General features: G+C 58.7%; 52 protein-coding genes (2 of these 52 cut by a window edge). 36 read left to right on the top strand and 16 right to left on the bottom strand.

Annotated elements, in window-relative coordinates:
- Both recG and IH944_04480 read left to right on the top strand, forming a co-directional pair.
- A protein-coding gene (gene recG, locus IH944_04475; protein ID MCH7903806.1) for an ATP-dependent DNA helicase RecG crosses the window boundary here: on the top strand, window positions 1-733 show its end. The gene continues 1,442 nt to the left of window position 1, outside the view; only the last 733 of its 2,175 coding nucleotides appear in the window; its start codon lies beyond the left edge, outside the window; it ends in the stop codon at window positions 731-733.
- Window positions 730-1,056 (top strand): hypothetical protein, encoded by a 327-nt coding sequence (locus tag IH944_04480; GenBank protein MCH7903807.1) that lies wholly within the window; start codon window positions 730-732, stop codon window positions 1,054-1,056. The genes recG and IH944_04480 overlap by 4 nt, the downstream gene beginning before the upstream one ends.
- Before the next feature lie 595 nt (window positions 1,057-1,651).
- Here IH944_04480 and IH944_04485 read toward each other — a convergent pair.
- Together IH944_04485 and topA are read right to left on the bottom strand one after the other, a co-directional pair.
- On the bottom strand, window positions 1,652-4,069 hold the full coding sequence (locus IH944_04485) for a protein kinase (GenBank protein ID MCH7903808.1): 2,418 nt from the start codon (window positions 4,067-4,069) through the stop codon (window positions 1,652-1,654).
- Window positions 4,070-4,293: 224 nt separating this feature from the next.
- A complete protein-coding gene (topA, locus tag IH944_04490; protein ID MCH7903809.1) occupies window positions 4,294-6,906 on the bottom strand; it encodes a type I DNA topoisomerase in 2,613 nt (870 codons plus the stop codon).
- A 384-nt stretch (window positions 6,907-7,290) separates the two neighbouring features.
- On the opposite strand from topA, the gene IH944_04495 reads away from it, so the two are divergent.
- A complete protein-coding gene (locus IH944_04495; GenBank protein ID MCH7903810.1) occupies window positions 7,291-8,448 on the top strand; it encodes a TRAM domain-containing protein in 1,158 nt (385 codons plus the stop codon).
- Window positions 8,445-9,566: a 2-C-methyl-D-erythritol 2,4-cyclodiphosphate synthase gene (gene ispF, locus IH944_04500; protein MCH7903811.1), complete on the top strand. Its 1,122-nt coding sequence runs from the start codon at window positions 8,445-8,447 to the stop codon at window positions 9,564-9,566. The genes IH944_04495 and ispF overlap by 4 nt, the downstream gene beginning before the upstream one ends.
- Window positions 9,567-9,573: 7 nt before the next feature.
- Here the strand turns inward: ispF and IH944_04505 are convergent, their stop codons facing one another.
- The 3 genes from IH944_04505 to galK form a co-directional block, all read right to left on the bottom strand.
- On the bottom strand, window positions 9,574-10,233 hold the full coding sequence (locus IH944_04505; GenBank protein MCH7903812.1) for a ComF family protein: 660 nt from the start codon (window positions 10,231-10,233) through the stop codon (window positions 9,574-9,576).
- A 93-nt stretch (window positions 10,234-10,326) separates the two neighbouring features.
- The gene (locus IH944_04510) at window positions 10,327-10,527 is read right to left on the bottom strand and encodes a helix-turn-helix transcriptional regulator (GenBank protein ID MCH7903813.1); all 201 of its coding nucleotides are present in this window, start codon (window positions 10,525-10,527) and stop codon (window positions 10,327-10,329) included.
- A 200-nt stretch (window positions 10,528-10,727) separates the two neighbouring features.
- On the bottom strand, window positions 10,728-11,867 hold the full coding sequence (gene galK, locus IH944_04515; GenBank protein ID MCH7903814.1) for a galactokinase: 1,140 nt from the start codon (window positions 11,865-11,867) through the stop codon (window positions 10,728-10,730).
- Between the two features lie 156 nt (window positions 11,868-12,023).
- Between galK and IH944_04520 the strand changes: the two genes are divergently transcribed.
- Together IH944_04520 and IH944_04525 are read left to right on the top strand one after the other, a co-directional pair.
- Window positions 12,024-13,430, top strand: coding sequence for a Sapep family Mn(2+)-dependent dipeptidase (locus tag IH944_04520; GenBank protein MCH7903815.1), 1,407 nt, complete (start codon window positions 12,024-12,026; stop codon window positions 13,428-13,430).
- A gap of 12 nt (window positions 13,431-13,442) precedes the next feature.
- Window positions 13,443-13,964 carry a PepSY domain-containing protein gene (locus IH944_04525; protein ID MCH7903816.1) on the top strand — a complete coding sequence of 174 codons (522 nt, stop codon included), beginning with the start codon at window positions 13,443-13,445 and terminating at the stop codon, window positions 13,962-13,964.
- A 313-nt stretch (window positions 13,965-14,277) separates the two neighbouring features.
- On the opposite strand, the gene IH944_04530 is transcribed toward IH944_04525, so the two are convergent.
- The 3 genes from IH944_04530 to IH944_04540 form a co-directional block, all read right to left on the bottom strand.
- The gene (locus IH944_04530; GenBank protein MCH7903817.1) at window positions 14,278-14,598 is read right to left on the bottom strand and encodes a hypothetical protein; all 321 of its coding nucleotides are present in this window, start codon (window positions 14,596-14,598) and stop codon (window positions 14,278-14,280) included.
- A gap of 213 nt (window positions 14,599-14,811) precedes the next feature.
- The gene (locus tag IH944_04535) at window positions 14,812-15,462 is read right to left on the bottom strand and encodes a peroxiredoxin (GenBank protein ID MCH7903818.1); all 651 of its coding nucleotides are present in this window, start codon (window positions 15,460-15,462) and stop codon (window positions 14,812-14,814) included.
- 89 nt (window positions 15,463-15,551) lie between these two features.
- The gene (locus tag IH944_04540; protein MCH7903819.1) at window positions 15,552-15,842 is read right to left on the bottom strand and encodes a hypothetical protein; all 291 of its coding nucleotides are present in this window, start codon (window positions 15,840-15,842) and stop codon (window positions 15,552-15,554) included.
- A gap of 625 nt (window positions 15,843-16,467) precedes the next feature.
- Between IH944_04540 and IH944_04545 the strand changes: the two genes are divergently transcribed.
- Window positions 16,468-17,517 (top strand): beta family protein, encoded by a 1,050-nt coding sequence (locus tag IH944_04545; GenBank protein ID MCH7903820.1) that lies wholly within the window; start codon window positions 16,468-16,470, stop codon window positions 17,515-17,517.
- Here the strand turns inward: IH944_04545 and IH944_04550 are convergent.
- Together IH944_04550 and miaB are read right to left on the bottom strand one after the other, a co-directional pair.
- Window positions 17,483-18,052, bottom strand: coding sequence for a sce7726 family protein (locus IH944_04550; GenBank protein MCH7903821.1), 570 nt, complete (start codon window positions 18,050-18,052; stop codon window positions 17,483-17,485). The two genes, IH944_04545 and IH944_04550, sit on opposite strands and share 35 nt — an antisense overlap.
- Window positions 18,053-18,337: 285 nt before the next feature.
- On the bottom strand, window positions 18,338-19,729 hold the full coding sequence (gene miaB / locus IH944_04555) for a tRNA (N6-isopentenyl adenosine(37)-C2)-methylthiotransferase MiaB (protein MCH7903822.1): 1,392 nt from the start codon (window positions 19,727-19,729) through the stop codon (window positions 18,338-18,340).
- 90 nt (window positions 19,730-19,819) lie between these two features.
- Between miaB and IH944_04560 the strand changes: the two genes are divergently transcribed.
- Genes IH944_04560 through IH944_04580 form a run of 5 tightly spaced genes read left to right on the top strand, consistent with a single transcriptional unit; the run spans window position 19,820 to window position 23,843 of the window.
- Window positions 19,820-20,941 (top strand): vitamin K epoxide reductase family protein, encoded by a 1,122-nt coding sequence (locus IH944_04560; GenBank protein MCH7903823.1) that lies wholly within the window; start codon window positions 19,820-19,822, stop codon window positions 20,939-20,941.
- A 26-nt stretch (window positions 20,942-20,967) separates the two neighbouring features.
- Window positions 20,968-22,014: a tRNA 2-thiouridine(34) synthase MnmA gene (gene mnmA, locus IH944_04565; protein MCH7903824.1), complete on the top strand. Its 1,047-nt coding sequence runs from the start codon at window positions 20,968-20,970 to the stop codon at window positions 22,012-22,014.
- A 1-nt stretch (window position 22,015) separates the two neighbouring features.
- Window positions 22,016-22,378: a hypothetical protein gene (locus tag IH944_04570; GenBank protein ID MCH7903825.1), complete on the top strand. Its 363-nt coding sequence runs from the start codon at window positions 22,016-22,018 to the stop codon at window positions 22,376-22,378.
- Window positions 22,375-22,593, top strand: a complete 219-nt coding sequence (locus IH944_04575) for a YtxH domain-containing protein (GenBank protein MCH7903826.1) — start codon at window positions 22,375-22,377, stop codon at window positions 22,591-22,593. Before IH944_04570 ends, IH944_04575 begins: the two co-directional genes overlap by 4 nt.
- A gap of 44 nt (window positions 22,594-22,637) precedes the next feature.
- Window positions 22,638-23,843: an AI-2E family transporter gene (locus IH944_04580; GenBank protein MCH7903827.1), complete on the top strand. Its 1,206-nt coding sequence runs from the start codon at window positions 22,638-22,640 to the stop codon at window positions 23,841-23,843.
- Here the strand turns inward: IH944_04580 and IH944_04585 are convergent.
- Complete coding sequence (locus IH944_04585) at window positions 23,790-26,015, bottom strand: serine/threonine protein kinase (GenBank protein ID MCH7903828.1); 2,226 nt, start codon at window positions 26,013-26,015, stop codon at window positions 23,790-23,792. The two genes, IH944_04580 and IH944_04585, sit on opposite strands and share 54 nt — an antisense overlap.
- Before the next feature lie 57 nt (window positions 26,016-26,072).
- Here IH944_04585 and IH944_04590 point away from each other — a divergent pair, with 57 nt between their 5' ends.
- From IH944_04590 to queG, 7 genes are all read left to right on the top strand, one after another.
- The gene (locus IH944_04590) at window positions 26,073-26,879 is read left to right on the top strand and encodes a hypothetical protein (protein MCH7903829.1); all 807 of its coding nucleotides are present in this window, start codon (window positions 26,073-26,075) and stop codon (window positions 26,877-26,879) included.
- A gap of 51 nt (window positions 26,880-26,930) precedes the next feature.
- Window positions 26,931-28,937 (top strand): NAD-dependent DNA ligase LigA, encoded by a 2,007-nt coding sequence (ligA, locus tag IH944_04595; protein MCH7903830.1) that lies wholly within the window; start codon window positions 26,931-26,933, stop codon window positions 28,935-28,937.
- The gene (locus tag IH944_04600) at window positions 28,934-29,821 is read left to right on the top strand and encodes a hypothetical protein (GenBank protein ID MCH7903831.1); all 888 of its coding nucleotides are present in this window, start codon (window positions 28,934-28,936) and stop codon (window positions 29,819-29,821) included. The genes ligA and IH944_04600 overlap by 4 nt, the downstream gene beginning before the upstream one ends.
- Window positions 29,822-29,830: 9 nt before the next feature.
- Entirely contained in the window at window positions 29,831-30,691 is an 861-nt protein-coding gene (locus IH944_04605; protein MCH7903832.1) for a hypothetical protein, read from the top strand.
- A gap of 141 nt (window positions 30,692-30,832) precedes the next feature.
- Window positions 30,833-31,516 (top strand): 3D domain-containing protein, encoded by a 684-nt coding sequence (locus IH944_04610; GenBank protein ID MCH7903833.1) that lies wholly within the window; start codon window positions 30,833-30,835, stop codon window positions 31,514-31,516.
- A complete protein-coding gene (rsmA, locus tag IH944_04615) occupies window positions 31,429-32,265 on the top strand; it encodes a ribosomal RNA small subunit methyltransferase A (protein MCH7903834.1) in 837 nt (278 codons plus the stop codon). Before IH944_04610 ends, rsmA begins: the two co-directional genes overlap by 88 nt.
- Window positions 32,262-33,206: a tRNA epoxyqueuosine(34) reductase QueG gene (gene queG, locus IH944_04620; protein ID MCH7903835.1), complete on the top strand. Its 945-nt coding sequence runs from the start codon at window positions 32,262-32,264 to the stop codon at window positions 33,204-33,206. The genes rsmA and queG overlap by 4 nt, the downstream gene beginning before the upstream one ends.
- 12 nt (window positions 33,207-33,218) lie before the next feature.
- Here the strand turns inward: queG and IH944_04625 are convergent, their stop codons facing one another.
- Complete coding sequence (locus IH944_04625) at window positions 33,219-34,397, bottom strand: acetyl-CoA C-acetyltransferase (GenBank protein ID MCH7903836.1); 1,179 nt, start codon at window positions 34,395-34,397, stop codon at window positions 33,219-33,221.
- A gap of 360 nt (window positions 34,398-34,757) precedes the next feature.
- Here IH944_04625 and IH944_04630 point away from each other — a divergent pair, with 360 nt between their 5' ends.
- The 10 genes from IH944_04630 (at window position 34,758) to IH944_04675 (ending at window position 43,242) form a co-directional block, all read left to right on the top strand.
- Window positions 34,758-34,919, top strand: coding sequence for a hypothetical protein (locus tag IH944_04630; protein MCH7903837.1), 162 nt, complete (start codon window positions 34,758-34,760; stop codon window positions 34,917-34,919).
- Between the two features lie 28 nt (window positions 34,920-34,947).
- Window positions 34,948-37,371 carry a tetratricopeptide repeat protein gene (locus tag IH944_04635; protein ID MCH7903838.1) on the top strand — a complete coding sequence of 808 codons (2,424 nt, stop codon included), beginning with the start codon at window positions 34,948-34,950 and terminating at the stop codon, window positions 37,369-37,371.
- 67 nt (window positions 37,372-37,438) lie between these two features.
- Window positions 37,439-37,885 carry a hypothetical protein gene (locus IH944_04640; protein ID MCH7903839.1) on the top strand — a complete coding sequence of 149 codons (447 nt, stop codon included), beginning with the start codon at window positions 37,439-37,441 and terminating at the stop codon, window positions 37,883-37,885.
- 55 nt (window positions 37,886-37,940) lie between these two features.
- Window positions 37,941-38,456, top strand: coding sequence for an ATP-binding protein (locus tag IH944_04645; protein ID MCH7903840.1), 516 nt, complete (start codon window positions 37,941-37,943; stop codon window positions 38,454-38,456).
- A 154-nt stretch (window positions 38,457-38,610) separates the two neighbouring features.
- The gene (locus tag IH944_04650; protein ID MCH7903841.1) at window positions 38,611-40,068 is read left to right on the top strand and encodes a hypothetical protein; all 1,458 of its coding nucleotides are present in this window, start codon (window positions 38,611-38,613) and stop codon (window positions 40,066-40,068) included.
- A gap of 18 nt (window positions 40,069-40,086) precedes the next feature.
- Window positions 40,087-40,608 (top strand): hypothetical protein, encoded by a 522-nt coding sequence (locus tag IH944_04655; protein ID MCH7903842.1) that lies wholly within the window; start codon window positions 40,087-40,089, stop codon window positions 40,606-40,608.
- A 179-nt stretch (window positions 40,609-40,787) separates the two neighbouring features.
- A complete protein-coding gene (locus tag IH944_04660; protein MCH7903843.1) occupies window positions 40,788-41,627 on the top strand; it encodes a hypothetical protein in 840 nt (279 codons plus the stop codon).
- A 112-nt stretch (window positions 41,628-41,739) separates the two neighbouring features.
- The gene (locus tag IH944_04665) at window positions 41,740-42,261 is read left to right on the top strand and encodes a hypothetical protein (GenBank protein MCH7903844.1); all 522 of its coding nucleotides are present in this window, start codon (window positions 41,740-41,742) and stop codon (window positions 42,259-42,261) included.
- Between the two features lie 147 nt (window positions 42,262-42,408).
- Window positions 42,409-42,663: a hypothetical protein gene (locus IH944_04670; protein ID MCH7903845.1), complete on the top strand. Its 255-nt coding sequence runs from the start codon at window positions 42,409-42,411 to the stop codon at window positions 42,661-42,663.
- Window positions 42,664-42,807: 144 nt separating this feature from the next.
- The gene (locus IH944_04675; GenBank protein MCH7903846.1) at window positions 42,808-43,242 is read left to right on the top strand and encodes a hypothetical protein; all 435 of its coding nucleotides are present in this window, start codon (window positions 42,808-42,810) and stop codon (window positions 43,240-43,242) included.
- Between the two features lie 70 nt (window positions 43,243-43,312).
- On the opposite strand, the gene IH944_04680 is transcribed toward IH944_04675, so the two are convergent.
- The gene (locus IH944_04680) at window positions 43,313-45,058 is read right to left on the bottom strand and encodes a S8 family serine peptidase (protein MCH7903847.1); all 1,746 of its coding nucleotides are present in this window, start codon (window positions 45,056-45,058) and stop codon (window positions 43,313-43,315) included.
- A gap of 274 nt (window positions 45,059-45,332) precedes the next feature.
- Between IH944_04680 and IH944_04685 the strand changes: the two genes are divergently transcribed.
- Complete coding sequence (locus IH944_04685; GenBank protein ID MCH7903848.1) at window positions 45,333-49,481, top strand: RHS repeat protein; 4,149 nt, start codon at window positions 45,333-45,335, stop codon at window positions 49,479-49,481.
- 95 nt (window positions 49,482-49,576) lie between these two features.
- Window positions 49,577-49,810, top strand: a complete 234-nt coding sequence (locus IH944_04690; GenBank protein ID MCH7903849.1) for a hypothetical protein — start codon at window positions 49,577-49,579, stop codon at window positions 49,808-49,810.
- A gap of 67 nt (window positions 49,811-49,877) precedes the next feature.
- Here IH944_04690 and murJ read toward each other — a convergent pair whose 3' ends face one another.
- The 3 genes from murJ to trxA (IH944_04705) all read right to left on the bottom strand — a co-directional run bounded on the left by murJ (window position 49,878) and on the right by trxA (IH944_04705) (window position 52,292).
- Window positions 49,878-51,473 (bottom strand): murein biosynthesis integral membrane protein MurJ, encoded by a 1,596-nt coding sequence (murJ, locus tag IH944_04695; protein MCH7903850.1) that lies wholly within the window; start codon window positions 51,471-51,473, stop codon window positions 49,878-49,880.
- Between the two features lie 87 nt (window positions 51,474-51,560).
- Window positions 51,561-51,872 (bottom strand): thioredoxin, encoded by a 312-nt coding sequence (trxA, locus tag IH944_04700; GenBank protein ID MCH7903851.1) that lies wholly within the window; start codon window positions 51,870-51,872, stop codon window positions 51,561-51,563.
- 96 nt (window positions 51,873-51,968) lie between these two features.
- Complete coding sequence (gene trxA, locus IH944_04705; GenBank protein MCH7903852.1) at window positions 51,969-52,292, bottom strand: thioredoxin; 324 nt, start codon at window positions 52,290-52,292, stop codon at window positions 51,969-51,971.
- Window positions 52,293-52,441: 149 nt separating this feature from the next.
- Between trxA (IH944_04705) and IH944_04710 the strand changes: the two genes are divergently transcribed.
- From IH944_04710 to pheA, 5 genes are all read left to right on the top strand, one after another.
- Window positions 52,442-53,260: a hypothetical protein gene (locus IH944_04710; protein ID MCH7903853.1), complete on the top strand. Its 819-nt coding sequence runs from the start codon at window positions 52,442-52,444 to the stop codon at window positions 53,258-53,260.
- 17 nt (window positions 53,261-53,277) lie between these two features.
- Window positions 53,278-54,987, top strand: a complete 1,710-nt coding sequence (locus tag IH944_04715; protein ID MCH7903854.1) for a DNA primase — start codon at window positions 53,278-53,280, stop codon at window positions 54,985-54,987.
- Window positions 54,988-55,059: 72 nt separating this feature from the next.
- Entirely contained in the window at window positions 55,060-55,794 is a 735-nt protein-coding gene (locus tag IH944_04720; protein ID MCH7903855.1) for a sigma-70 family RNA polymerase sigma factor, read from the top strand.
- 198 nt (window positions 55,795-55,992) lie between these two features.
- Window positions 55,993-56,499, top strand: a complete 507-nt coding sequence (locus IH944_04725) for a hypothetical protein (protein ID MCH7903856.1) — start codon at window positions 55,993-55,995, stop codon at window positions 56,497-56,499.
- A gap of 170 nt (window positions 56,500-56,669) precedes the next feature.
- Window positions 56,670-57,671: the 5' portion of a prephenate dehydratase gene (pheA, locus tag IH944_04730; protein MCH7903857.1), read on the top strand. 102 nt of this gene lie beyond the right edge of the window; only the first 1,002 of its 1,104 coding nucleotides appear in the window; its start codon is at window positions 56,670-56,672; its stop codon lies beyond the right edge, outside the window.

Raw genomic sequence — 57,671 nt, forward strand, 5'->3', positions numbered from 1 at the left:
GCCGATCAAGACGCATTGGAAGCTCCCCCACGAGCGGCCACAGGTCTACGCTTCGGTCCGCAAGCTCTTGGACGGCAAGCGCCAGGCGTACTTCGTCTGCCCGATGATCACAGAGAGCATCAAGATGCAGACACAGGCGGCGGTGGACCTCCACTACCGCCTCAGCGAGGACGTTTTCAAGGACTTCCGCGTCGGCCTGTTGCACGGCCAGATGAAGTCGGCCGAGAAGGAGGAGGCGATGAATCGGTTCCGGAACGCCGAGCTCGACGTGCTCGTTTCGACGGTGGTGATCGAGGTCGGCGTCGATGTGCCAAACGCCAGCGTGATGGTGATCGAAGACGCAAACCGGTTCGGCCTCAGCCAGTTGCACCAGCTCCGCGGGCGCGTCGGTCGGGGCCGTTATCAGAGCTACTGCGTGCTGATCGCCGACGGTCGGACGGCGGACGCGCAAAGGAGGCTGGAGGTGCTGGTGCAGACCACGGATGGCTTCCTGATCGCCGAAGAGGACCTGAGAATACGCGGCCCCGGCGACATGGCGGGAACGCGCCAGCACGGCGAACTCGACTTCCGGTTTGGCGATTTAATCCGGGACGGCGTGCTGCTCGAAGAGGCTCGCAGCGCGGCGATCGCTGTACTTGCGGACGACCCGGGCTTAGCGTCCAAGAAGAACGCAGATATACTGAACCGAGTGAAGCAGCGGCGCTCTGAAGAATCGTTGATCACCGTGTCATGAAGGACGTTCCGCAAGTCACCGTGGAAGAGTTGAACGAGGAGCTGCGCGGAGACGCGCCTCCGGTTCTGCTGGACGTTCGAGAAGATGACGAGCTGAAGATCAGCAAGCTCGACTATCGGCACCACATCCCGGTCGACGACTTGCGGGATCGGGTAGATGAGCTGAGCCCGGACGACGACATCGTGGTGATTTGCCGAACCGGATTGCGATCTGGCAACGCGACTACGTTCCTGCGGGAGAAGGGTTTCACCCGCGTCCGGTACATGTTCGGGGGCATGAACGAGTGGTCCGAGCGAATCGATCCGACGATGCGGCAGTACTGAGGGGCGCTTCGCTGACACGGGCCTTGAGGAGATGCGCCTTGGTGCTGGCAGGGCGAGCACGTCATCCTGAGCCTGTCGAAGGACCTCGCGAGCCGCGCTCGGTTTTGGGAGTGCGCCTTCCTTCGCCATCGCTTGTTGCAAGACTAGGCGGCTTGACGCCTACTTGGCCTCACGCTCTTGATCGCGCGTCCGTGGACTAAGAGTCCACGGGCCGGGATGCGGACTAAGAGTCCGCGCTCCTTTCCAGCCCCAGAACCGTCATCCTGAGCGGATCGAAGGAGCATGGTTCTGGGGTGATCGCTTCGACAACATGTGCTGGTCGAGCTGTCACATCGTAGCGGTCGGCAGTTTATTCGAATCCCAATCGCGCTCCTTGTCCTCGTCGAGCTCAGAACAGGCTCGCTCAGGATGACGATTGGGATTCTAATCTCTCGGGACTCGGGACTCGGGACTGGTCCCTACTTCTTCTTCGTGAACCGCCGTCGCTTGGTCGATTCCGTTGCAGTCAGTTCTCTCCCGAAAGTTGATTCAGCACCATTGAGAACTTAGAATCGTGTCACGCTGACTCCTCGATGGCCATCGAGGCAGAAAAGACCTATCGTCTCTTAGTTGTAGGCAGCATCTTTAGAATGTCATTCTGGACTGTTGCGAACTTGCCAGTGGACATAAGATCGTCTCGCACCTTCTGAGGTACGAATACGCGTATCTTCTTGACCAACGACTGAAAATTCTCGAACACAGACTTGGACACTCCAGAAATACGGCTGAGAGGTTCGATGCTGTATCCCTGCGCACTTCCAAGCATCTTGGTGCGCACAAATATTTCCCTACTTGCATCTTCTTCTGGATCAATGCGGGGAATGTCTAGTAAGACACAACTAGCATGATCGATAGTTGCGATGCCAGATTCGCTGATGATGTTCGTAATTCTTAGTCGTAGCGCCTCGACGCCTGCAGAATCCAATCCTATAAGGTGTTTATATGTAATCTTGTACTTGCCCCTGTCTGTGATCTCGATCAAGCGACGGTAATGACCTCGCCCTCCACTTAGCAGACTCACTAGCGGATTGGACTCAGCCGGAAAATTGATTTCAAACTCTAGTGACAGCAGGGCAACGGCCTCGTAATCAGTCATGAACATACTTCGGTAGACATATTCTTTAAAACCAAATCCTGTCGCATCAATAAACAGCTTGCGAGCAACGTACTTGATCATAGCCATCATCGCTCGATTAGCATGGTGCCAATACACTCTCGCGTACATGTGGTATCGGGCAATCACAATGCTTTCTGCCGCCATAATTGCTTTCTCAGCTACTCCGATCTGCGCATTACGATCGCCCTGCTCGGGGATGGCAATCAGTCCATCAAGCAACGCGTCCAAATCAACTCCGGATCCATAACCAACGCCAGTGAAAAGGCTATCGGACGTCAGATATGCAACCTTGTCTGCATCGATTGGTCCATCAATAATGGAAGTTTGCAAGTGTGCAACCTCCGATGTCCCCTCTCCTTCTATGAGCGAAACTACTTGCCTATAATCCAGTCCCCAAGCTGGTTCATCAAGTATGTCGGCCAGCGACTTGTCAATGTTTTGCTCACTGCCATCGGTAGCTGCAGTTGTGCCCTTGAAGTTCAGGAAATAGCGGGACATTCTGCTATGGAATTCGGGCGGACGTCCCTTGAACAAGTTTTCCGTAGCCTCGCGAGGAGTACAGAGGTCATCTAGTGCATGGGCGAGCGGGTAGTGCCCAATATCGTGAAGAAGGGCCGACGCGAGAAGTAGAGAGTGATCCTTTGGGAACATCAATATCCTTGCTGTAGGATCTGAGATAAGGGCTCGAACATATTGTTTGACGACAGAGAAAGTTGCTAGAGAGTGGGCAAATCTAGAGTGCTTAGCATCTGGAAACACACGCTCTACAAGATTGAGCTGATTCTGAAACCGTAATCGCTGAAACATAGGGTGGTCGACAAGTGCCTGAGCCCTGCTGGACAGCGATACACGGTGTGTTGCGAGATTGACTTTTTGCTCTGAGCGCTCAACTCGAAATTCAGGCACTCCAAGTGGTTCGGTATATGACGCTGACAGTTTCTCAAAGTCCAGCAGAGCCTGAGAAGCTGATCGGTAGCAATGTGGATCGTTTCGATCACTCACTAGCAAGCGACGTATAAAGGATTTCATGAGGTGCAGATCACTTGCAGTTAGCTCAGACTTGATATTTGGCTTAATGTGTTCGAGGAGCTCGTCAAAATCACGATCGGATTTCGCTGGAATTGTCTTTTGCGAAACCAATTCACAGAATGTAGTGCCTAGGCAGTATAGGTCAAGATGTGGTAAAAATTCTGAGAGCAATGCTCGTGAGACTTTCTTTCCGATGAGTTCACGTGCGTAATTTGGTGCATACCTATGTGAGCCGAAGAGAGGCGTATCTGCAAGGAACTCAATTGTGGCAGAATCACCTGTTTTGAAGGAAAGGGGTTTAGCGCATCCGAGATCCGCAATTCTTACCTCTAGTTCCCCATTCGGCAAGCGCAAGTAAAGAAGATTCGAGGGCTTAATATCGCAGTGCAGAATCTCTTGTGAGTGAAGATACTCTAGACCCGTGAGAACTTGACGAAAGCAATCGATGATTTCAGTCCCATCAGAGATAGACCTGAAAAGTGCGGACAATGTTGGTTCGTCGCCATCAGCCGAGGGCATCAGTTCCATCACGTAGAATGGACGGATCTTGCCTGCATGCTCGACTTCTCCCGCGTCGACAATCTTCACTACATTGCGATGTGTGATTGAAGATAGCAAGCGTATTTCGTTCTCGAACGTTCTATCAAAGGTCTTCGCGCGTGGGCCGCGAGCATATAGTGGATGCGAAAGTTTGAGTGCCCGTCGAGCTCCTAGGCTGAGCTGTTCAACCTCGTACAGTTTAGCTGCACCACCATGAGAGATGGATGCTACCACTCGATACTTCTGATCTACGATGTCGCCGTCGGTGATTGCTTTCGCGCTCGGCATGGTCGATTGAATGATACCTTCCTACACGGTTCACTTTCTTCCTGCCGTTACTCGCCTTGCGCGATGCGCCTGAAACGGTACTCAAGCATAATTGGACTGTGGGATCTTATTCTGGCTGTTTCTGATTAACAGTTGTCTGGTACGAATACACATGTATGACTATGCATATGCGGCTGTTTGAATGTCCGATCTGAACCCCGCTCCATAGTGCAAATATCTGTTGCCTACTTTTTCTTCGTGAACCGTCGGCGCTTGGTCGGACCCTTGGCAGCCTTCGCTTTGACCAGCTCGACCGCCTTTTCCGGCGTCAAGTCAGCAGGGTCGAGCCCCTTGGGGAGGGTCGCGTTGACCTTGCCGTTCTTCACGTAAGGCCCGTACCGCCCGCTCAGCAGTTGCACCGGCCCTTCGAGCCCTTCAAGCTCGCCGAAGTCCTTGATGATCTCCGGGCCAGAGCGCGCCTTCTTTGCGTTCACCAAGAACACGACCGCCTCATCGACTGTGACAGAAGCGCCCTTGCGCCAGTCGCCGACGTTCGCCTTCTTGTCGCCGCAGATCAGATACGGCCCAAACTTGCCGAGCGCGACGGAGATCATGTCGCCGCTCTCGGGGTGCGGGCCGATCTCGCGCGGGTAGCTGAGGAGGATCGCCAGCTCCTTGTCCCCGATCTCTGCCGGCTTCAGCTCCTTCGGGATCGTGATACGCTTCGGCTTCTTTCCGCTCTTCCTCTCAGCCTCGGTCTGCTCGACCTCCAGATAGTCGCCGAACCGACCTGTCTTGTGGAGCACGCACTGCCCCGTCGCGGGGTCTTCGCCCAGAGCCTGACCGCCCGCCTTCTTCTGCGCCAGAAGTTCGAGCGCTATCTCCAGCGTCAACTCCGCCGGCGGCAAATCGCCAGGGACGCTGGCCGTGTTGCCGGGGCCGCCCTCCCCTCGCTGGAGGAAAGGACCGTTGCGGCCAATTCGAACGATGATGTTTTCGCCGACGGCGATCGCAGGGAACGGAATATCTTTGCTCAAATGCGTGACCTGCGGCTCGATCCCAGGATGTTCATCAGTGCCGGTATAGAACTCTCGCAGATAGCCAACGTGGTCTAGGTTGCCGTTAGCAATCTCATCAAGCTGTTCTTCGAGCTGCGCCGTAAAGGTCGTATCGACCAGCTCCGTGAAGTTGTTCTCCAGAAGCTCCGTCACGGCGAACGCGGTGAACGTTGGCACTAGTTCTCGGCCTTTCTTGAAGATATATCCGCGGTCTTCGATGGTTCCGAGGATGCTCGCGTAGGTACTTGGCCGTCCGACGCCTTCTGACTCCAGCTCCTTGACGAGCGACGCCTCGGTGAACCGCGCGGGCGGTCGTGTTGCGTGCTCGGTCGCGCGGACTTCCTTTGCCGCCAGCTCTTGCCCCTTCTCGAGGGTGGGAAGGATGCGCTCCTTGTTGGCCAAGTCGGCGTCAGGGTCGTCTGCGCCCTCCACATACGCTTTCAGGAAACCCGGAAAGAGGATGCTCTTGCCGCTCGCAGCAAATACGAACTTCGTGCCGTTGCTCGAGACCGCGATAGAGACTCTTGTACGCTCAACCTCTGCAGGCTTCATCTGACAGGCGATCGTTCTTTTCCAGATCAAGTCGTACAGCTTGAACTGGTCCGCAGATAGAGAACTCCTTACATCCTGCGGTCGACGGGCGAGATCCGAAGGGCGGATCGCCTCGTGAGCTTCCTGAGCGTTCTTAGACTTCGACTTGTACTGCTTCGGCTTGGCGGGAACGTGCTCAGCGCCGTACAGGTCGCCAATCACCGTGCGTGCCTGCTTGATCGCTCGATCTGCGAGCGTGAGGCTGTCGGTACGCATATACGTGATCAAACCGACCCGTTCGCCGCTGCCGAGGTCGATGCCTTCGTACAGTTGTTGGGCGATTCTCATCGTTCGACGGGCCGTGTAGCCGAGCTTTCGGTTTGCCTCTTGTTGCAGCGTCGAGGTCATGAACGGCGGTGGAGGGTTCTCCCTGCCCGGCTTCGCATCGATATCTGACACGGTCCAAGGCGAACTTTCGGCGACGGCAGCTTGGAACGACTGTGCCTCGTTCGCCATGAGCCAGCGAACTTTGTCAGATGAGAGCTGTCCCCGGCTGTCGAAATGCTCGCCCTCCGCGACCCTGGCGTCGTCGACGCTGCGCAGTCGCGCGACGAACGATTGCCCGTTTGTCACAAGGGTCGCTTCAACCCCCGAGTACTCGGCGATGACGAACTGCTTGCGCTCTCTTTCACGCAGCACGACTAGACGCGTTGCTACCGACTGCACTCTTCCTGCGCTGAGTTTCGGAGCAATTTTGCGCCAGAGCAGCGGCGAGAGCGTGTATCCGTACAGCCGATCGAGGATGCGCCGCGCCTCTTGTGCACGCACCAACGATTCATCAATATCGCGAGGCGAAGCCAGTGCTTCCTCAATCGCCTCCGGCGTGATCTCGTGGAAAACGATGCGCTGCACCTTCACGTTCTTGCCGAGCTTGAGAATTTGCAGCACGTGCCACGAAATGCTCTCGCCCTCGCGGTCTTCATCCGTCGCGAGCAGGACGGACTCCACGCCCTTTGCAGCGGCCCGCAGGTCCGCGACATACTTCTTCTTGTCTGCGGGTATGACGTAGATCGGCGTGAAGTCGCCTTCGACGTCGACCCCGAGTCGCGCCCATGGCTTGTTCCTCAGAGCGGCGGGGATGTCGTCGGACCCTTGTGGCAGATCGCGAACGTGACCAAAGCTCGCCCGGACATCGTAGTCCTTGCCTAGAAACCGACTGATAGTCTTGGCTTTGGCGGGAGATTCAACGATAACGAGCGTTTTAGACATCCGCGATCCAACGACTGGCGGTTTTACTCAGAGTACCGACATCGTGTCAACGGGGCTGAGGCCGAATCCTGAAGAATGTTGCGACATGCCCGGGTCGGATGTTCCGCGGAGCATGCCCGCCGACGGAACCAGACGGCGGCCAACGCAGTCTCAATGTTGGCTACAATTACTGCGAGTCGGCGTATTCGAGGGTCTCGATGGCGTCAATCGAAACCTGAGCGATCGTTGCAACGTTTTAACTAGTAGGCGACTGAGTTTCTAGTTCGGGCTAGATTCGGGTTGAGTCTGTCGAACTCGTGAGACGAGATCAGCGCCGTTGACGCATTGATTGGTGGTGCGAATGGTGAGTGAGGTGATCGGGATATAAAGTTCGTCAACATCAAGGTGATTCTAGCGGTGATAGGCGCCGCGGTAGGTCTCTGGGCAAGCCTGGAGTACATGCCGTACGCGTTGGACTACCTGTATCAGAACGTTGAAATCCAGTCGTACGGCTCAAGCGAGATGGCGGGTGATGAAACGGTGGGCACGTCTCCGTACCCGTTTACGGATCGTCCCGCCGCTCAAATAGGCTTGGGATTGCTCGGCCTGCTGATTGGTGGGGCGTGCGGCGCCGCCTTAGCCGATGCCGCCACTTTTGTCGGCGTCTGGTGGCGGCGGATGGCGATCGGCAACAAGGTGTCGATATTCGTCGGCCTCATACTCGGCATCATCGGATCGCTGCCTTTCCTTTCGGCGATCGAAGGGCTGGAGGGCGCGCTGAGAGCACAGGCGACGGTTGGCGTCGTGCTACTGTTCAGCGCCGCCGCAATTCTCGCTCTGCACGCGATGCGCGACGTCCTTCCATGGCAGAAGGAGTCGGTTCGTCGCCGGAATTCGGGCATCAAGATACTGGACACGAACGTGATCATCGACGGGCGGATTCACGACGTCGTGAACGCCGGATTCTTAGAAGGAGAGATTTACGTGCCGAAGTTCGTGCTGGATGAACTTCAGCACATCGCAGATAGTGCCGATTCGCTGCGCCGTCAACGAGGTCGTCGCGGCCTGGAAATCCTTCTCTTGATGCAGGAGAGCCACAAGCTGGAGATCGGAACGCATGACGCCAGAGTCTCTGCAGACGGAGACGTCGATTCGCGGCTGGTGCGGATGGCCAAGTACCTCGGCGGCGACCTGGTGAGCAACGACTTCAACCTCAATAAGGTGGCAAGCCTTCAAGACGTCCGCGTTCTCAACATCAACGACTTGGCTCTAGCGCTTCGACCCAACGTCTTGCCAGGCGAATACCTCGCTGTCATGATCACGAGAGAGGGTAGCCAATCTGGACAGGGGGTTGGATATCTGGACGACGGAACCATGGTTGTCGTCGAAGACGCTGAGGGCCGGACGGGAGAAACACTGAACATATGTATTACGCAGGTCATTCAAACGGAACGTGGGAAGATGATCTTTGGCGCATTTGACGAGCAACCGGAGGATCAGGGGCAGCACGACCATCGATCGACGGAAGATCACCCGGCCAAGAAGCAGCCGACGGTAGAGTGAGGATCGTCGCGTTTGTTCTAGCGGCCGGCGAGTCTCGGCGCTTTGGTCGCAACAAGATGAGGCTCGACGTTGACGGCCAGCCGGCGTGGCTCAGGTCTTTCCTCGCATTCGACCGGCACCCCGAAGTTCACAGCACGGGTCTTGTCGTTTCTCGCGATCTGCACGACGAAGTCAAGCGCGCAGCGCCCAGCGCTGCTTTTGTCGTGCTGGGCGGAGAATCCCGTGCTGAGTCGGCGCGTGCCGGGCTCGCCGCCCTCGACGAGTCATGCGACGTCGTCCTGATTCACGATGGAGCACGACCGTATGTGACGCCTGGGGTGATATCGCGCGTAATCCAAGGCGTGATCGACCACGGTGCCGCGTACCCGTGCATACCGGTGACGGACACTGTTAGGCTCACGACCAGCGGCGGCCTGCAATCGATCGACCGGGATCAGCTTCATTTTGCGCAGTCTCCGCAGGGCGCAAGGCGAGAGCTGTTCGAACGTGCGTATTCCAACGGCGACGATGAGTACACGGATGACATCGCGGCAGTGCTGGCGATCGGCGAAGCCGCCATGCCCGTTGAGGGCGAGGTCTCGAACCTCAAAATCACCTATCCTGGAGACGTTCAGCAGATGAAAGCGCGACGAGAGACGAGGACCGGATTCGGGTACGACATTCACGCGTTTTCGTCCGACCCGGACCGCGATCTGTGGTTGGGCGGGGTTCGATTCGGGTCTGAGGAGCGCGGGCTAATGGGCCACTCAGACGCCGATGCAGTGCTGCACGCGGTGGTCGATGCGCTGCTAGGCGCAGCAGGTCTGGGCGACATCGGCAAGGCTTATCCAGACACCGCGCAGGAGTGGAAGGACGCCCCCTCGTCGCTTTTTCTCCGGGGTTCCGCGCAGAGGGTGATCGAAATGGGCTGGAGGATCTCCAATATCGACGTCACCGTTATCGCAGAGATGCCTAAAATCGGACCCAGGCGTGACGAAATGCGACGGACCATCGCTGAGCTTTGCGGGATCGAAACGGAGCGGGTAAACGTCAAGGCGACGACCAACGAGAAGCTCGGCCCGATCGGTCACGCCGAAGGCATAGCTGCCATGGCCGTCGTGACCCTAGACAGTTCGTAGGCTAGCGCTAGGGCGCCCGCTCCTCGACCTCGCCACAAAACGTGACGGCGAGAACGGACGCCGCTCCGCGCTGCCTTAGAGCCGCCCCACAAGCGAGCAGCGTCCCGCCGGTAGTCGTGACGTCGTCCACCAGGAGGATCTGTTTGCCTGCGACGTCGGGGCTGGCCTCGAACGCGCCGATCAGATTCGTGAGCCTGGCAGCCCGGTCAAGCCCGACCTGCGGCGGGGTTGCCCGGATTCGAGCAAGTCGGGAGTGCTGCAAGACCACTTCGGGGAACGCCTCGCAAAGCAGTTCTGCCTGGTTGAACCCCCGTAAGCTCTTGCGCGACGCGTGGATCGGCACGGCTACCACGTGGTCGAAGTCCGGCAGGCCGAGCGACGGCAGTGCATCAAAGAGCAGCTGCGCCATCGGCGCGGCCAGAGCGGTCGATCTGTTGTACTTGAGTTGCTTGACAGCCTGCGCAGCTCTGCCTTCGAACTCGTAGACGCTGGCAATAGCCCTTACCGCGCTCGTGTCGTGGAACGTCTGAGTCCTTTCTTCAAGCGGCTGCAGTTCGTCTAGACACTCTTGGCAGATGGCAGGATTGCCGATGCGCTTGCACAGTTCGCACCGGTCCGGGTAAAGCCATCTCAGTGGCGCTTCGAATACCCTTCTCAGCCTTTCCACAGAGATCATTCTGACCTAAACAAATCGAAGGCCTCGCTTTAATGCGAGACCTCCAATTACCACCCTGAGATTTATTGATATAGAATGATGTGCTTACGCTTCGCCCTGAGTGTGGCCGAAGAACGGCTCGAATGGGATGAGCCCCAATCGCGTCGCTGCTCGAAGAGCCTGAACACGGTTGTTGACCTGAAGCTTGTCGTAGATGTTCGCTAAGTGAAAATCCACAGTTCGCTTCGAGACAACCAGCCTGTCAGCAGCTTCCTTGCTGCTGTGGCCTTGCGCAATCAGACTCAAAACCTTAATCTCAGTCGGCGTAAGCCGCACACCACGTGTTGAATCGTTCGTTCTTCCAGTACCAGGCATAGCCATTAACCCATCCCTCGCTTCCAAGACTCGCTAGCCGCCTGACTTACTCCTTCCATACCGAACCTAGATTTTGAGATCAGAACTTAAAAATTCCAACAATTCTGATCCAGTCCCTAGTTCCCAGGCTTTCAGCCGATGACTCGTGCGCCATCGACCGCCTGGCAAACCAGCAGGTTCGGGTTCAAATTCGGCTCGGTTACCCTGAATTCGTCTTCGGTCTGCGTCACAAACGGTTTCACCTGGTTAGCTTGAACCAGGGCAACGCATGCGCCGCCGAAGCCGGCTCCAGTCAGCCGAACCCCTATGCAGCCGGCCGATCGCCTTGCGGCCTCGACCATAGCATTCAGCCCATCCGAGCTCACCTCAAAGTCGCTTCGCAGGCTTTCGTGGCTTGCTGCCATGATCGCCCCGAGCTGGTCCAGCCTGTTCTCGGACAGTGCGTCCAGGAACTGCTTGCACCGCTCGTTTTCGCTGACTACGTGGTGTGCTCGCCTATATAGGACTGAGCCTCTATCGGTCCATGTTCCATTTAGGTCGCTCAAAGATGCGTCTCGCAGGGCCTTCACACCCAGCGCCTGACTCGCCGCCGTGCAGGATTCACGCCGTTCGTTGTACGGAGCGCTCCCGAGGTCGCGGCGCGATCCGGTGTCGCACAGCACGATCTCGATAGCGGCCGGGATTTTCGCGTAGGTGACATCGAGCGTGCGCGTGTCGATGAACATGGCGTGGCCAGCACGTCCCAGCGCACAGGCTAGCTGGTCCATAACCCCGCACTGCACGCCCGCGTGGACGTGCTCGCACTCCTGAGCCAGTAGCGCAAGTCTCTTTGCGTCAGCGCCAAGGGAATCCAGGTGATTCCAGAGCACCGCGAAGGCGAGTTCAAGGGCGGCGCTGCTGCTGACACCGGATGCCGTCGGCAGGTCAGAGCAGACCACGGCCTGGATGTTAGTGCTCAGGGGCAATCCAGCCCGCCGCATGGTCCACGCCATTCCCGCCGCGTACCGGCCCCACCCTTCCTTTGGCGACTCCTGCCCGACGTCGAACGGAGTCGACTCGCCAAACTCGCTCGAAAACAGTTCAGACGGTCCGTCGGTCGCAGAAGCCGCGACCGCGATGTGCCGGTCGATCGCGACGGGGAACACGAATCCATCGCTGTAGTCCGTGTGTTCGCCGATCAGGTTGATGCGGCCAGGCGCAATGGAAATCGCCTCTGGGCATGAGCCGAATCGATCCTCAAACAGCTTGCGCGCTTCATCGATGGGCTGCACAAGTACGATTTTAACCTGCGCACGGCCAACTCTGGCATGGATACCAGGGATTCGCGCGGGTTCGCGTGGAAGTACAAACGTGGTGCATCGAGGTCCAACGCCGCCCGGGCCTTCGGTGCTCCTTCTTCGTTAAGCCTTCCTGGGTATCCTCCGCCGATGACCGATTCGGTTCTGGAGAACATGCGCGAATGGCTCGCGCAGCACGAAGACGAACTCCTTGAGCAGTACCGAAAGCTGCTGCAGTTTCCCTCCATCGAGAGCGATCCCGGCCCGAATGCCCCGTTCGGCGACGCTAACCGCCAGGCGCTCGACTACATGCTCTCGCTGGCGTCCGACGCCGGTATGCAGACCAAGGACATCGAAGGGTACTGCGGGTACGGGGAGTTTGGTCAGGGCGAGAAGATGGTCATGACGCTCGGCCATCTCGACGTCGTGCCGGTCGGGCACGGATGGAAGCACGAGCCTTTCGGCGCGGAGATCGACGACGGCTACGTGTTCGCCCGTGGGGCGGTCGACGACAAGGGACCGACGATGGCGGCGTTCTTTGCGGCGCGGGCTCTGAAGGAGTGCTATCCGGACCTCGGCTGCCGATTTCGCGCGGTGTTCGGGTGCAACGAAGAGTCGGGGTTCAAGTGCGTCGAAAGGTACAACGAGACCGAGGAACCGCCGACTTTCGGCGTCGCCCCGGACTCTGACTGGCCGCTGGTTCACGCCGAGAAGGGGATCGCGAACCTCATCGTCGAGGCGCCGCTGATCCAAGGCGACGTCGAACTGCTGGAGATCACCGGCGGGCAGAGGCCGAATATCGTGATCGACTCCTGCACGGCTCGTGTCAAGGTGGCTGACGACGCTCGACAGCACGTCGCCGACAAGATTGAGGACGCCTGGGATCGCAACGTAAGGACAAGTTGGTCCGGCGACGTTCTGACCGTTGAGGCGATCGGCAAGGCGGCTCATGGCGCGCGCCCTTATGGGGGAGACAGCGCTGCGATCCGAGTGCTGCGCCATTTGCGCGAGATAACCCCTCTACCCGTTCAAGAGGAGTACGAAAGCCTGTTCGAGATCCCTCAGCTTCAGGGCGAAGGCATCGGCATCCAGGGCGCAGACGAAGTGAGCGGCGCGCTGAGCTGCAACCTCGGAATCATCGAAACCACCGACTCTCACCTCCGATTCACCCTGAACGTCCGGTACCCGGTGACGTGGAAGGGAGAAGAGCTAAAGCGGCGTTGTGAGGAGAAGCTCGCTGAGATCGACAAGGGTTACAGGCTGGCGGAAATGACGGACAGTCCGTCGCTGTACTTCCCGCTCGACCACCCGATGGTGAAAGCGATCTGCGAGGTGTACGAGGCCGAGACGGGTGAAACCAAGGAGCCGGGCGTGATGGGCGGGGGCACCTACGCTCGCGCGGTTCCGAACACGGTCAGCATCGGCACCGGATGGGCCGGCGACGGCCAGGCGCACGAGACCGATGAAAAGCTGAAGATCGAGCACCTGTTTAAGATGAGCCGGATTTACGCGCATATCCTGTACCGTCTGGTGAACCTCGCGGAGGAGTCTCCGTAGTCTCTTAGGAAGATGTATAGGACGCTCCGGAAAGTTCACAAGTGGATCGGCGTGTTCGCCTGCCTGTTTCTGATGACAATGGCGTCGACCGGATTCCTGCTGGCGATCAAGAAGCGTGCGGAGTGGCTCCAGCCCGCAGTGATCGTTGGAGGGCAGATCGACGGGCCTCAACAGGTCATCGGCATGGACGATGTGTTCGAGGCCGTGCGCGGGGAAGAGGGGTTTGAGTCGTTCGAGGACATCAACCGGATCGACTACCGCCCCGACGACAACGTCTTTAAGGTGCGCAGCGCCGACAGGCTCCACGAGGTCCAGGTCGACGGCGCGACAGGCGAAGTGCTGAAGAAAGCGCCGCGCAACGACCAGCTCACAGAGAACATCCACGACATGTCGTTCTTCAGCGATGCGATGCACGATTGGTGGCTGCCTGTCGTCGCCGTCGGGCTGTTCACGCTCGGCCTGACGGGCGTGGTCTTGTTTTTCACGCCGTACGTCCGCCGCTGGAAGTACCGGCGTAGCCTGCGGGAGGAGTAGTGCTGAGTGGAGAGGGTCGAAATACAGTCCCCTCTCCCTGAGCCTAGGGGGAGGGTTAGGGAGGGGGTTCGGACAAGCACAGTCCTTTCCGATAAAGCGGAATCGGTTTCCTATTTTGCTGAGCGCTACCGTTGATCGACGCTTCCTCGGACTAAGAGTCCGAAGGCCGGGATGCGGACTAAGAGTCCGCGCTCCGAACGATCCCGAACAACTCCGAACCAAGCCGAGCGATCTGCTCAAACTTCTTGTTCATTGCAATCGCCTCATTACGCCCGGCCAAATAATGCAGCGCCGAGCGACCGTAGCCAAACTGCTACCGCACTGACGCCCGCTCTCGAGTGGCGACTGCGGTTGAGTCGCCGCTGAGTGTTCGGACGAGCCGTCCGGTTGCCGAGAGGTTGAGGTCTCGCACGAGAGTGTGAAACGGCCCGTTCTCATCGACGAACAGCTCGCGGTTCACGGCTTCGTCTTCGAGGTTGAGAACTGCCACCAACTGGCCGCCCTCAGTGATGAACGAGTCGGAGGACAGGACACCCGGCATATCTGCAATGGACTGGCGGACTTGCTCTATTTGCGAACGGAACAGCGATGATTTTCCAGCAAGCGGCTCACACGTGATGACGGTGATGTACATGGTTTTCCTTTCAAAGGAGGACGCAAAATCTCTCCAATAAAGTGCAGTATAACGCGGTCTACAGGGGGGCTGATCCCGGGCTTTCTTCCGGTTATCAACACAGTTTTCAACACGCGGTGGCGGAACGTTCAGGTCGCCGCGCCGAGGGAAAAAAGACAGAGCGCGCAAGATGTCTTGCGCGCTCCGCGATCTTGAGAAGCTTGTGATCGTCGGCTAGACAGATGCCGGCGTCTTGCCAGGCTGCTTCGTCACCCGCAGGTAAGGCTTCTGCTCGTCCCAGCCGTCCGGGAACATGCTTTTGGCGTCGTCGTTGCTCACCGACGGAAGGATGATCACGTCCTCGCCCTGCTGCCAATCGACCGGCGTTGCGACCTTGTAACTGTCGGTCAGCTGCAGCGAGTCGACGACCCGCAGGATTTCGTTGAAGTTGCGGCCCGTCGGCGCCGGGTAGGTCAGCGTCAGCCGCAGCTTCTTGTTCGGGTCGATGATGAACACCGAGCGCACGGTCATCGTGTCGTCCGCGTTCGGGTGGATCATGCCGTAGAGCGACGCGACCTTGCGGTCTGCGTCAGCCAGGAGAGGGAAGTTGAGCGCGATGCCCTGCGTGTCCTCGATGTCGCCGATCCAGCGCGCGTGATCCTCGGCGGTGTCGCAGCTCAGGCCGATGACCTTGACGCCGCGCTTCTCGAACTCGCCTTTGAGCTTCGAGACCTGCCCGAGCTCGGTAGTGCAGACCGGAGTGAAGTCCTTGGGGTGGGAGAAAAGGATCGCCCACGAGCCGTCGATGTAGTGGTGAAAGTTGATCTGACCTTCGGTCGAATCCTGAGTAAAGTCAGGGACCTGGTCGCCTAGTTGCAATGACATGTTTCTGTTTCCTTCCTCGTCGAATTATCGCGGTACGTGTGCATAGTATCAGCTACGAGCGCTCTCGCGGTTCCAGCGGTTCGATTGTCCTAGCCGATCTCCTCGCCTCGTTCGGAAGAGACACATTCGCTGACGTCCTCGAGCCGGTGTTCGGCCATCAGCTGCTGGAACGGCCCGTCCTCAGCGTGAACGAGTCTGTGGTATGTCGGCTCATCGGTGTAGCACACAGTGACCACGACCTGCCGTTGTTTGTTCTTAAACGAGTGTAAGGACTCGATTCCGGGCATGGACCTCAGCTTCCCACGCACGAGCGCGCTCATCTCTCCGAACTCAGTCTCCTTCCCAGGATGGACCTCCCATCTGGATACAACGATGTACATCGTACTGCTCCTGGCCGGAACCCGGCCTGCGCCAAAGCATAGCGGATTTGAGCCAGGATGGGTCAAGCAAGCTCGGCCGAAATGCCTCTACCGAGGCTTCAACGTCTGCACCCGTGCTCCTTCGATCCGCTCAGGATGACGGGTGCAGACCTCACCGCGTGCGGAGTGCTGAACGGCAGGCTAGAGAGCAGTTTCCTCTCCTCGCACCTCGGGGGAGGGTTAGGGAGGGGGTCCAAACAGAAACAGTCCTTTCCACTTCGGTGCCTCCGAAGCATGCGAGAGGCACCAAGCGCCAAGAATCGGAGGCAAAGGAATAGGCGAAGTCTCTGCCGATCAACTCAAGGAAGCTGTAGAGCGCCTGCACAACTGTCGTGCGGCTCTCCGTGGCGTAGAGGCGGTCCACGAGACGTTTGAGGGTGAGACCGTCTGGGAGGGCTCCGTTCACGTCTTTGAGGTCACAGGCCACCTAGAGGCAAAAGTCTGTTACGCCTGGTCGTCACCGATTGAGGGCGCTGATAGCCGCCAGTTCTATGCAGTGCTGAAAGTACCGCCAATAAATAATCCCGCAGATGCAGTCAGAGCATCTATACTAAGTGCAGGAGGGGGATAGCCCCACTAATCAATTATGAGCGACACACTGTATTATCCGATTCTCAAGGGCAAGCAAGGAGAATTCCGCGCCCTTGGGCTACTCGGTGCAAAAAAGCTCCAAATCACTCCGGTGATTGAGCTTGTACCCGTACCGTTCGACTACGCCGAAAACAAGCCTAAGAAGTCCCTGGCTGACCATGTTGCTGCAGTCCCTAAACAGGTCGTAAAGGGCTGGGGCAACGGTGAGGCCTGGATAGACCCGCATGACCTCGCGAAGGATGCTGGGGCCGCGTTGGCCCAGTGTCTGACAGAGGGGCGGGCCTTGAATGCAGCTTTTGTACCCGTCATCCGAGTCGAGTCAACCGCGCCCGTTATCCAAGCGGCTAAGAACGGAGTAACGACCGACGGACGCGGCATCGTCCTGCGAGTTACTAGCAAGCACTTGACGGACTGGGCCGTAACCGGTCCGAAGCTTACAAAGATGCTTGAAGATGTGGGAGCCTCACGCAAGGACGCTCACTTGATCCTTGACTTTGGCCCGATTGGTTCGGACGTGACTGTTCTGGCGATGGCTGCCGTTTCGATAGTGCGGTCTGTACCAACGCCGAAGGCATGGAAGTCTTTGGCGGTTGCCTCAGGTGCTTTCCCTAAGGACCTGGCAGCCGTGAAGCGACTCACTATAGCCCGTCTGCCACGACTCGACTATGATCTCTGGTCGCGCATTATAATGTCAGGCGATCTGCCGCGCCGACCGATATTCGCAGATTATGCGGTCGGCCATCCTGAGTGGACGGAGCGCGACTTTCGTATGCTCACGATGAGCGGGAGTATCCGGTACACCGGCGGCAAAGACTGGGTTATCGTCAAGGGTACGAGCGTCAAGAAGGACAAATGGGTACAGATGCGGCAGCGATCCAAGGATTTGATGGCTCAACCCGAGTTCAGCAAGCTTTCCTGGGGCGACACGTTCATTGAGAACTGTGCGAACAACACGGGCAACACTGGAAACGCCACGACATGGCGTCAGGTCGGAACGGTTCGGCACATCGTCAAGACTCTGAAGCAGACCGCCAGCCATCCCTGACCGCCAGCTTATGCCTGACGGCGGCTGATAGTTCGTCCCAACTTAGGGAGTCGGCCAGCTTGCGCCAGAGATACGGTCTCGGGCGACTCGACAGGCCCTGTTGGAGCCCATGCTCCACCAACAGGTCCCAAGCCTCGTCACGCCAGAGCAATTGGGCGAACGAGTATGGATCGAGTGCCGGGTTCGGTTTAGAGGGGCGGACGTCGTTTAGAGTCAAACCGCATTGCGACGGACTTGCAACCATGACTCCCCACCAATCAGGCACACGCCGCATGACTTCGTCAAGATGGCTGGGGCCTACCACGATTGTCATGCTATCGAGTGTACGTCCGTAAACTCGAATCTGACCCTCTAGCCTCTGTAGAGTATCGCGCTCGCTCTTGATCTCGTAGCCGTTCAGGGCTCCATTTATCACTACCATGTCCACTCGCGCCTCCCCTTGGCAGAGGCCGAGTTCGTCCAGGATCAGGGCGTCGTCCGTATACTCCTGCTCCAAGAATCTTCGTAATTCAGCGCGGATGTCCCTATCGCGCATCGCTTATACCTCTGGACGGGCAATGGGGCAAGAACGATCTTCCGAATCTGTTGAACCGTGATGAGCCATGCCTTGCCATTCGTTGTCTCATGTGGCCCCGCCGGGAGCCTAGGGTACCTGTCAAAGTCAAATTAGGACACTACCGGGAGAGGGCTAGGGTGAGGGTGAGGGGTTAAACAATGAAAGTCCTTTCCGCTTTTATCCCCTCCCTTGCGCCGAAGGCGTGGCGGAGGGTCAGGGAGGGGGTCCAAGCAGAAACAGTCCTTTCCGCAAATCCCTCGGAGGTCAGACGACCTCGGCCGAAACGCCCCAGCGATGCCCGTCTACAACCCTTACGGGCACCGTCTCGCCCTTCAGCTTCTGCGCATCGCCCTTGAAGTGCGCCATGCGGAAGCAGGGCGTGTAGCCCTGCAGCATCTCGGGGTTTTTCCGCGAACGGCCTTCGACTAGCACCTTCAGCTCTCGACCGACCAACTCGCGGTTGCGCTCGCCTCCGATCGCGTTCTGCACCTCGATAAGCTTCTGTAGTCGCGCTCTGCTAGCCTCCGCTGGCACCTGCTCCATGTCGGCGGCTGGCGTGCCCGGCCGGGGCGAATACCGGAACATGTAGGCGCCGTCGAACCGGATCTTGCGCATCATGTCCAGCGTGCCCTCGAACTCCTCCTCCGTCTCGCCTGGGAAGCCGACGATGATGTCGGTCGTCAGCCCGATGTGCGGAACGGTTGACCGCAGTTCGTCCACGATATCCAGGAACGACTCGACGGTGTACAGCCGCTTCATGCGCTTGAGCAGGTCGTTGTTGCCCGCTTGCAGAGGCATGTGGCAGTGCTCCATCACCTCCGGCACGTCGCGGATCACCTCGATAAGATCGGTCTTGAAATCGCGCGGATACGGAGACGTGTACCGAATGCGTTCGATCCCAGGAACCCCGGCAACGAGCTGCAGCAGCTTGCTGAAAGGCACGCGCCCCTCGGCTAGGTTCTTGCCGTAAGAGTTCACGGTCTGCCCGAGCAGCGTGACCTCTTTCGTGCCGAGTTCGGCGAGCCGACGGATCTCTTGCACGATGTGCTCCGTCGGTCGCGACCGCTCGCGCCCGCGTGTGGACGGCACGATGCAGAAGGTGCAGAACTTGTCGCATCCGTATTGGATCGGCACGTGCGCTTTCAGTTTGCCGCTCCGACCGAGGTAGCGCTGAGGGATGTCGGTGACGACTGCGCCCTTGCGAGGCGGCAGCTCCAGGCGCGTTTGAAAGCGGCGGGTCTGCAGAGCGTCTTGGACGAGTCCCGGAATCTGCTTGATCTGCGCGGTGCCAACTACGAAGTCCACGTGCGGGTTTCTTCGCCTAATCTCATCTGCACGAATTTGGGCCATGCAGCCAGCGACTCCGATCACCTGCTTGCGCTGGTTTGTCTCCCGGGGGCGCAACCACCCCAAAAACGAGAACGCCTTCTGCTCCGGCTTGCTGCGGACGCTACAGGTATTCAAGATGACGACCTGAGCATCGCGCACGGATTGTATAGGTTTAAGGCCAATATCTTGTAGATACAGTGCTATCTGCTCGCTGTCCTCCTCGTTCATCTGGCATCCCCAGGTCTGCACGAAAAAGGTGCCGGGAACGACAGATTCACGGCGTTCTACCGGTTTGGAACTGGACTTGATGAAAGCGACGTTGGACATAGCAGCGAGCGACCTTTCGCCGCAGATAGGATACCTTTGGAGGTGGCCCGGTGCCTTGAAGCCCAGGGCGCGGGCCCGTATACTTACGCTGTGACAACAATTTGGATCAATCGAGCGATCGTTGCACTTTCGGCCGTCGGGATCGCGATAGCCGCGTCGCTGTCATATTTCATCTTGAACGACCTGCTGATTCCGTGCAGCGGAAAGCTCGGCTGCCAATGGGTCCAAATGCATCCGTCGAGCCATGTCGGCGACATTCCCGTCGCATTCATCGGATTGGCCGGCTACGTGTTTCTGTTCGCTCTCGCAGTCGCGCGTACGCTCGTCGGCGAGCGCAAGTACCGCATCCTGACTATGGTAGGCGCGATCAGTGCATTTGCCGGTCTCGCGTTTAGCGGCTACCTCATGTACATGTCGTTCGCCGTGATCGGACAAACGTGCGAGTGGTGCGTCTCGTCGTTCGGAACGATCATGCTGATCGCGATTCTTCACGCTGCGCTGTTGCAGTACGGCACAGCCAAGAAGCAAGATCAGCCAATCGGCTCAATGGTAGCCGCCGGAGCGATCATGTTGTCCTTAGGATTTGTGGCGTACAAGGCCGATCAGACCACCCGGTCGGCAGACCTCATCATGGGTATGGTAGATACGGGCATCAGCCTTGAGGAAGCCTTGCCCGATTCGAGCAAGATCCGGGGCGATGCGAACGCCAAGATCACGATGTTGGAGTTCGCGGATATGAACTGTCCCGCGTGTCGCAGGGCGTACCCGCTTGTCAAGAAGATCGTAGACGCCGGTGGAGTGAGATTGGCTTATCGACACCTGCTGCTGCCGGGGCACGAAACGAGCCTCGATGCAGCGGTCATCTCGGAGTATGCGGCGACACAAGGGAAGTTTTGGGAGTTCCTTGATTTGGTCTTTGCTCCGGAGAACACACTGCGCGTGAGGTCGCGAGCGGGGCTGTTGCAGATAGGCGCACAGACCGGCCTGGACAAATCTGAATTGCGCAAGATCTTCAGCGGGGAGGGCGATGAGGAACTCTGGGGGGCAGTTGTGGACGACATGGCAATGGCGGAAAAGAGAATGACAGTCCCTGTTACGCCGACGTTCATCATCTTTGTCGATGGCAAAGAGCCCTTGGCCATTGGCGCTCACAAGCTTGAGAAGACGCTGGATTCGGCGCCTTACAAAGCTCTTCGAGACGCAGGACGATGAGGCGCAAGCAAATTGTCTGCATAGCGATGTCGGGAGGGGTAGACAGCTCGGTCGCGGCGGCGTTGCTGAAAGACGAGGGCCACGACGTCATCGGTGTGACCCTCCAGATTTGGCAGGAGAGCCAGCGCGACCCGCGGCACGCCGGGTGCTGCTCGCTGGGGGCGGTCGACGACGCCCGTCGGGTCGCCCAGATTCTCGACATTCCGCACTACGTTCTCAACTTTCAGGACGAATTCAGAGAGAGCGTGATCGATGAGTTTGTCAGCGAGTACGCTGCCGGGCGGACGCCGAATCCATGCGTGACGTGCAACAAGACGGTGAAGTTTGCAGAACTGTTGAAGACCGCCGAGGAGCTTGGGTGCGACCGTCTTGCAACGGGGCATTACGCGAGAATACGGTTCGACAAAGCCACCGATCGGTATCAGTTGCTGAGGGCGAACGGCTCGCAGAAGGACCAGAGCTACGTCTTGTATATGCTCAGCCAAGAGCAACTGGCTAAGATCTGGTTCCCTATCGGAGAGCTGGCCGACAAAGCGTCGACGCGGAAGTTGGCGAGAGAGTACGGACTGCCGGTCGCCGACAAGCCCGATAGCCAGGAGATCTGTTTTGTCAGCGAAGCCGGGGGGTATCGCGAGTTCCTCGCAAAAAAGATCCCCGACGCGATGAAATCCGGGGAGATGGTGGATCGGGATGGAAAGGTCTTGGGCAGGCACACCGGGGTCGCCAACTACACCGTCGGACAGCGGAGAGGTCTTGGGATTTCATCGAGCGACCCTTTGTACGTGTTGGAGATCAGGCCGCAGGCGAATCAGATCGTGGTCGGACCGGACGAGCAGCTGTTGGAGACGGAAGTTCTTTTGGAGGACGTCGTTTGGAGCGGGCTTGACGAGACTGACCTTCCTACGGCCGTTAGCGCAAAGATTCGGTACAACATGGATGCCAAGGCGGCAACCATCCTTGGCGGCGACGACCCGAGAATCATTTTCGACGAACCGGTTCGGGCGGTGACGCCGGGCCAGATCGCGGTAGCCTATCGAGGTGAGGCCGTGGTTGCTGGCGGCACAATTCGGTGATATGGAATCTGAAAGCCTCGTAATCGGTGTTCTGATCGGTTTTGTAGTGCTGTTGCTGGCGCTGGCTGTGCTGGCGGTCAACAGCCTCCTGGCGACCCGGCGCGAGCTCGGGCGCATCAACAAGAAGCTCGAAAACCTGACGGGCAGGGTGGCGGAGCAGCAAAGGGCGATCGACGCTATCAGCGCTCAACTCTCGGAAAGATCGCGCGATCCGCTCGGCGCGATCCTGGACACCGTCAAGCGTTGGAAGGAGAAAGGACTCATCCCGGCACTTGCACTGTTAGGATTGAAGCTATTTCGGGCATACTTAGGAAAGAGGAGGAAAGCACTCCCAACTAGCGACGACACGGAGAAAACCGAATGAGTAGTTCCGACGACAAGAACGCGATTGTTTATTTATTGGCAGGATTTGGACTGGGTGCGCTTCTAGGCGCAGTAGCTGGCGTTCTTTTTGCGCCGAAGCCCGGCTCTGAGACCAGAGAGCAGGTTGCCGCAAAGCTGAAGGCGATGAAGGCGAAGAGCGAGGACTGGATGGCAGAGCAGAAGGCGAAGCGAAAGGGCGCCGCCGACTCGAACTGACCCACGGCGTAAGCTCGGTCCGAAAGTAGTACAATCACGCCATCGTGGGATGGCGGATCGCCCTATGGATAGGGCTCGTAGCGCTGGCAGGCGCGCTTCTCTATGCTGTTCGCGGCATCTTGATGCCGTTTGTCGTGGCGTGGCTGATCGCCGTGCTGCTCGAGCCTGTCGTTCGCAAGCTCCGCCTCAGGGGCATGTCGCGCGGAAAGTCGGTCGCCCTCATCACGGTGGGTTTTTTCCTGCTGGCCGGCGCGCTCGTCGTTGCGGTTGCGCCGAAGGTGAGTTCACAGCTGACCGGATTGACGGGTGCCACACAGCTACTGACAGATCGGATCGCTGACGAGCGTTCGAACGCGAACTTTTTCCTGCGTTGGAATCCCGCCGTCAAGGCACAAGCGCCGGGGCCGGTCGGCTGGTTTGACCAAGCCCTAGAGGAGTTCAGCCCGATTCTAAAGTCGGTCGGGCTGCCTAACACTCGGCGGGCGATCATCGATCAGTACATCGAGCCGAGAAGGGAAGACATTCTCGGAATCATTTCAAACTTTTTCAACGGCCTCGTCGGCATGATCGGGAGCGCGGCGTCGCAGGTACTCCTTCTGCTGTTCACTCCGATCTTCGCCTACATGATGCTGCTCGAGATGGAGAACCTTCGGATGAGGACGTCCAGTTGGATTCCGCCTGCCATTCGGGCGGACACGATGGCGATCATTTCGGACATTGGCGACGTGTTCAAGAACTATCTGCGCGGCGTCTTGATGGGGATCTCGGTGCACATTCTGATATCTGCGGTGATATTCAGCCTTCTTGGCATGCCGTATTCGATTCTCATGGCGATCCTGGCCGGAGTGCTCTCGCTCGTGCCGTTCCTGGGTGCGTTGATGACGGGCGTCTTGATCTTCCTCGTGACCGGCCTCAGCGATGTTTCAGGAAACTGGTTTATGACATTCAGTTCGCCGTGGGTGTTCGCCGGTGTGCTCGTCGGAGTGTATATCGTCGAGTCAACTCTGTACGACAATTTGGTCTACGCCCGGATCGTCGGCAAGTCGGTCGATCTTCACCCGCTCGTTTCTCTTTTCGTTATCTTTAGCGGTGGGGCGCTGTTCGGTTTGCCAGGGATGCTGATCGCGTTCCCGCTGGCGGGTTCCATCAAGATTGTTCTCGGTCGGCTGCTTCGTTTGACGAACAAGCCCGACGACTCAGCTCTGCGGTTGCCTGCGACCCCCTTGCGGCATCGCACTGGCTCCGGTTAGACGGCGGGCAAGATCGCTCGCCGATAGCTCGACGGACTCTTTGCCCGACTCCAAGGTGACGCTGAGCGTTATCGGCTCTACTTGAATGTGCCACGGCTCGTCGATCCCCTTGAAGTGGACGGTCAACACACCGTTGTCGGCTGACGCACTGGCGACGTCTCTCACCAGTTCAACGCGCTTCCGCACGAGCCCCAACGATATGCGGCCGTCATTGACTACGAAACGCAGCCACTTGCCGACGATCGACGCGTCCGTGCCAGGCGCAACGTCTGCTGCTCGCCCCTTCCACACCAGATCGGGCCGTCGCGGATCGAGGGCGATCTCGTTGTGTTGGTACGCCTCTCGCAGCGCATCTGTGATATCTTGATCGAGCGTGTCTTCGTCGCCCGAGGCGGGCAAGTCCTGGGAGATTCTGTGCCAGTCCTCCAGCGAATGGCGTTCGCCGGCGCGGCCTCGTAGCATCGCATGGCCCGTATGCACGAGTTCCAAGCTCTCACCTTCCGCATCGTCGAACTCGGTCTCGCAGGCATGGCAGGCGAATCCGGGCTTGCCGGACTCTTTTCCGACCGCTAACCAGGGGACAAGGTCGACGCGCAAAAGCTCTCCGCCGTACCTGACCACGAAGCCGTACGGATCGCGCGTGTCGTCGCTCAAGAGCGTGATCTTCTCGTTCGCGCGGAAGAAGTCCGCGCCGCAAGCTTCGCAGTGGCAGTTACCCGAGTCAGGCCTCAAACCGGCAGCGACTCGCGCCCATTCGTCCGGATACAGCTTCGTCCAACCGTCGTTCATCGGGTCGCTCGTGGTCCTCTCCCAGCGGCCGTCGCGCATGACGTCGAACTGCGCGCGGCACACGTCGCAGATCATCGTCTTCGCAGCTCTTCCGCTGTCGTCGTGCCACTCGCTCCACGGCTTGGCCGTGCCGAGGCCGTCGCGCCAGTCCTCTCCTTCCTTCTTAAGCGCGAAGTCGCAGTTTCCGCAAAGCACGACGCCTGTATTCAGAAAACCGAACCGCTTTACAGGCTTCATTATTCCGGTATCGCACTTGGGACAGACGCCCGGTCTATGCTCGTTGTCGACCGCGTGGAGGATTCCTCCGCGGCACGTCGCGCACGACTGCTCGTGAATGTTGCGCATCTTCAGTCGCCCCTCTCTGCAGACTGGGCACTGATCTTTGCCCAACGGCTCGGGACGGTCGAGGACGTTTCCGCAGGCCGGGCATTGGCGCGGGCTGTACTTGAATCGCAAGAGCCTCGACCGCTTTTCGTCCAGCGCGAGCACCCGGTCGGCCTCGGACTGGACGTCGAGAGTGCCGTGCAGAATCGCGCGAAACTCCTCCGCCGACTGGGGGCGCTCGGCCAGCAGCATCGACAGCGCGGACTCGACTGCCGCAGCGAGGTTCGGAGGCGTGTCCGGTCGCACGGACATCAACGGGATCACTGGCGTTCCCGCCAGCCGATCGTGGACTCCAGTCGGCGGAATACCGGTCAAAAGAGTATAAGCTAACGCAGCTAAGCTATACAGATCAGTTGCAGGGCTTCGGCGCTCGCTTTCCAGGATCTGTTCAGGCGGAGCGTAGCTGGGGGAGAACTGAACGCCGTGTGCGCTGGTGAGATCTGCGTGCCACTGCCGCGCCGAACCGAAGTCTATCAGGTGCGCTTGACCGTCGTCGGCAAGCAGTACGTTCGACGGCTTAACATCCAGGTGCAGCAGCTTACGTCTGTGCAACTGCTCGAGCGATTCCAGGAGCTGCTCCACGATGCTGGTTACGTCTTCCACGCTCATGGCGCCAGATTGAGCCACGATTTTAGAAAGTGGGGTCGCGTTCGGAACGTAGTCGGTCACGAGATACGCAGTTTGATGTTCGTCGAAGACGGACCGGAAGTTCGGGACGCGCGATATCGCGACCCTGCGCAGGATCCGGGCTTCTGCCGTGAACTGCCGTCTCAACCGCTGCGCCTCAGCCGGCCCGATGAACGAAAAGTCGAGGTCGTCGTTGTCGAGCCTCCGTGTTGCTTGCGGCGCAAGCTCCTTCAGTACGGCGTCGTCACCTCGAACCAAGTCTTCGACAAGATAGGTGATGCCGAACCCGCCACGACCCAAGAATCGACCGACGGCGTACCGGTCGTCGAGCAGCGTTCCTTCTCTCAGCGGCAGCGGTTGAAACTTCGGCATTGGCCAATTCACCTAATTGTGGCTTCCAATGCCCCCCATAAAGCTACACTCACGGCGATGGGTTTGATCTATCTTGCACTTGTTCTCGCGCCGTTTCAGTACGGTTTCGATGCGACAACCGCGATCGAGTACGAAACAGCGATGACCTTTGACGGGTTCATTCCCGTGCTGGGCGGGACCGAGGGGCTAGTCGTCGTCACCATGGGCCTGTCGGTAGTCGGCGAGGCGCCAGCGCGAAAGAACGCGATTCAAGCGGTCAGCGAAATCACGAGCTTCAAGATCACCTTTAACGACGCGACCCTTCCGTTCGGCCTGGAAAGCGTAACGGAGTTTTTTCCAAGAACCAAGATCGAGCTGTCGCCGAGCGGGAAGATCCTGAAGACCGACGCGCCGGACACCAGACCGCCGATTCGTTTGCCGGGGCTGGATGTGAAGCGGTTTCCAGACATCACTTACGTGCCGATCGTTTTTCCGAAGACAGACCTCAGCGTGGGATCGGAGTGGACGTTCGAAAAGCCGTTCAGCGACGGTCCGATGAAGTATAGATGCAAGCTGTTGAAGATCGATGGCGACCTGATCACTGTTGCTATGAAGATCGACCAGGAGTACGAGACGCTAGAAAACGAGGCGCTCGAAGTGGTCGACGAGCGAGAGGAAGCGGTGCGCTCCGTCAAGACTGTCATGACAGGACAAGGCACGGTCGTGTTCGACGTTCGGGAGGGGCTCGTCCATTCGCTCAAGATGGTCGCAGAGTCGACGGGCGAAGAGTTCAGCATGGACGGGGAGATGCTGAAAACGCGAAAGCTCAGCACGACCATGGAACTGGTCAGGAAAGTTGATTCACGCAGCGGCGAGTCAGCCTGATTCTCCGTTCGGCGTACTCGAACTCTCCCGCTGCGGGTAAGTTCTGATTCGATGACGAGGGCCGCACGCGCAAAGCAGCTTCGCGAGCAGATAGAGCGGCACAACCGGCTTTACCACGAGCAGGACGCGCCGGAGATCAGCGACAGCAAATACGACGAGATGTTCGCCGAACTCGTCCAGATCGAGGGCGAGTGTCCGGAGTTGCAGACGCCCGACAGCCCGACCCTCCGCGTCGGCGCGCCGCCGATCGAGAAATTCGAACAGCACAGACACGCGGTCCCGATGTTGTCGCTCGATAACGCTTTCGGGGTCGATGAGTTGCGGGCTTTCGACGAGCGGGTTCGGAAGGCGCTTGAAGCCGAGACTGTTTCTTATCTTGCGGAACTGAAGTTCGACGGGCTTTCTCTTTCGCTGACCTACGTCGACGGGCTGCTCACCGTCGCTGCGTCCCGCGGTGACGGAACCACCGGAGAGAACGTGACCCACAACGCACGAACGGTCCGCGGTCTCCCTCTGCGATTGAGCGCGGCTGTTCCTGGGCTGCTCGAAGTGCGCGGAGAAGTGGTCATGTTCCAATCCGTGTTCGACCAGCTCAACGCGGAAAGGGCCGAGGCAGGCGAGCAGGTGTTCGCGAATCCGCGCAACGCCGCGAGCGGAGGAATGCGCCAACTCGACAGCCGTGAGACCGCTGCGCGAAAGCTGACGTTCTTCGCATACGGCGTCGGCGAGACGAGCAGCGAGAGTTTCAGCAAGCAGTCCGAATTGATGGCGTGGCTTAGAGGTCTGGGCTTCGAGGTGCGAGAGGAAGCTCGCGTTTGCGACGGCGCTCAGGGGATCGTTGATTACGTGGAGGAGCTTGGGCAGCACCGGTCTGACTTGCCGTTTGGGATCGATGGCGCAGTGATCAAAGTTGATGATCTGAGCGCACAGGCGGATTTGGGGAGCACGTCGCGCGGGCCGCGATCGGCGATCGCGTATAAGTTTCCGGCAGAGCAAGCGTTCACTATCATGGAGGACGTTGAGTGGCAGGTTGGTCGCACGGGCGTCGTCACGCCGGTCGCTCACCTTGCGCCTGTGCAGGTCGGCGGCGTGACGGTTAGCCGCGCGACGCTCCACAACTTCAGCGACATGACCGAGAAGGACGTTCGCATCGGGGACACGGTTATCGTGCAGCGCGCGGGCGACGTCATCCCGGAAGTGATCGGCCCGGTCCTCAAGAAGAGACCGAAGAAAGCCAAGCCTCCTCGCATGCCGACCGAGTGCCCGGAGTGCGGAACGGCGCTGGTCGAGGAGGAGGGTTACGTCGCGCTGCGCTGTCCCAACCGGGCCGGATGCGATGCGCAGATCGCCGCGAAGCTCACGCACTTCGTCAGCAAGAGGGCGATGGATATCGACGGTCTCGGCGAAAGGCAGATCGTGCGGTTTCTCGGGCTGGGATGGCTCGACGACCTGCCGAGCATCTACCGTTTGAAGGCCAGGCGCGACGAGTTGGTCGAGCTGGACCGAATGGGCGAGCAAAGCGTCGAGAACTTGATCGCGGCGATCGAGGAGTCGAAGTCGAGACCGCTCGAGCGATTCCTGTTCGCTCTCGGGATCAGGTTTGTCGGAGAGCGGACTGCGGTCGATCTGGCCAACACGTTTGGTTCGCTCAGGGAGTTCAGGCGCGCGAGCTATGACTGTCTGATGGAGATCGACGGCGTCGGCCCCAAAGTTGCCAGCGAAGTTGAAGAGTGGCTCGAACTCGATGAGAATCAAAACCTGCTCGACGATTTGCTGGCGACCGGGGTCGAACCGATCGAAGCAGCAACTTCCGGTAGCGCCGAGTTCGCCGGGAAGACATTCGTCTTTACCGGAAAGCTCGAACGGTTCACGCGAGGCGATGCCGAAAAGCTCGTGCGAAGCCTCGGCGGAAAGACTGCGGGCAGCGTCAGCAAGAACACAACGCACGTCGTCGCCGGTCCGGGGGCCGGAAGCAAGCTCGCCAAGGCAGAGGAACTGGGGACGACAGTCCTCACGGAAGAACAGTTCCTTGAGATGGTTCCGGGGGGATCGATTTGACCAGCTTTGATCTCAATATCCCGAAGACCGCTCTTGACTTTCGATTGTGCGTGACCAGCGGTCAGGTCTTCCGTTGGGATGAGATCGAGCCGAACAGATGGCTGGGCGTCGACGGTAGCAACTGGTACGAGGTTTTCGTAGACGGGGAAGACTACGCGGTCAAAACGAACGCCAGTCAAGCCTCCTTTCGCGATCTGCTGAGGCTGGATGAGGACGTCGAAAAGCATTGCCGAAAGATCGTCACTAGTGCGCCGGAGCTGGCCGAATACATCGACTCGCTTGCGGGTCTGCGCTTGATGAAGCCGAGCGACGCAGTCGAGGAGACGTTCTGCTTCCTCTGCACGTCGAACAACCACATCGCGAGAATTCTGACAATGGTCAGGTCTCTTGCGAGTTTCGGCGAGCCGATGGCTGATGTGCAGGGACAGCCAGTTCATCGGTTTCCGCTTGTCCAGGTGATCGCCGAGATTGAGGAGTCGCATCTTCGCGAACTTGGGTTCGGTTACCGCGCGCGTACGATCCCGGCTGCGGCCCGAGAGATGCTCAGACGGGGCGGGGAGGAGTGGCTCGAATCGCTGAAAGCAAAACCGTACGAGACTGCGCACAAAGAGCTGATTGCGCTATCGGGGATCGGTCCGAAGCTCGCTGACTGCATCTGCCTGTTCGCGTTGCACCACACACAGGCAGTCCCCGTCGATACCCACTTGTGGCAGGCGGCTGTGCGGCTCTACTTCCCGGAGTGGAAAGGGAAATCGCTGACCGCAAGCCGGTATCAGGCAATTGGCGATCGGTTCCGCGCTGACCACGGCGAGCTTGCCGGATGGGCGCACCAGTACCTGTTCTACGACAACATGAAGAACTGGCGCAACTCGCGCAAGGGGTAGGATTTTGGAATGACACGCTGGCTTATCGGGGTTCTGATCGTCTTCGGCTCTTGCGCTGCTGCTCCCGTGCAGGATCGCCAGTGGGGGCCGCCACAGGACCTGTGCGAGTTGGACGATCCGCAGATCGATGAAAGCTCTGGCGTTGCGGCGAGCAACATAGAAGCAGGCGTCTTCTACACCCACAACGACAGCGGAGACAAGGCCCGGTTCTTCCGCTTCAACAGAGACGGCGAAGTCGAGGGCACCTACGAGCTAGCACTTATCGAAGCGAGGGACTGGGAGGACATGGCGAGCGCGGTGGTTGATGGAAACCCCTACATCTACCTCGGCGACATAGGCGACAACGCCAGAGTCCGCGACGAGATCGTGATCTACCGTGTGCATGAGCCGACGTGGACAGACGATGGTTTTTACATTCTCTTCGAAAGCTACACGCTCAAATACCCCGACAAGGCGCACGACTGCGAAGCAATGTTCGTCACGCAGACTGGCGACATCTACCTCGTCACAAAGGCGAGAGACGGTGTCACCGGCGTTTACATGCTTAAGAAGCCAACAGGATCGGGAAGTTACACCCTGCGGCACATCCGGAACATCCCAGTCGATACGAAGGGCTTCGGCGGGACTTGGGTGACAGGTGGGGATGTCTCACCAGATGGCAAGCATGTCGTAATCCGTACATATAGCGCAGCGCTGGAGTACGAAGTGCCGGAAGAATTCGAAGATTGGGTGAATCAAGAGCCGAAGCAAATCCGCCTCCCGATCGAAGTACAGGGCGAGGCGATCTGTTACAGCAAGGACGGGCACTACCTGATTACAACCAGCGAAAGGGCGCCTTGCCCAGTTTCGATTTTGCGGCTGAAGAACTAGTGGTCGGAGGCCGTCAGGCCCCTGATCGTTGAACTCATTTGAACCTGGCCGCGCGCCAGATCACAGGCTCATAATCGGCTTAATGGGTATATTCTGTGCCTGCCTCCTTCGACGGCGAACGGCTCCGGGCGGCAGGCCAGTATGCGTAGGATCGCTTATTTCGCGGCGGTTGTTTTCCTCACTCTTCTCCTAAACTCGGTGCTTGCGCTGCAGTCATCGCCGAAAGGGAGCGAGGTCGTGCTCCGTGTCGAACACGTTCGCTTGCCGTACCAGGTCAAGTACGTCTTTGACAACCAGATGCAGAGCGGCGCCTTGCTGAAGTTCGGATACGGTGTCGAAGGCCGAATCGTCCGTGAGTTTCAGCAGATCGTTCGAGACGGCACTGTGATCGACGAAAAGCTGATCCGAGAAACGGTCACAGATCCTGTGCCGGCGATCTTCAAGATGGGCAGGCCTAGCAACCGCGGTGTGTCGAGCGGCACCTACACGCGCGCGAAAGTCGTCGAGATGGAATCGACCGCATATACGCCGGATGCGGGCCGCAGGCATCCGACTTTCCTTACCTATACCGGCACCAAAGCGGAGTACGGCGCGATAGCCGTTGACCCGCGAGTTATCCCGCTTGGGACGCTGATGTATGTCGAAGGTTACGGATTTGGGATCGCGGAGGACACCGGATCGGCGATCAAAGGGAACATAATTGACGTGTGCATCGAGGGCCGAAAGGAAGCGCTACGGTGGGGAAGACGGCAGGTGAAGGTTCACATCTTCGAGAACGTGATCGAGCTGCCGAGCTCAGAGACACCCTCGAACGGCACGGGGTAAGGCTGACCAAGCGCCTCGGACAGCACTTTCTGATCTCAGATCGCGTGGTCGACGAGATCGTCTTGCTTGCTTCCGGCTATGAAGGCGTTCTTGAGATCGGCCCTGGGGCAGGTGCGCTCACCACCAGACTTGTCGAAGGCGCTACCAGAGTTACAGCAATCGAGTTCGACAAACGCATGATCGCGATTTTGTCCGAGATCTGCCCTGGCGCGACGGTTGTCGAAGCGGACGTGCTCAAGGTTGATTTAGGCGAGTTGTTGGAGTCGTTGCCAGCGCCGCGCTGCGTCGTCTCGAACATGCCGTACAGCATCACCGGTCCGCTGCTGACTAAGATCGCCGCGCAGCGCGAACGGATCGACTCGGCGATACTGATGATGCAACGGGAGGTCGGCGAGCGCGTGTTAGCTTTGCCCGGTGATCGTAGGCGCGGCTCGCTGTCCTTGTTCTTGCAGCTGCAGTTTTCGATCAGCAAAGTCTGCAATGTGCCGCCGGGGGCGTTTGTTCCGAGACCGAAAGTGTCCAGCGTCGTGCTTCAGCTGACGCCGCTTGACGGTACTGTTTCGCAGCAGGTGTTCGATGTCGTGCGAGCGGGTTTTGTTCAGCCGCGAAAGACGCTTGTCAACAATCTCTCTGGCGATTATGCCAGGATCAAAGTCATCGACGCAATCGTTGCTCTTGGTCTGAGCGAATCGATCCGTCCGCACCAGCTCGAGGACGAGCATTGGATCGAATTGGGAAGCCGGTTATGAAACAGCAGGTGTGCGACTGGGCGCGTGAAGTCGGTTTCGATCTTGTCGGAATTGCGGATGTGCAACCGGCTACGACTATCGCTAACTATAATGCATGGATCGATCGGGGACTGCACGCGGGAATGGAGTATCTGCACGAGCAGCGCGAGCTGCGAGAGCAGGTGACTAACCTCCTGCCCGAGGCACGCTCGGCTCTTGTCGTTGGGTTGAACTACCATCAGAATGTCTCACATAAAGAGGGGTTCCCGAGGATCGCGCAGTACGCGCTTGGACGGGACTATCACAAGGTGATGCGTGGCAAGCTGCGGCAGTTGGGACGGTGCATTACAGACCATGATTCAGGTTTAAAATGGCAGGCCTGCGTGGATTCTGCGCCGGTTCTGGAAAGGGAGATGGCGATGCGCGCGGGGCTGGGGTGGATCGGAAAGAACACTTGCCTGATCGACTCGCATCGTGGCAGCTGGTACTTCATCGGCGTCTTGCTTCTTTCGCTGGAACTGGAGCCGGATGAGCCTGCGGTAGGGAGTTGCGGCACCTGTACTATGTGCATAGACGCGTGTCCGACTGGGGCGATCGTGCCGCACGAAGACCGGTGGCAGATCGACAGTTCGAAGTGCATTAGCTATTTAACTATTGAGCATAAGAATGAGTTTAATAAGTCGCAACAAGAACTAGTCGATGACTGGACATTCGGATGCGACATCTGCCAAGACGTGTGCCCGTTCAACAAAGCTCGCGAAGCGCATCCTTTGCGTGCTACGGAGACGACGGAGAGCGACTTCTTAAAACGGCGCGAGTGGCCGTCGCTAAAGGAGCTTGCTCAAATCGATTACGACGAGTGGGACAAGTTGACGCGCGGATCGCCTGTGCGTCGGGCAGGTTTCGACGGTCTGCGGCGCAACGCGCGCGCGAATCTCGCCAACGCTTCTCAGAAAAAATAAAACGCGCGCGGCCTACAGAGCTTCGATCAAAACTGCGGTCGCTTCGCCGCCACCGATGCACGGTGTTGCGATCGCGTACTGTCCGCCGCGCCGACGGAGTTCGTGCAACGCCGTGATGACCAGGCGCGTTCCCGTCATCCCGATTGGGTGGCCGATGCTGACCGCGCCGCCGTTGACGTTCAGTTTGTCGCTCGGGATGCCAACCTTGTCGGCAACGACGAGCGCGACGACGCTGAACGCCTCGTTCACTTCGAACAGGTCGATGTCGTCAACAGTTTTGCCGGTGGACTTCAGTAACTTTTCAATCGCGAACGCGGGAGCGGTGGTGAACCACTCCGGCTCCTGCGCGTGCGACGCGTATCCGACTATCCTACCGATCGGCTTGAGACCGCGCTTTTCGGCCTCTGCGGCGCTCGACAGCACCGTCGCGGCCCCTCCGTCGTTGATGCTGCTGGCGTTTCCGGCGGTCGTGACGCCCTCTTTGCCGAACGCTGGCCGCAGTTTGGGCAGCTTCTCCGGCTTTCCGCGCCCCGGCTCCTCGTCTTGCGAAACCAGGATCGGGTCGCCTCTTCTCTGCGGAATCGAGACCTCCACAATCTCGTCTACAAACTTGCAGGCCTCTTGTGCCGCCAATGCCTGGGCGTAGCTGTTTGCAGCGAATGTGTCTAACTTTTCCCTGCTAAAGTTGAACTCAGCGGCAGTCTTGTCGCCGCAGGTTCCCATGTGGCAGTCGTTGTACGCATCCCAAAGACCGTCGTGGACCATGCTGTCGATGAGCGTTCCGTCGCCGAGCCGGTACCCCTGCCGAGCCTTGTCGAGGATGTACGGCGCGTTGGTCATGGACTCCATCCCACCGGCGACCATGATCCTGGCGTCGCCGAGCTTGATCGCCTGGGCCGCGAGCATGATCGTCTTCATGCCCGAGCCGCACACCTTGTTGACCGTCGTGCACGGCACGCTGCTCGGGATTCCCGCGCCGATGCTCGCCTGGCGAGCGGGCGCCTGCCCCTGGCCCGCGCTTAGCACGTTGCCCATATAAACCTCGTCGATATCAGCTCCGGCGACACCTGCGGATTCGAGCGCCGCCCTGATCGCGATCGAGCCCAGTTCATGGGCCGACATCGACGCTAGCGCGCCCTGAAACGAGCCGATCGGGGTGCGCTTTCCGCTGAGTAGAACAACGTCTTCCATTCTTCAATTCCTCTGTCTGGAGATTACCTGCCTGGGAGAGACGCGACCCGGGCTGATGATCCCGCCTCCGCACGGCAACTCCCCTCCCACAGCGACCCCAGAAAGATGGCCGCGTCTCCTCTCCCCTTGAGGGAGAGGATTGAGGAGAGGGGGCGAGACAGAGGCAGTCCCTTCCTCCTTTCCGGACCAGCGCTCCGTTGGCTCACGGGCTGTCGCGCCGTTCGCCTCCGTGGCAAATAGGCGCGGTTGCACACCGCCGTAGTCGTGTGCGACAAGAGAAATTCCAGAAAAGGGCTTGACAAAACAGCGCGACATCACTATCTCCTTTTTGACGGCCGGAATTCGGCTGTGGAGATGAAGATGAAATTGAACGGTAGGGTTGTGAAGAGAGCAAACGCATTTGCGCTCCGCGTGTCTTGCGTCGGACTGTCGGTGCTGATGGCGTACAGCACGGGCGCCAGCGGATTCAACTACCTCGCTCGGCTGACGCCTTCTTCGGTACCTGCTGGCTCGGTACCGTAGCGTCGAATAGGCTCTGCTAAAATGAGGAATGGCGAGGTGCGTCCTTGTAGCGTCACATCCTGATGGAAGCGCGATGTGCACTGAGAAGTGCAGGTGTGTCTTCGCTCCTCTTGGCGGGGTCGCCGTGGAGGAACGCCGGAAGTGCGTGTACCTGTTCCGTGGGACTTCAACTGCTCTTGATGCGGCCAGGTCGCTAAGAGAGGCTGTCGGCGAGGATGCGCCCGTCACGATAGCCCTCGCAGAGATCGGCCAGTACACGACCGGGCGGTGGATTTCAAAGCTGTCCGAGGTCTCGTCCAAGGCAGTTCCCGGCAGCTTGCTCGGGGTCGGCGAGATCGTCGAAAAGCTCACAAAGGTCATCGACCCCGGGGAGACTCAGGAACTTGGGCGTCACTCCTTCAGCGACCTGAGTCCGCCAGAGCGCGTTATTGCGTTCGACGTTCATTTCATGTACCCCGAGAAACCTGGACTGAAGGGCCTGGACCTGTACGACCACACCTTACCTACTCTGTTCGACTCGTTCGTGGGGCGCGAAAGCCTCATGGACAGAATCGAACTGTCGATCCGGGCGAGTCGGCTGGTAACCCTCACCGGATGCGGAGGGGCGGGAAAAACAAGGCTTGCGACCCAGGCTGCCGCGCGGATTCTTGGCGAAGGAGTGGAGATCTGTAGAATCGTCTACCTTGCGCCGGTGACAGGAGTAGACAGCGTAGGTCAGGCCTTGGCCGACCAGTGTGGCGTGACCGGCGGGGGCGTCGATGCGGTCGTTGACGAGTTCCGCTCGAAGTCTTGCCTGTTCGTCGTGGACAACTGCGAGCACGTCCTTGCAGGCGCGCGGTCTGCGATCCTCGACATACTCTCGCACGTTCCAAGGTCACAGGTGATCGCGACCTCGCGCGAAGCGCTCAGCGTCGGTGGCGAGATCGTTATCGAAGTGCCTCCTCTGCCGGAAGCTAGAAGCCTGTTCATCGAGCGCGTGCAAGAGCGAAGGGCAATCTACGATCCCGATCTGGCGGAACTCGACCTTATAGACGAGATATGCTCAAGGGTAGCCGGTCTGCCTCTTGCTATTGAGCATGCTGCCGGGCACTCGTCAGTAATTGGCGTTAGTGAGTGCCTTGCTCGGCTGAAGATAGGACTAAAGGACCTCCGTATGGACGGCGAAGACAGGCACCTGACTATGGAAGCGACGATAAGGTGGAGCTATGACCTGCTGGATCAGGATGAGCGCGAGTCCGCGGAAATCCTCGCTGGCTTCAGCAGTTCTTTTCAGCTCGTAGACGCCGAGGAAGTGCTTTTTCGCGAGTCAGCCTACATCGTACTGACCGCCCTGGTCAGGAAGAGCCTGGTCGTGAGGTCGTTCGACAAGGAAGGCCAGCCTTGGTTCCACATGCTGGCGCCCGTCCGGGAGTATTCGATTTCTCGACCATCCGAAATCCGTTCACAAAGGATGCGAGATTACGTTGAGCGGCTGATCAACGAGGCGTATGCCTACTCCGAAGGTGAGAAGACGGACAGAGACTTCAGATTCCTTGCCAAGAGGTATGCGACTGTCCGAACTATTCTCCAAGAGATCGTCTCGACGGGCGATCCGGCTGGCAAGTCTCTCTGCACAAAGATGACGAGGTTTTGGACCGAGTACGGGCACGTTTTCGACGGTATCCGGCTTATTACGGAATGCTTGCTCGATCAGTCTGGCGAGTATTCTCCGGAGGCGGACAACGCGCTTGCCGTCATGCTATGGGTCAATGGCGACTTCGACGAAGCCGAGGGGCAGTTCAGGCTGTTGTTGGAGGAAGCCCGAAAGCGAAACGACAACCTTTGGGTGGCGAGCGTGCTATCTAACCTCGGAAGTCTGAAGAACCAAAAAGGTGAGTACGAAGAGGCGCGGCAGTATCTGGTGGAAGCGTTCAACTTGCTGCTAGTCGAAGGCGACGTTCCACGATGGGCGAAGAGTGCCGGCAACCTTGCTAATCTGCTTTTGCAGATAGGCGAGTACGGGGAGGCGGTCAGTGTCCTGGAGCGAACGCTCTCGACCGATGGCGGTTTAATCCCGGTCGAGACAATCCACATGCTAAGGCTGAATCTTTGTGATGCGCTCAGGCTCACGTCGAATGTAGCAGAGTGCGTTGGTATACTTGATCTGTTGATTGCATCTGGCATGGACAATCCGGCAACTGCGGCTCCAACCGTACTAAGGCTCTCGCTGGTGCTGTGCCTAACTGAACGCTACGAACAGGCCGCTAGAACGCTCGGGGTGGCGAAAGTGCTGTACGAGGAGATTGAAGGCGCCGGATTCGCACCTCGGCAGGGGATGGTCGACGAGATCGAGGATAGTCTGAGGGACGCACTGTCCGAGGATCGCTGGCGGGAGCTTGAGCTTGTCGGCAAGCTCTTGAGTCCTGAGGACGTACTTCCTGCCGTCATGGACCTTTTAAGGGACATTTCGTAGCTTCGACTCAGAACTGTGCGTATAATGGGTCGGTCGCTTCGGCGATCAACTAAGAGGTGAAACAGAAATGAATATACCAACTTTTATTGGAAACGGCATCAGCCCAATCACGAGCACACCGCCACCAAACGTGGCTCCGACTTCAGCAGGCTACAGCACCTCATTTGGCGCGGTGGAAGTGCTGCTGTCAATGACACAGCCTATTCCGCCCCTGGTCGACGAGGGGCAACTGCCCTCGTTCAACCTCACTTACCACTTCGAGGAGTTCTATCTTGAGATCCAGAACGGAGTTGTAAACAGGGTCGATATCGCAGGTCAGACCATAGACTGGTCGGCCTCCGAACTTAACCAGGACGGCACGATCAGCGTCGATCTGGGAGTTATCAGACCGTACGACCTGGTGGGCAAGTCGTACCTTGGGGAGAAGTACACGTTTCTTTCCTGCGATGCTGTCTTGATTGAGAACGGAGTGCCCAAGCCAGTATCATGGGTGGTGCGGATGAAGCACTCATAGTAGCGGCTTCGTTCCGAAACTTGAGGGGCACCGGCAATCCGGTGCCCTTTTTAATATGGATGAAGCCAGCGAAGACAGATCCGTAGAATCAAGCAGACTTGAGTACAAGTCTGCGCTGCTTTGGAACAAGAGGAGCGGTCGAAAGGACGGAGACCTGCGTGCTGGTGTGCTTAGGACGATCGCAGCGTTCGCCAACTCGGACGGAGGCGATCTCATTATTGGAATTGCAGACGACGGGTCCGTTCACGGCATCGACGACGAAGTAGCCGAGCTGTTTCAAGACAAGCACCTCGACAGATACGAGGCTCTGTTGCACGAACACGTAAGGAACTCCCTGTATCCTCACCCACACGCGGGCTACACGGTCTCGATGGAGATGCGGGGAAAACGGACTGTCTGCGTCGTCGGCGTCTCGGCGATACCCGGCGTCACGTACGTCGTCAGCAAGAACGAATCGGGAAAGAAGCAGCACGAAGTTTACGTCCGAACAGGAAATAGGACGATTCGGCTAGTAGATGTCGATCGAGACCGATTCGTAACGTCCCGCCTCGGTGGCACTTGGCCTTTTTGAGATTCGCGCGAAGGAACACACAAGCTCAGACCACTAAGTCTTGACGAATGAGTTGGCCGGTGTCACGCCCTTCCAGGTGAGGACTGTCGCGGACATGTTTTTGACAGCGGTCGTATAGGTCGCAGTCGGAGCGTTTCGAAGTTGGAACTTTACGGTGCCGTCCGAGACGGTCGCATTCGAGCCCCGTTCGCGGCCTCTTTCGGTGATCGTCTGGGATTCTTTGGGCGTTGAGATCGAGCGGAAGGAGTACGTCTGGGACGTCGCCTCGCGGGTGACCGACGCGCTAGAGGGCGGGGTGTGGTCCGCGTACTCGTTCGACGCCATCGACCAGCTGATCGCCGAGGCGAAGCCGTCTGTCAGCTACTCCGCTTCGTACTCGTTCGACGCGAACGGAAACCGTCTTTCCCGCACGGTCAACGGCGTTACCGAGACGTACGCCTACGACGACGCGGACAAGCTGCTCTCGATCACCGGCGGGTTCAACCCGCGCACGTACTCCTACGACCTTGCTGGCCGCACGACCGCTATCTCCGGGGTCGGCGGCACGACGCAGTTCGACTACGACTACGACGGCCAGGTGACGCAGATCACGTACCCGAGCTTGGCGACGGATTCCTTCACGTACAACGGTCTCGGCGCGCGGGCGACTTCATCGGGCGTCAGCGGTTCTCGCACTTTCAAGCGGGGCGGGCTAAGCGTCACCTCGCCTGTTCTTTCGGACGGGGTCGCGCAGTACACGCCGGGGATCTCGCGCCGCGAGAACGAGGTCTCGACGTTCCAGCACTCGGGTCTGAAGAACGCCTCCGCGCAGTCTTCCGCTTCCGGGGCGGTCACCGCCTCGCGCGTCTACGACGCCTACGGCAACCTCGTGTCCTCGACCGGCACCTGGCAAGGGCCGTTCGGCTACGGCGGCGCCTTCGGCTACCAGGAGGAGGCCAACGGCCTCAAGCTCCTCGGCCACCGCTACTACGACCCCGACACCGGGCGATTTCTGACCCCCGATCCGATTGGAAGTGGACGGAATTGGTACGCCTACATAGACAACAGTCCTGTCAGCGGATTTGACGCGTCAGGGTTGGTTCGAATCGATATTGCAGCTGGTGCTGCAGCGACAGCGGAGGAGGCGTCCCTTTGGCGCGCGGTGTACACGCTGATTCCAAACTGGCTCAGATGGCTCGCCGGTGCAGGACCGGGTGTTGGCGTCACAGCAAGCCAGATTGGACGACATGCTGTACGATCTGGCAGGCTTCCGCAACTCGCGCGTCAAGCTGGAGAGACGGCCAGAGGATACGGCTTCCGCTTTCACCAGTTAGGGAAGCGGTTCCAGACGGACACGCTGAGGCTTGATAAGGTGATCGAAGGTACGAGAATGAGACCGGACATTCTGGATAAAACAACAAAGACGATTATCGAGATAAAGCCGTCCAACGCCCGGCAGATCGGCGTGGGCACTAATCAGTTGCAAAGATACCTTGAGGCAGCACAGCGCGCGTATGGAGGCGATTGGAAGGGGCAGGTATGGACCTACGATATGCCGCCTCCCGTCCAGTTCAACATTCCCAGAACCATCGGCGGTTTCGGATCGTTTGCCAACAGTGGCTTCTTCAATTAGCTGGAGTAGTATTTAGATATGGACTCAGACAATGTCAACGAGGCCCGAGAGGCGATCGAGAGCACGGTCAAGCGGTACTTCGTCGGAGTGCGGGGGTTCAGGATCCGCAGGCGGCACTACTTCAAGAATCTTGACGGTGTTCAACACGCCGCCTTTCTCGCAAGAGGTTCGTACGGCCCGGACTACGATATGGACTACCAAGCGACCTTGCTGTGTGGCGAAGACAGTGATCTCAAGTCATACGCAAGAGTGTCAGATATCTTCGGCGGCATCGGTTGGCTGAGCGGGCGGAAACCAGGAGTACTTGAGATAATGGACGCGGCTATCGAAATGCCAGTGCTAGCTCGAATCAACCGTATCCAGACCTTATTGGAAGAGGATGCGGAAAAGTGGTATAGCCGCGTCAGTACGCCCGAAGACCTCCGGAAAACGATCAGAGAGGCTTGGCACGACAAACTCAAGAACTACATTCCGATGGCAAAGGGAGCGCTGAAAGTCGGCATCGACCCGTGGCCAGAGGGCAAGCCCGACTACATCTGACTACAAAATGACTACCGCGCCTCGTGACCGTTCATTATTCGCATGGCCGATCGCATTCCCCGTGTTTATGTCGGAATGTTCTTGGGCGGTTCGGTAGGCGTAATGTATATGATAGCACTCGAGTAATACTGTAGGCGAGAATGAATGTCATCCATAGGACTTGGAACCGATTCTGGGGATTGATCACTGAGAAGCGCGACATGAGCGCCCTTGACGCGGCGATTCTGGAAGCCTTCGTCCGTCGGTTACCGCCGAGCCTCGGCGACATCGCGCAGGATCAAATTTCTGCGATCACGCGAGTTGCACATAAACCAGCGGACCAGTGGATCGGTCTAGTCCTAGGTCGGCGTTCTGCAAGATCGGAGCTGCCGATGTTTCCAAATCGCTATCCATCTAGCACCGCGGCGTTTGTTTTTGGTGCCTCTGGTGGTAACGATTACCGAGCCAATATTGTCGTAAATTGCGGGCTACTTGACTCGATCGCACTGTCGGAGCCGCCGGGAGATTTGCCGACCGATGTCTCAGCGGAGAACTTCGAAGTCGTGTTGGTGAACGATCTTGATACTCCAGGCGAGAACCCCGAGGCAATACCCATCGATCAGCTCGAAAGCGCGCAGGCTAGATCGTTCTCGGAATCTCACCATGCGACAGAGTTTTTTCCACCGAAAAGCCAAGAGATCGTTGATGCATACCAGAGATTTCTCGGGTCGCCATTGCCTGCGGATTTCTTGCAGCTCGTCGAACACGTCGATGGCTTCAAGACTGAGCATTGGGATTTCCTCGGTGTATCCGGCCGGATCATGGTTTGGCCAACACGTGAGTGCATCAAGTCTATTGCGGAGGACGACGAGTGCTTGTTCGGCATCTGTTTCGTCGCAGACGACAGAGAGGGACGTTACTATCTGTTAAGCGAGGTAGACGCGGACCTACAGCCGCTGGAAACCGACCTGCGCGGAGCGCTTGTAGAGCTGGAATCTCATTTGAAGGATTACCATGCCGATATTGCTGGCGAAGAGTAGTTGGGACAGGACGCAGCTCAGCCCCGATCCTCTTCCTATTACCGGCAGCATCGGCGGCTTCCGCTCTTTCGCGACCAGCGGCTACATGAAATAGCCGGAGTATCATCAAGGCGTGGAGTCGGACAAGGTCATCGAAGCCCGAGAGGGGATAGAGAGCACGGTCAAGCGGTATTTCGTCGGGGTACGGGGCTTGCGCGTGCGCAGGCGGCACTACTTCAAGAACCTAGAGGGTGTGCAGCACTCAGCGACCTTGAGTATCAGTTCCTGGTCGCCGTACTTTCGAATAATGTACTGTGCGACCCTTCTTTGCGACGAAGACAGAGACCTCAAGTCGTACGCAAGGGTGCCGGACATCGAGGGCGATCTCGGCTGGTTGAGTGGGCGGAAAAGAGGAACACTTGAGATAATGGACGCGGCTGTCGAAATGCCGGTGCTAGTTCGAATCAACAAGATTCAGACTCTATTGGAGGAGGATGCGGAAAAGTGGTACAGCCGCGTCAGCACACCCGAAGATCTCAGGGCGACCATTACGGAGTCCTGGGACGGCAGCGTAAAGAACTATGTGCCGTTTGCTAAGGGCGCGCTGAAAGTCGGCATCGACCCGTGGCCAGAGGAGAAGCCGGAAGGCATCTGATTGCGTTGAGACTTCCGCGCATTGTGGCTCACGGGCTGTCGCGCCGTTCGCCATTTAACCGTTCGCCCATTGCGCTGAACCGCCCGGTAAACTGACAGCCCTGTTCGCCCAGAAGTCGCGCAGGGAGGTTGGCGTCGAAAAACGGCCATGGCACTCGAAGAAAGGAATGAAAGGACGCTGAGTCCACGCGTGGTTATCGTCGCGTTGTTGCTCGTGGCGATCATCGTTTACTCGCTCGTGGTCATCTGGGGCAAGTTGCCCGATGGACGAAGTACGTTAGCAGACCGAACTACCTTGTTGGCTGTAGTGAGCTCTTATTACAAGCAGACCGGAGAGGTTCCCGATGATGTGGACGACTTGATGGAACAGTATCGGAAACTGGACTACAAATTGCCCCGCTAGGAGATCGAAAACCTGGACATACAGCTAATCGAAGATGAGAGGAAGATCAGAATCACGTACGTGATGGATGAGCGAAGCTTCGACGTTACAATCAATGCGAGGCGATGAAACCCGCGACGGGTCGAGCATCGTCCAAAGCAATTGATGACAAACTTCAAACACGTCGCATCGTTGGTCCTGGTGGCCGTTGCTGGATGCAATCTGGCTGTACTGCTCCAAGACCGGGAGAGCCTCGAACAGCAGCGGTCGCTCGTAGAGCACCAGGTCAATTCGCTGTACGGCGAGGGGTATGACGGGGCGGACTTGCGGGCTCTGGATGCCGCTTGGGAAGTGTTTACCCAGACGAAAGGGCTGAAGGGTTCAGAGCTTGACAAACAGAACTACTGGTTCGAGATAGAGGCCGGGCGCGCGCATCGGATCGTCGAGATATATCCTAAGCCCAGACCGGAAAACGAACCCGAGCCACCCGAACTGCCGATGGCTTCGGACTACTGGCTGTGGGGTACCGAAGGGGTGTTCTGGGTCAACAAGGCCACGTTCGAGGTCGATGGAAAGTTCGTGTATCCGACTGACCGGTGAGCGTAAGAAGCGACTTTGTGGCGAAGCCACTAACCGGCTTCGCCACAAATGAACACACAAGCACAGACGACTACGTCTTCTCGTACTCGTTCGGCGGTGTCACGCTGTCCCAGGTCAGACCCGAAGCAGACACGCTGTCGACGACGGTCGTATAGGTCGCAGCCGGAGCGTTCCGCAGTTGGAACGTGACCGTGCCATCCGAACCGGTCGTCGCGGTTCCGACCCACGAGCCGCCATCGTTGTTGGACAGGGTGATCGTGACCGTAGCGCCGGCCACGACTGCGCCGAGGTTGTCGAGCAGCGCGATCGTGACGCGCAGGTTCTTAGTGCCGCCCCTGCCGCCGGAAGTCGAGTAAGTGATCGCCGAGACGGAGACTTCGGTCGCCTCTTCTGGCGGGCTGCCGACGGTGATGGTGACCGACTTGCTGCCAGTCTTGTTTCCGGAATCCGTCGCGCTCGCGGTGATCGTGTAAACGCCGTCGGGCAAAGTCGCCTGGAAGCTGCCGCCGGTGCCGATCTCGCCGAGGCCGGTCGCGGTCCAAGTCATCGAACTGGTGAGCGTTCCGTCTTCGGTGTCGGTCGCCGAACCGGCAAAGCTAATGCTCGCGCCTGATGCGAAGGTCGCACCGTCAGAGGGGCTAGTGATCGTGACGACCGGGACGTCGTTGGGAGGGCCGATGTCTGCCGCCTCGTCGGCGTCAACGATGCCGTAGCCGAACAGCGGGTCCCAGCCCGCATCGCCCAGGTCGTCAGCGGTCATGATGAGCTGCGCGCGAACGTCGGTGTTCAGCGTCATGCCAGCGGCGATGACGAGCGCCGCCGCGCCAGCGACGTGCGGGGACGCCATGGAAGTACCGCTGAAATTAACGTATCCGCCGCCGAGTTTCGTCGATTTGATGTTGGACCCCGGCGCCGCTATCTCGACGTCCGGTCCGGTGCTGGAAAAGCTTGATCTTGTGTCGTCCGAAGTCGTCGATGCGACGGCGATAACGGACGCATACCGCGCCGGGTAGCCGACCTTGTCGCCCTTGCCCTTGCGGTTGCCGCTGTTGCCGGCGGCAGCGACGTGAATGATGCCTGCCGCGTACGAGTTGTCGAACGCGGCCTTGACGGCGACGCCAGGATCGGAGCTGCTGCCGTAGCTGTTGTTCGTCACTTGAATGCCGTTGTCGACGCACCATTGCAGCGCCGCGATGATGTCGCTCCATGATCCGCTGCCGCTGGAGTTCAGAACCTTGACGCCGTATAGGCTCGCGAGCGGCGCCATGCCGACCACGCCAACGCCGTCATCTTCCGCCGCGACCGTGCCGGCCACGTGCGTGCCGTGCTTGTAGTCGTCCATGGGGTCGTTGTCGTTGTTGACAAAGTCGTATCCGCCCATGAAGTTTCCGTCGAGGTCCGGATGCGTGTAGTCGATTCCGGAGTCGATAATGGCGACTTTCACGCCCAAACCTTTGTTTCCGCCGTCGTGTACGAACCCAGCGCCGGTTCGCTTGACGCCCCACGTGTTGTCCAGTTCGGCGTCAATAGCGTAGACGATGCCGTCAAGGTCGACGGCAATGACGTTCGGGTTCCTTTCGAGCCCGTCGATCGCCGCAGACGGGATGGTCGCCGCGATCGCGCGAACCAGGCGATAGGTGTACTTGATCGTGCCACCTGCGCCGCGTACCAGTGCCTGCTCGGCCGGGCCGGGTTGATGAGAGAACGAGATGATGACGGGGACTCGATCGCCGCCTTGGGCGACAGCAGTCAGCGGCGCACCCAACGTGAGCGCAGCAGCGATGATTGAAAAGAGAAGTAATCGGCGGCAATTCATAGCGGTACACCAGGGTTAAACAAGATATCGGCCAATCAAGCGGCCAAACCTAGTTTGCTTTACGCCATTATACGACGATTCGACTCACGGGATTGTTCTACGATTGGCGATACTGGCAATTTTCGCAGGTTGCCCAGCCGCTATTCTTACTTGGAGCGGACGTTTGCCGGGCGATCAGAACGATGCTCCGACGCCGAGCGGCGAAAAGGGGCTTGACAGATCCGCACGAATTGTGTATATGCTTTATGACGGTCGTAATTCGGCTGCGGAGAAAATGATGAAACTGAACGGTAGGGTGGTAAGGAGAGCGAACGCGCTTGCGCTCCGAGCGTCTTGCGTCGGCCTGTCGGTGCTGATGGCGTACAGCACCGGTGCCAGCGGGTTCAACTACCTCGCTCGGCTGACGTACGAAGAGATCCTCGAGGCCGCCGCGCAGCGTCGCCCTCGACCCGCGCCGTACTCGACCAGCCCGATCATCATGCCTGCGAGAAAGGGCTCCGTCGGTCGTGATCCGGTTTTGCGCGGCGGAATGTGGAGCGCGGAGGACCTTGCCGTGCTAGCCCGAGCAGAACAGCAGCGGGCGGTTCGATTCCTCGAAAGGCACCCTGAGCGGCTGCAAGCGAGCATCAACCCGACTCCAGTGCCGCTACTCGGTGGACCCGGCGGCCCTTCCGGCTCGCCCGTGCCTGGCGAGGGGTTCGGCGGAGCAGCTTCGGGGCGCAGCTTCGCAACCTACCACGAAGTGCCGATAGGTCTGCCGCCGCCGGGCTGGGACGACGACGGGGGCGGAGACACGGACGACGGCGGCCCACCGGGCTCGCTCGGCGGGCCAGGTGGCACAGGCGGTATTCCCGGCGATCTGCAGAACAACCTCAACACGAACACCGGGAACTTCTTGACGATCCTGGGGCTCACCGGCTGGAACGCGCCGGGGGATTCGTTCGTGGACTTCACGATCGTCCACAACTCGATGATGACCACGGAGATCGGCGCGATCACCGACATCGGCCACTCGTGGAGCCACACGTACAGCAAGGAGATCATGTTCTACGGGAACGGTGGGGGCCCGGGCATCGACTGGGCGTTTCTGATCTGGTCCGACGGCCAGCGGCTGAAGTTTGTGGAGTCCGGCAACCCCGGCGAGTTCGTCTCGACCCAAGGGTACGCGGCCAAGCTGTACAAGTTCATAGGCGGGTTCCGCGTCGAGACGAAAGACGGCTGGAAGTACCACTTCGACGACGACGGTTTCTTGACGGGCGAAGAGGACGCGTGGGGAAACCTCGTGACGATATGGAGGACGTTCGGCGGCGATATCATCCAGGTCTCGGACGAGGTCGGTCGCAGCCTGAACTTCACTTACAACGGCTGGGGCTACATCACCAGCATCACCGCGCCGGACGGCAAGATCATCTGGTTCAACCACGACCCCTCGGGCAACTTGCTGAAGGTCACTTTGTGGCCGCTCGATATGCAGTCGTACTCCTTCGACTTCACCTACGACGGCAACCACAACATCCTGACCGAGACGACGCCCGGAGGCAAGACTTGGACTTTCGCCTACGACACGAGCGACCGGGTGATCTCGTCGCAGAACCCGCTGCTGAAGACTTGGACGATCGTCTACACGCTCGACTCGGCGATCATGTACGATCCGCTGGGCAACTCGGTCTGGCACAACTACTTCGAAGGGCGGCTCACCAGCATCAGGGACGAGGCTGGGTTCTACGCTTACTACTGGTCCGTTCCAAGCAACAAGCGCCTTCTAGCGCATTATAAGGACCGCAATGGCGGGGACTGGTACTGGACGTACGACTCGAACGGCAACGTCCTGACCGAGAAAGACCCGTTGTTGCGAGTGTGGTCGTACACATACGATTCGCGGAATCTGCTGAAAACTGTAGAAGACCCAGCCGGGAAGATTTGGGATCTCGACTACGGCAGTTTCCCCGAAACTCCGGCTCCGATAAGGGTCATCGACCCGATGGGGCGCGGCGCGGAGACGAGCATCGCGTACGACACGGACGGCAACGTGATCGCGGTCATCCGCGATCTGCCCGCCGGACCAGACGTCACCCTTTCGGCGTTTTGGTACGACGTGTATAAGAGCAACGTTATCAAGGCGCACACTTACGGCCCGCGCGAGAGCGAATCGACCGCGACCTACGACATCATGGGCCGCGTTCTTACCGCGACCGATGCTGCGGGTGAGACCATTTCCATGCTGTACGACGACTGGGGCCGACCAATTGGAATGCTTCACGGAGACCTGACCGGAGTGTCTGTCGTTTACGACCTGGACAGCCAGGTATTAAGTGGGACCGATGAATTGGACCGCACGGTGAACATGTTCTATGACGCGCTAGGACGGCTTGCGTCAATGGACAATGCAAAGAGCGAAACAACGAGTTTTGCATACGACGATGCGAATCGCCTAACTGACATCACCAACGCGCGTGGCAAGACCCGAACGTACACCTACACTGTGCGCAGCGAGGTGTATACGTTGCTGCTCCCCGACGGCGCGCTCGAATCGTGGAGCTACGACGGGGTGGGCAACACGACTTCGTACACCAACCCGCTCAACCAGACCATCACTTACGATTACAGCACTGCGCTAGAGCAGATATTGGTCGACTATCCGACCGGCGTCGACACGGCGTTCGCCTACGACACATTAGGTCGCATGACCTCGATGACAGACGCAACCGGCGTTTCGTCCTGGTCGTTCAACGACGCGAGCGATGTCACCCAGGTCGTCACTCCGCAAGGCACTATTAACTATGCGTACGACACATGGGGTCGCACGACTTCGGTCACCGAAGTCGGCGTCGGCACGACAACATACAATTGGGACTTCGCCTACGATGTGCCCACCTCAATGACCAACGCGTTCAACGAGACGACATCTGTTCAATTCGATGGTTTTGGCCGTGTTTACCGCACCAATCTGCCCAACGGAACGTACGAGATTGTGACATTTGACGCACGTTCGAGACCTTCGTCTGTGGTTGTGCGAGATTCGCTTGATGTTGAGATAGACCGGAAGGAGTACGTCTGGGACGCTGCTAACCGGGCAACCAATGCGCTTGAGGGGGGTGTGTGGTCAAACTACACCTACGACGTTATCGACCAACTCATCGCCGAGGCGAAGCCGTCTATTAGCTACTCGGCGTCGTACTCCTTCGACGCGAACGGCAACCGGACTTCGCGCACGGTCAACGGCGTTACCGAGACGTACGCCTACGACGACGCGGACAAGCTGCTCTCGATCACCGGCGGATTCAACCCGCGCACGTACTCCTACGACCTCGCCGGTCGCACGACCGCGATCACGGGGGCAGGCGGCACGACGCAAATCGCTTACGACTACGAAGGGCGTGTGACGCAAATCACGTACCCTAGCTTAGCGTCTGATTCGTACACCTATAACGGCGTTGGAGCACGGGCATCTGCGATTGGTGTAAGCGGATCGCGAACGTTCAAACGCAACGGCCTCGGTGTGGTCTCTTCTGTTCTATCTGATGGTGTTGCGCAGTATACGCCTGGCGTTTCACGCCGCGAGAACGGCGTCTCGACATTCCAACATTCGGGACTGAAGAACACTTCCGCGCAGTCGTCTGCGACAGGCGCAATTTCTGCTTCCCGAGTGTACGATGCCTACGGTAATACGGTCTCCTCAACCGGCACTTGGAAAGGCCCATTCGGTTACGGCGGTCCGTTCGGCTACCAGGAGGAGGCCAACGGCCTAAAGCTCCTCGGCCACCGCTACTACGACCCAGACACCGGTCGTTTCCTTACAAGAGACCCGATTGGCAGCGGACGGAATTGGTACGCCTACGCAGGCAACAGCCCTATCGTTCGCGCTGATGCCAGCGGTCTTGAGTACGTCGTCGTAGTTAGAGGAAGCCAAGTCGACGGCGAGGACATCAACGAAGACACGGACGCCATCATCAGAGACATTCAGGACAAATACGGAAAGGAAAACGTAGTTGTTGTCAGTACTGCGGAAGATGCGTACAAGGAGCTTGCGGAAGAGGATGCTGGCGTTCTGATTATTATTGGCCACAATTCGGTTTATGAAGGGGGTGGTGAATGGGACCCAGACATTCACGCGTCGTTCTATGTGGAAGACGGAAGTAGCATTGACCCGCACGAAATCTCTCGCCGTAGAGGAGGAAGAAGACTAGATCGAATTGAGCTGGTGCTCTGTGACTCTCTCGCAAATCCAGGTCAGGCAGCGGCCTGGGGTAGATTGAGTGATGGAAATCTGTACGGATCGTACGGGCCTCTAGCAATTAACTGGTACGCAAAAGGACTTAATCGATTGACAAAATACGACCCTAGTCGCGTGAGAGTTGAACCAAATTGGTGGAACAGTATCTGGCCATGGCACGGGAAGAAAGGAAAAAAGGGACGCGGATGAGTTTTCGCACAGTTGTAGTCGGGCTGTCGTTGCTCGCAGTCATTACCTACTCATTTGTAGTTATAGTAGGCAAGTTGCCGAACGGGCGCAATACAATGACCGATAGAACGACCCTACTAGTTGTTGTAAAGTCTTACTACAAGCAGACGGGGGAGGTGCCGAATAATCTGGACGACTTGAAGAACCAGTATCAGAAACTGGGTCATGATCTGCCCCGTTACGAGATCGAAAACCTGTACATACAGCTAATCGAAGATGAGAGGAAGATCAGAATCAAGTACGTGATGAACGAGAGAAGCTTCGACGTTACGATCGATGCGAGGCGCTGATTCTCGACGTTCCAGCACTCGCGTCTGAAGAACACTTCCGCGCAGTACTCGGCTTCTGGCGTGTCGATTACTCTCCTGACTTGTTCCGGTTGCTGCGGGCGGCGGCCTCGGCGTACTTCGTCTCCGGCATTTTGATCAGCTTTGCGACGAAGTAGTAGGTCCAGGCGAAGAGCAGGAACACGATCGTGAGCGCTCCTAGGTACAGGAAGTTGCCGAATCGGTCGCTGAGGCCTGCAATCGCAATGCTGCCGAACCATGCGACGGGAACTGCGACCGCCGATGCGACCAGCGCCTTGCCAAGCGTCTGGAAGACTCCTCTGATATTCAGGCCGCCGATCTCGCGCCTGATCGCGAACAAGAGAGCGGTCGCGAGGACGATGGCCGCGATGGAGGCCGCTACTGCGAGCGACTCAGGAGGGGACTCCAACTTGTGCAGTGCGAACACCGCGCCTCCGAACAGCAGAGTCGTCGCGGTGCCAAAGAGAATCGGCGTCAGCGTCTTCTGCACCGCGTAGTACGACCTCATCAGAACCGGCTGAAGGCACCAGGCGAACACTCCGATGCCGAACATCTGCAGCATCGCGGCCGTTCGCGCCGTGTCTGCGGCGGTGAACGCACCGCGCTCGAACAGCGCCTGCACGACCGGCTCCGGCGCGACCAGGAAGAACGCCGAGATCGGAACGGTGAGGAAGAGCACCGTTCGCAGCGTCTTCTCCAACTGGTCGCGGTACAGATCCATGCGGCCTTGCGCGAAGAACTGTGCCAAAGCCGGGAAGACGGCGAGCGCCAAAGCCTGTCCGAACACGCCGAGCGGAGCCTGCATCAGCCGGTTGCCGTACTCGATCGCTGTCGTCATCCCGACTTCGCCCAGCGAACTGACGCTACGCAAAATCATGCCGAAGACGCCGGGCAGAGATAGACCGAGCACGACCGGCAGCATCAGCTTTAGGACTTTCTTCACGCCCTCATGCCTGAGGTCCAGAGAGAGCTTGAACGTCACTCCCATACGGCGGATCACGGCGAACGGGATGACGATGTTGCCGATGTAGGCCCCGACCAGCGCGCCCCACGACATCCCCAAGACGCCAAATCCCGCGACGTTCGCCAGCACGACCGCGCCAAAGATGATGCCGAGGTTGTAGACGTTCGGCGCAAGGCCCGGTACCGAGAAGACCTGCCGAGCGTAGAGCGTTCCCAGCATGATGCCGCCAATGAAGAACGCGTACTGTGCAGGCACGACAATGCGGCTCATGTGGACGACCAAGTCGACGAACTCAGGACCTCGGGCCGCAGCGCCTGGCGCGAAGATGCCGACAAGCGGCTCCGCGAAAATCCATGAGAACACGATGAAGGCGCCGACGATGATCGACATCAGTGTAACGATCACGCTGAAGACGTGCCATGCCTCTTCCTCCCTGCCCGTGTGCAGATACTCGGAGAAGACCGGGATGAACGCCGCGCTCAAAGCCCCGCCGGCAATCAGGTAGAAGAGCAGGTCCGGGATCTGAAAGGAGAGGAAGTAAGCGTCAGTCAGGTCCGACTGACCGAACTTCGCGCCGATCACCATGTCGCGAACCATCCCAAGAACGCGGCTCAGCAGCAGGGACGCTGCCATGATCAAGCTTGCCTTGCCGACGTTGGGTCTCGGTGACGATTCGCCCACTGCGAGACATTATGTCGCGATTCACCGATCTACCGGGCGGGCGCGACTGATCTAATCCGCCCGGCGGGACTGTTCCAAGGGGAATGCCTAGATGTACTGTTCGAGGAGTTGCTCGATCGTTTCCTTCGACGCGGCGCCGACGATTCGATCAACCTCTTGACCGTTCTTATACACGACCAGAGCGGGGATGCTCATGATCCCGTACCGACCGGCGAGTTCGCCATGCTGGTCTACGTCGACCTTGACGATCTTGGCCCTGCCTGCGAACTCCTCTTTCAACTCGTCAATAATAGGTGCGATCGCTTGGCACGGCCCACACCAAGTTGCATTGAAGTCCACAAGGACGGGGATATCTGACTGCAAAACGTCTTTCTCGAAGTCTAAAGTTGCTGTGTTCATGTACACAGAGTCCCGCTGACGCCAAAGCGGTTCCTGAGGCGGGACTTTGGCGGTTCTCGTTCGAAAAACCCAGCAATGACGGAATTCTGCCGGACGCTAGACGTACTTCTCGATCAGGGCCCTGATATCCTCTTTCGAGCCAGCGCCGACCTTGCGGTCAACCTCTTGGCCGCCCTTGAACACCAGCAGCGCCGGGATGCTCATGACCCCAAATCTGGCGGCCAGATCGCCCTCTGAGTCCACATCGACCTTGAACACCTTCGCCTTGCCGTCAAGCTCATTGGAGATAGCTTCGACGTGAGGCGCTATCGCTAGGCAAGGGCCGCACCAAGCTGCCCAAAAGTCGATCATCACAGGCAATTCGGATTCAATGACTTTCTTCTCAAAGTCGGCTTCGGTCAAGGCAAGATCGGCACCCATTCAGTATTCTCCGTTCGAATCGAGCTTGAACCCGATCGCGTCAGGTATACCACAAGCGGTTTTTCCGCCGGACGTGTAACCACGCCGAGCGGGCAGAACGTCTGATTGTATACGAGAGTATCTCGACTGTGAGGAACTGGATTTAGAAGATGAATTTCAAGGTAATGGCAGTTGCCGCCGTACTGGGCGGAATGTTTGTGATAGACGCTCAAGAGGCCACCACGTCTACCCGGCAAGATCGAGCCGACGAGACGGTGGCTGAAAACAGCCTAGTCGGCGTGAATCTGTTTGATACAGGGCTGTCATTGCTGGACAAGTTCGGTTCGCCGGTCAACATCGCTGCGCTGACGATTGGCAGCGGCGGCGTTGGTCCAGGCGGTGGATTTGGCGGCGGGGGAGGCGCTGGCGGAGGAGGGGTCGGTGGTCGCCCATCCCCTGGCGCGGCCGGCTCTGGAGCGCGCGTTAACCGGCCTGGCACGGGCGTTCTTGGCAACCCATTCAGCGCGACCGACCCGCTGAACGTGTTCGGCCAAGCTGGGCCCAACATGGCGGACGAGGGCGCCCGTCCTGGCCAGGGCAGCGACACCAACCGGGTTGGTGGCGGAGGTGGCGGAACTGTTGGTGGAGGCGGTTCGGAAGCTGGGGAACGCGTTCTTTACACTCGATGGATTTATCATCAGCCGACGAGCCGCTACGGCTTTGTCATCGACAAGAACCAGCGCGTGATCCAGATCGAAGCGGTAGGTCTGTTGGACAGCAACGTGAAAACGGATCGGGGCATCACGTTCGGCTCTACGTTCGAGGACGTCGTGCGCGCTTACAACGTGCCCGATGCGTACGAGATCAGCGGTACCACGCTGGTCATGCGCTACCTAGTCCGGGATCACGTCGCCTTCAGACTGTCGAAGCTCGACGCGAATAAGCCGCATCAGGTCACGGGAATCGTCGTAGCCGCTGGCAAGCAGTAGAACGAACAAGAGAACAGTTGGCCGATGATCGCGATCTCATTAAGTCCAGGATCGACCTAGTCGATCTGGTTGGGCGCGAGGTCGAACTAAAGAAATCTGGAAAGAACTGGAAGGGTCGCTGTCCGTTTCACGACGACAGCAACCCTTCTTTTTACGTCAGTTCCGAGATGGGGCACTACCAGTGCTTTTCGTGCGGTGAGAAAGGGGATGTGTTCACATGGGTGATGAAGACCCAGAACGTCGATTTCGTCGACGCGCTCAAGATCCTTGCCGACCAGCTGGGCATCAAGCTGAAGCGCCGAGGCGGAGTTGAGAAAAGCAAGCGCGAGACGTACCAGCGGGCGATGGACGCCGCGCTTGCGTACTTTCGCAGTCAGCTTGAGCTGTCTGCCCCGGCGAAGAGCTACTGCGAAAGGCGAGGACTGGACGCGGACACGCTGGCCGCGTGGGAGATCGGCTACGCGCCCGACGTCGGAGACGCGTTGGCTCGCCATTTGAAGAGCGAGGGATTTTCGCTGCAGGACTGCCGGGAGGTGTTCCTGGTTGAGCGGTCGGGACAGGAGTTCTACGACAAGTTCCGCGGCAGACTCATCTTTCCGATTCGAGACGAGCGCGACCGACTCGTGGCGTTCGGCGGACGAACGCTCGGAGACGGACACCCCAAGTACATCAACAGCTCAAAGACTCCGATCTACGACAAGGGGCGCGTTCTGTACGGTCTGCACAAGGCGCGTGAGGCGCTGAAGCAGTCCAAGACGATCGTGTTGGTCGAAGGGTACACGGACACGATCGCGTGTCATCGCGCGGGGCTGAAGACGGCGATCGCGAACCTCGGCACGGCGCTGACGTCGGATCAAGCTCGGCTTCTGGCGCGCTGGTGCGAAAAGGTCGTGGTTCTGTACGACTCGGACGAGGCCGGGCAGAAAGCCGCCGAGCGGTCTGCGGACATCTTGAAGGACACCGGCGTCGAAGTGAAGATCGCGGTGATGAACGAGGGCGACGATCCGGACACGCTGCTGAACTCTGGCGGCGCCAAGGCGGTTCAAGCGGTCGTCGACAACGGGATCAAGCCTCTGGAGCACAAGGTCAAGCGGCTTGAACAGTTGTACGGGTTGGACGATCCAAAGTATTGGAGCGCGGTAGCGGCGGCGCTCGCGAGCGCGGACCCGCGCGACCGGGAGGAGATCATCATGCCGATCGCACAGCGGGATCCGACGATTCGAGACCCTGAGCGATCGGCGAGCGCCCTGCGCGAGAAAGTCCGCAAGATCAAGATCGCCGATCCGAAGGCCGCGAAGGCGACGGCGCAATCAGCGCCGGAATCGGATCAGATCACCGGAGTGGAACGGGCGGTGTTCCTCGGATTTATGGACGAAGAAATGCGGAAGGCGGGATGGTCGGCGTGCTGCGACACAGAGATTTTCGTGACGGCGGCCGCAGCGAGGCTGGCCGAGGCCATCGCCAGCGCCTGGCCCAACGAAGCCCCGTCCGGGCAGCCTACCGATTGGATCGAAGAGCTGCAGCCGGGAGAGCTGCGAGAGCAGTTGCTGGCGCTGTCGGTGCGGCAGAGCACCCCTTTGCAGGAGAGCGAACTGGCGACGGCCATCGAGCGCCTTCAGGCCGGCAAAACGCGTCGAAAGGTCGCGGAGATGCGGCAGGATTCAATGACCAGCGACGACGACCTCATGGCGATCCACGGCATGCTCAAGCAGGGGAAGACCGAATAACCCCGCGCGAGCCGTGTACTCAGCCTCTAGCTAGTATAATAGAGCTGTTCACGAAAATTTCAGGGAGAAAAGGTGGGGAAGTCCACGACATTTGGGGAGATTCGACCGACCGTATCAGCAGGCAGGGCGTCTGTTCGTCGCCCGTTCTTGACCGCAGAAGAGGAGTGTGGCTACGCCAGGCGCGCCGGGACCGGATGCCGAGAGTGCAGAGAGCGGTTGATCGAATCGCACCTGCCGCTGGTCGTCAGCATTGCTCGGCGCTACCGTCTTGATTCGTGCGCGCTTGAGGACGCCGTCCAAGACGGCTTTCTCGGGCTGATCAAAGCCGTCGATCGGTTCGACGTCAACAAGGGCGTCCGCCTGAGCACCTATGCCGGTTGGTGGATTCGCCGAGGGATTCAGTTGGGCCTTCGGCAGCGGGACGCCTTTCGGATGCCAAACGGGGCCAGGCACGGTCGATCGTCTCGTGAGCCCACGCTGCGACGCCTGATCGAGACCGTGCCATTAGACGAAGGGATCTCCGACAGGCTTTCGTCGAACGGAGACGAGATCGGTTTGGAGTACGCGTTGCACGGACAGTTCGTGCAAGTAATTGGAGACGCTTTGGCCGATCTGCCTGCCAGGGAGCGAAGCATCCTGATCATGCGATTTGGTCTCTTTGGCGATCACGAACGAACGCTCTCAGAAGTCGGCGCGACCCTCGGCGTATCGAGGGAGCGTGTGCGGCAGATCGAGCAGACCGCGCTTTGTCGCTTGAAGATCGGACCAAAAAGTGACGCCCTGGCCGCGCTGATCGATGAGACGTAGATTTCAGTTGGCAGTTGGCAGTTGGCAGTGGGGGAAGGGTCTAGGGTCGAGTCCCGAGTCCCGAGGCAAATCCGAACCACCCCGAACCAACCCGAACCAACCCGAACCAATCCGAACCTCGGACTCTCAGTCCGTTGCAAATACTCTTGGCAATACCGTGCATGCCGGTCGTATAATGACGTTGAGGAAGGATTGCACATGAAGCACACATACACCTATTTAGTGACCGTTGCCCTACTCCTCGGGCTCGGCTGTTCCGGAAAGATCACCGTTGACGCAGAGGCTCAGAAGTTCATCGGCACTTGGGTCGGCAAGCCCGAGATGTCCGATGCCGACATGGCGGAAATGCGCCAGCAAACGAGCGAAGAGAACATTAAGTTCTTGCAGGAGAAGATGGTCTGGACCGTGGAGATTTACGGCGATGGAACGTATCAGATGGAGATTCCGAAAATCTTCGTGGAAATTCCGCCGTTCAAGGATACGTGGTCGCTGGACGGCGACAAGCTTACGCTGGCTTCCTCTAGCGCGAGCGTGCGTTGGAGCGGCTCGGGAGACGATGAACCGGGCTGGGACGATATGTCAAATGCCGAAATAACGCCTGACAATGAGCCGATGGTCCTCAGGGTTGAGGCTAACGGGACGGAACTCGTTTGGATTGACGACGCAAATCAGACGACTTCTCATGTCGTTTTCAGGCGGAAGTAGCAGCCTGAGGAGGCGGGATTCTCCGCATCGACCTTTGGTGGCGCAGAGAATTTTGCGGGCCCCCTGTCTCCGAAACGGCCCGCACGACCCTCTGTTCGCTGTTTATGCCAGCCGTAGCCGTCATTGGAACGACCCTTGAGGGGTGACTGCACCGTAATCGGACCAACGAGATGGCAGAGCGCGAACCCCCACGGGACATGGACTCGATCCGCGAGGAGATCGACAGGATCGACGAGCAGTTCGTCGAACTGTTGCGCGAGCGCGCGTCCTTGGCCCAGGCCATCGGCAAGCTGAAGGGCACGGACGGCAAGCCGTTCTTCACGCCAGAGCGCGAGCGGCAAATTTACGAGAAGCTACAGAGCGTCGAGGTCGGCCCGTTGCGCCATGAGCAGGTGATCGCCGTGTTCCGCGAAGTGATCAGCGCGGCGCGGGCTTCCGAAAAGCAGATGTCGGTCGCCTACTGGGGGCCGGAAGGCACGTATTCCCACCTGGCCGCCGTCAAGACGTTCGGCAGGAGCACCGCTTTCGAGCCGGTCGATTCTATCGAAGAGGTTTTCAAGGCCGTCGAGAACAACCGCTGCGACTACGGCGTGGTGCCGATCGAGAACTCGATCTTCGGTGTCGTTCCGGAGACGCTCGACATGTTTCCGCAGACGAACGTTCGCATCTGCGCGGAGACGTTTGTGCCGATCCACCACAACCTGGCTTCCATGGCGGTCTCTTTCGATGAGATCGAGCGGGTGTACGCGGGGCCGCAGCCGTACAACCAGTGCCGGCATTGGCTGCACGCTCATCTTCCCGGGGTAGAGATCGTGAACGTGACGCCGACCTCGCGCGCGGCGCAGATGGCTGTCGAGGACAAGAAGGGCGCGGCGATCGCGAACAAGATTTGCACGGAGCTTTACGGCCTGAACGTTTTGGAAGAGCACATCGAGGACCGCGCGAAGAACTCGACGCGGTTCGTCGTCGTGGGATACAACGAGCCAGCGCCATCGGGCAAGGACAAGACGTCGCTGATGTTCTCGCTGCGCAACAAGCCGGGGCAGCTGTACACGGTGCTCGGCTCGTTCGACAAGCACGGCGTCAACCTGATGATGATCGAGTCGCGGCCTGCGCAGCGGGCGGCATTTGAGTACATCTTCTACGTGGACTGCACCGACCACCACACGAGC

Source organism: Armatimonadota bacterium (assembly GCA_022563855.1).
Classification (GTDB): Bacteria; Armatimonadota; Fimbriimonadia; order Fimbriimonadales; family Fimbriimonadaceae; genus JADFMN01.

Excerpts from the sequence above, each read along its gene's own strand:
- IH944_04725 (MCH7903856.1), top strand. The coding sequence starts at position 55,993 with ATGAAGCACACATACACCTATTTAGTGACCGTTGCCCTACTCCTCGGG.
- IH944_04645 (MCH7903840.1), top strand. The coding sequence starts at position 37,941 with ATGGATGAAGCCAGCGAAGACAGATCCGTAGAATCAAGCAGACTTGAG.
- trxA (MCH7903851.1), bottom strand. The coding sequence starts at position 51,872 with ATGAACACAGCAACTTTAGACTTCGAGAAAGACGTTTTGCAGTCAGAT.
- IH944_04545 (MCH7903820.1), top strand. The coding sequence starts at position 16,468 with ATGAGCGACACACTGTATTATCCGATTCTCAAGGGCAAGCAAGGAGAA.
- IH944_04640 (MCH7903839.1), top strand. The coding sequence starts at position 37,439 with ATGAATATACCAACTTTTATTGGAAACGGCATCAGCCCAATCACGAGC.
- IH944_04655 (MCH7903842.1), top strand. The coding sequence starts at position 40,087 with ATGGACTCAGACAATGTCAACGAGGCCCGAGAGGCGATCGAGAGCACG.
- IH944_04585 (MCH7903828.1), bottom strand. The coding sequence starts at position 26,015 with ATGCCGAAGTTTCAACCGCTGCCGCTGAGAGAAGGAACGCTGCTCGAC.
- IH944_04575 (MCH7903826.1), top strand. The coding sequence starts at position 22,375 with ATGAGTAGTTCCGACGACAAGAACGCGATTGTTTATTTATTGGCAGGA.
- topA (MCH7903809.1), bottom strand. The coding sequence starts at position 6,906 with ATGTCTAAAACGCTCGTTATCGTTGAATCTCCCGCCAAAGCCAAGACT.
- IH944_04520 (MCH7903815.1), top strand. The coding sequence starts at position 12,024 with ATGACCGATTCGGTTCTGGAGAACATGCGCGAATGGCTCGCGCAGCAC.
- IH944_04525 (MCH7903816.1), top strand. The coding sequence starts at position 13,443 with ATGTATAGGACGCTCCGGAAAGTTCACAAGTGGATCGGCGTGTTCGCC.
- miaB (MCH7903822.1), bottom strand. The coding sequence starts at position 19,729 with ATGTCCAACGTCGCTTTCATCAAGTCCAGTTCCAAACCGGTAGAACGC.
- IH944_04670 (MCH7903845.1), top strand. The coding sequence starts at position 42,409 with ATGGCACTCGAAGAAAGGAATGAAAGGACGCTGAGTCCACGCGTGGTT.
- IH944_04535 (MCH7903818.1), bottom strand. The coding sequence starts at position 15,462 with ATGTCATTGCAACTAGGCGACCAGGTCCCTGACTTTACTCAGGATTCG.
- IH944_04610 (MCH7903833.1), top strand. The coding sequence starts at position 30,833 with ATGCGTAGGATCGCTTATTTCGCGGCGGTTGTTTTCCTCACTCTTCTC.
- IH944_04625 (MCH7903836.1), bottom strand. The coding sequence starts at position 34,397 with ATGGAAGACGTTGTTCTACTCAGCGGAAAGCGCACCCCGATCGGCTCG.
- IH944_04550 (MCH7903821.1), bottom strand. The coding sequence starts at position 18,052 with ATGCGCGATAGGGACATCCGCGCTGAATTACGAAGATTCTTGGAGCAG.
- ligA (MCH7903830.1), top strand. The coding sequence starts at position 26,931 with ATGACGAGGGCCGCACGCGCAAAGCAGCTTCGCGAGCAGATAGAGCGG.
- IH944_04680 (MCH7903847.1), bottom strand. The coding sequence starts at position 45,058 with ATGAATTGCCGCCGATTACTTCTCTTTTCAATCATCGCTGCTGCGCTC.
- trxA (MCH7903852.1), bottom strand. The coding sequence starts at position 52,292 with ATGGGTGCCGATCTTGCCTTGACCGAAGCCGACTTTGAGAAGAAAGTC.
- IH944_04540 (MCH7903819.1), bottom strand. The coding sequence starts at position 15,842 with ATGTACATCGTTGTATCCAGATGGGAGGTCCATCCTGGGAAGGAGACT.
- IH944_04530 (MCH7903817.1), bottom strand. The coding sequence starts at position 14,598 with ATGTACATCACCGTCATCACGTGTGAGCCGCTTGCTGGAAAATCATCG.
- IH944_04675 (MCH7903846.1), top strand. The coding sequence starts at position 42,808 with ATGACAAACTTCAAACACGTCGCATCGTTGGTCCTGGTGGCCGTTGCT.
- IH944_04570 (MCH7903825.1), top strand. The coding sequence starts at position 22,016 with ATGGAATCTGAAAGCCTCGTAATCGGTGTTCTGATCGGTTTTGTAGTG.
- IH944_04710 (MCH7903853.1), top strand. The coding sequence starts at position 52,442 with ATGAATTTCAAGGTAATGGCAGTTGCCGCCGTACTGGGCGGAATGTTT.
- queG (MCH7903835.1), top strand. The coding sequence starts at position 32,262 with ATGAAACAGCAGGTGTGCGACTGGGCGCGTGAAGTCGGTTTCGATCTT.
- mnmA (MCH7903824.1), top strand. The coding sequence starts at position 20,968 with ATGTCGGGAGGGGTAGACAGCTCGGTCGCGGCGGCGTTGCTGAAAGAC.
- IH944_04480 (MCH7903807.1), top strand. The coding sequence starts at position 730 with ATGAAGGACGTTCCGCAAGTCACCGTGGAAGAGTTGAACGAGGAGCTG.
- IH944_04685 (MCH7903848.1), top strand. The coding sequence starts at position 45,333 with ATGATGAAACTGAACGGTAGGGTGGTAAGGAGAGCGAACGCGCTTGCG.
- IH944_04630 (MCH7903837.1), top strand. The coding sequence starts at position 34,758 with ATGAAATTGAACGGTAGGGTTGTGAAGAGAGCAAACGCATTTGCGCTC.
- IH944_04605 (MCH7903832.1), top strand. The coding sequence starts at position 29,831 with ATGACACGCTGGCTTATCGGGGTTCTGATCGTCTTCGGCTCTTGCGCT.
- IH944_04635 (MCH7903838.1), top strand. The coding sequence starts at position 34,948 with ATGGCGAGGTGCGTCCTTGTAGCGTCACATCCTGATGGAAGCGCGATG.
- IH944_04485 (MCH7903808.1), bottom strand. The coding sequence starts at position 4,069 with ATGCCGAGCGCGAAAGCAATCACCGACGGCGACATCGTAGATCAGAAG.
- IH944_04590 (MCH7903829.1), top strand. The coding sequence starts at position 26,073 with ATGGGTTTGATCTATCTTGCACTTGTTCTCGCGCCGTTTCAGTACGGT.
- IH944_04690 (MCH7903849.1), top strand. The coding sequence starts at position 49,577 with ATGACCGATAGAACGACCCTACTAGTTGTTGTAAAGTCTTACTACAAG.